The organism is Streptomyces microflavus, from assembly GCF_014650075.1.
In the GTDB taxonomy this organism is placed as follows: domain Bacteria; phylum Actinomycetota; class Actinomycetes; order Streptomycetales; family Streptomycetaceae; genus Streptomyces; species Streptomyces microflavus.
In genome coordinates this window covers 1-55,728 of sequence record NZ_BMUG01000021.1, presented here as the reverse complement: position 1 = coordinate 55,728, position 55,728 = coordinate 1, and the positions used below count along the sequence as shown (strand labels likewise).

Annotated in this window: 52 protein-coding genes and 1 pseudogene (1 of these 53 only partly in view); 23 read left to right on the top strand and 30 right to left on the bottom strand. The window is 73.2% G+C overall.

Annotated elements, in window-relative coordinates; translation table 11 throughout:
• From IE264_RS36985 to IE264_RS36970, 4 genes are all read left to right on the top strand, one after another.
• Nucleotides 1-271, top strand: partial view of a SulP family inorganic anion transporter gene (locus tag IE264_RS36985; RefSeq protein WP_051821984.1) — the 3' portion only. 1,535 nt of this gene lie to the left of the window's left edge; 271 of the gene's 1,806 nt are visible here — the last part of the coding sequence; its start codon lies beyond the left edge, outside the window; the stop codon is at nt 269-271.
• Nucleotides 268-720 carry an ATP-binding protein gene (locus tag IE264_RS36980; RefSeq protein ID WP_032759442.1) on the top strand — a complete coding sequence of 151 codons (453 nt, stop codon included), beginning with the start codon at nt 268-270 and terminating at the stop codon, nt 718-720. Before IE264_RS36985 ends, IE264_RS36980 begins: the two co-directional genes overlap by 4 nt.
• 69 nt (nt 721-789) lie before the next feature.
• Complete coding sequence (locus IE264_RS36975; protein ID WP_030079631.1) at nt 790-1,011, top strand: alkylphosphonate utilization protein; 222 nt, start codon at nt 790-792, stop codon at nt 1,009-1,011.
• Between the two features lie 118 nt (nt 1,012-1,129).
• A complete protein-coding gene (locus IE264_RS36970; RefSeq protein ID WP_032759443.1) occupies nt 1,130-1,492 on the top strand; it encodes an ArsR/SmtB family transcription factor in 363 nt (120 codons plus the stop codon).
• A gap of 36 nt (nt 1,493-1,528) precedes the next feature.
• Here the strand turns inward: IE264_RS36970 and pepN are convergent, their stop codons facing one another.
• Nucleotides 1,529-4,054 (bottom strand): aminopeptidase N, encoded by a 2,526-nt coding sequence (gene pepN / locus IE264_RS36965; RefSeq protein ID WP_032759444.1) that lies wholly within the window; start codon nt 4,052-4,054, stop codon nt 1,529-1,531.
• Between the two features lie 146 nt (nt 4,055-4,200).
• Here pepN and IE264_RS36960 point away from each other — a divergent pair, with 146 nt between their 5' ends.
• Nucleotides 4,201-5,088, top strand: coding sequence for an MIP/aquaporin family protein (locus tag IE264_RS36960; protein WP_032759445.1), 888 nt, complete (start codon nt 4,201-4,203; stop codon nt 5,086-5,088).
• Here the strand turns inward: IE264_RS36960 and IE264_RS36955 are convergent.
• Nucleotides 5,069-5,407, bottom strand: a complete 339-nt coding sequence (locus IE264_RS36955) for a chorismate mutase (RefSeq protein ID WP_015607913.1) — start codon at nt 5,405-5,407, stop codon at nt 5,069-5,071. The genes IE264_RS36960 and IE264_RS36955 overlap by 20 nt on opposite strands.
• A gap of 25 nt (nt 5,408-5,432) precedes the next feature.
• The gene (locus IE264_RS36950; protein WP_015607914.1) at nt 5,433-6,311 is read right to left on the bottom strand and encodes an AraC family transcriptional regulator; all 879 of its coding nucleotides are present in this window, start codon (nt 6,309-6,311) and stop codon (nt 5,433-5,435) included.
• Nucleotides 6,312-6,459: 148 nt separating this feature from the next.
• On the opposite strand from IE264_RS36950, the gene IE264_RS36945 reads away from it, so the two are divergent.
• Nucleotides 6,460-8,268, top strand: coding sequence for a glycoside hydrolase family 35 protein (locus IE264_RS36945; RefSeq protein ID WP_032759446.1), 1,809 nt, complete (start codon nt 6,460-6,462; stop codon nt 8,266-8,268).
• A 13-nt stretch (nt 8,269-8,281) separates the two neighbouring features.
• On the opposite strand, the gene IE264_RS36940 is transcribed toward IE264_RS36945, so the two are convergent.
• Nucleotides 8,282-9,061 carry a serine protease gene (locus IE264_RS36940; RefSeq protein WP_015607916.1) on the bottom strand — a complete coding sequence of 260 codons (780 nt, stop codon included), beginning with the start codon at nt 9,059-9,061 and terminating at the stop codon, nt 8,282-8,284.
• A gap of 234 nt (nt 9,062-9,295) precedes the next feature.
• On the opposite strand from IE264_RS36940, the gene IE264_RS36935 reads away from it, so the two are divergent.
• Nucleotides 9,296-10,198: a hypothetical protein gene (locus tag IE264_RS36935; protein WP_015607917.1), complete on the top strand. Its 903-nt coding sequence runs from the start codon at nt 9,296-9,298 to the stop codon at nt 10,196-10,198.
• Between the two features lie 30 nt (nt 10,199-10,228).
• On the top strand, nt 10,229-11,026 hold the full coding sequence (locus IE264_RS36930) for an ankyrin repeat domain-containing protein (protein WP_015607918.1): 798 nt from the start codon (nt 10,229-10,231) through the stop codon (nt 11,024-11,026).
• Nucleotides 11,027-11,091: 65 nt separating this feature from the next.
• Here IE264_RS36930 and IE264_RS38315 read toward each other — a convergent pair whose 3' ends face one another.
• The 3 genes and pseudogenes from IE264_RS38315 to IE264_RS36920 all read right to left on the bottom strand — a co-directional run bounded on the left by IE264_RS38315 (nt 11,092) and on the right by IE264_RS36920 (nt 13,383).
• Nucleotides 11,092-11,664: a GNAT family N-acetyltransferase gene (locus IE264_RS38315; RefSeq protein ID WP_032759527.1), complete on the bottom strand. Its 573-nt coding sequence runs from the start codon at nt 11,662-11,664 to the stop codon at nt 11,092-11,094.
• A 390-nt stretch (nt 11,665-12,054) separates the two neighbouring features.
• Nucleotides 12,055-12,318: pseudogene (locus tag IE264_RS38310) on the bottom strand (VOC family protein); the annotation flags it as partial.
• 138 nt (nt 12,319-12,456) lie between these two features.
• Nucleotides 12,457-13,383, bottom strand: a complete 927-nt coding sequence (locus IE264_RS36920) for an SDR family oxidoreductase (RefSeq protein ID WP_032759447.1) — start codon at nt 13,381-13,383, stop codon at nt 12,457-12,459.
• Between the two features lie 96 nt (nt 13,384-13,479).
• On the opposite strand from IE264_RS36920, the gene IE264_RS36915 reads away from it, so the two are divergent.
• Genes IE264_RS36915 through IE264_RS36900 form a run of 4 tightly spaced genes read left to right on the top strand, consistent with a single transcriptional unit; the run spans nt 13,480 to nt 16,948 of the window.
• Entirely contained in the window at nt 13,480-14,223 is a 744-nt protein-coding gene (locus tag IE264_RS36915; protein WP_032759448.1) for an enoyl-CoA hydratase family protein, read from the top strand.
• A gap of 36 nt (nt 14,224-14,259) precedes the next feature.
• The gene (locus IE264_RS36910) at nt 14,260-15,120 is read left to right on the top strand and encodes a CoA transferase subunit A (protein WP_106973139.1); all 861 of its coding nucleotides are present in this window, start codon (nt 14,260-14,262) and stop codon (nt 15,118-15,120) included.
• Nucleotides 15,117-15,866, top strand: a complete 750-nt coding sequence (locus IE264_RS36905) for a CoA-transferase subunit beta (RefSeq protein WP_032759450.1) — start codon at nt 15,117-15,119, stop codon at nt 15,864-15,866. Before IE264_RS36910 ends, IE264_RS36905 begins: the two co-directional genes overlap by 4 nt.
• Nucleotides 15,866-16,948 carry an NAD(P)H-dependent flavin oxidoreductase gene (locus tag IE264_RS36900; RefSeq protein ID WP_032759451.1) on the top strand — a complete coding sequence of 361 codons (1,083 nt, stop codon included), beginning with the start codon at nt 15,866-15,868 and terminating at the stop codon, nt 16,946-16,948. The genes IE264_RS36905 and IE264_RS36900 overlap by 1 nt, the downstream gene beginning before the upstream one ends.
• Nucleotides 16,949-17,062: 114 nt before the next feature.
• Here IE264_RS36900 and IE264_RS36895 read toward each other — a convergent pair whose 3' ends face one another.
• From IE264_RS36895 to IE264_RS36875, 5 genes are all read right to left on the bottom strand, one after another.
• Nucleotides 17,063-18,697, bottom strand: a complete 1,635-nt coding sequence (locus IE264_RS36895; RefSeq protein WP_032759452.1) for a DEAD/DEAH box helicase — start codon at nt 18,695-18,697, stop codon at nt 17,063-17,065.
• Between the two features lie 187 nt (nt 18,698-18,884).
• The gene (locus tag IE264_RS36890; protein WP_015607926.1) at nt 18,885-19,088 is read right to left on the bottom strand and encodes a cold-shock protein; all 204 of its coding nucleotides are present in this window, start codon (nt 19,086-19,088) and stop codon (nt 18,885-18,887) included.
• Between the two features lie 286 nt (nt 19,089-19,374).
• Nucleotides 19,375-20,532 (bottom strand): acetyl-CoA C-acetyltransferase, encoded by a 1,158-nt coding sequence (locus IE264_RS36885; RefSeq protein WP_032759454.1) that lies wholly within the window; start codon nt 20,530-20,532, stop codon nt 19,375-19,377.
• A gap of 23 nt (nt 20,533-20,555) precedes the next feature.
• On the bottom strand, nt 20,556-21,167 hold the full coding sequence (locus IE264_RS36880; RefSeq protein ID WP_190167888.1) for a TetR/AcrR family transcriptional regulator: 612 nt from the start codon (nt 21,165-21,167) through the stop codon (nt 20,556-20,558).
• A gap of 30 nt (nt 21,168-21,197) precedes the next feature.
• Complete coding sequence (locus IE264_RS36875) at nt 21,198-21,980, bottom strand: SDR family oxidoreductase (RefSeq protein ID WP_032759456.1); 783 nt, start codon at nt 21,978-21,980, stop codon at nt 21,198-21,200.
• Between the two features lie 91 nt (nt 21,981-22,071).
• On the opposite strand from IE264_RS36875, the gene IE264_RS36870 reads away from it, so the two are divergent.
• Both IE264_RS36870 and IE264_RS36865 read left to right on the top strand, forming a co-directional pair.
• Complete coding sequence (locus tag IE264_RS36870) at nt 22,072-23,217, top strand: acyl-CoA dehydrogenase family protein (protein ID WP_032759457.1); 1,146 nt, start codon at nt 22,072-22,074, stop codon at nt 23,215-23,217.
• Nucleotides 23,217-24,383, top strand: a complete 1,167-nt coding sequence (locus IE264_RS36865; RefSeq protein WP_032759458.1) for an acyl-CoA dehydrogenase family protein — start codon at nt 23,217-23,219, stop codon at nt 24,381-24,383. The genes IE264_RS36870 and IE264_RS36865 overlap by 1 nt, the downstream gene beginning before the upstream one ends.
• A gap of 40 nt (nt 24,384-24,423) precedes the next feature.
• Here IE264_RS36865 and IE264_RS36860 read toward each other — a convergent pair whose 3' ends face one another.
• Nucleotides 24,424-24,915, bottom strand: coding sequence for a pyridoxamine 5'-phosphate oxidase family protein (locus IE264_RS36860; RefSeq protein WP_078657586.1), 492 nt, complete (start codon nt 24,913-24,915; stop codon nt 24,424-24,426).
• Between the two features lie 55 nt (nt 24,916-24,970).
• The gene (locus IE264_RS36855) at nt 24,971-25,528 is read right to left on the bottom strand and encodes a HutD/Ves family protein (protein ID WP_032759459.1); all 558 of its coding nucleotides are present in this window, start codon (nt 25,526-25,528) and stop codon (nt 24,971-24,973) included.
• Between the two features lie 170 nt (nt 25,529-25,698).
• Here IE264_RS36855 and IE264_RS36850 point away from each other — a divergent pair, with 170 nt between their 5' ends.
• Nucleotides 25,699-26,607, top strand: coding sequence for a rhomboid family intramembrane serine protease (locus tag IE264_RS36850; protein ID WP_032759460.1), 909 nt, complete (start codon nt 25,699-25,701; stop codon nt 26,605-26,607).
• 160 nt (nt 26,608-26,767) lie between these two features.
• On the opposite strand, the gene IE264_RS36845 is transcribed toward IE264_RS36850, so the two are convergent.
• The 3 genes from IE264_RS36845 to IE264_RS36835 form a co-directional block, all read right to left on the bottom strand.
• Nucleotides 26,768-28,228, bottom strand: coding sequence for a glutamate synthase subunit beta (locus tag IE264_RS36845; protein ID WP_015607935.1), 1,461 nt, complete (start codon nt 28,226-28,228; stop codon nt 26,768-26,770).
• Nucleotides 28,221-32,780: a glutamate synthase large subunit gene (gene gltB / locus IE264_RS36840; RefSeq protein WP_032759461.1), complete on the bottom strand. Its 4,560-nt coding sequence runs from the start codon at nt 32,778-32,780 to the stop codon at nt 28,221-28,223. Before gltB ends, IE264_RS36845 begins: the two co-directional genes overlap by 8 nt.
• A gap of 446 nt (nt 32,781-33,226) precedes the next feature.
• Nucleotides 33,227-33,958, bottom strand: a complete 732-nt coding sequence (locus IE264_RS36835; protein ID WP_015607937.1) for a VIT1/CCC1 transporter family protein — start codon at nt 33,956-33,958, stop codon at nt 33,227-33,229.
• A gap of 342 nt (nt 33,959-34,300) precedes the next feature.
• Between IE264_RS36835 and IE264_RS36830 the strand changes: the two genes are divergently transcribed.
• From IE264_RS36830 to IE264_RS36800, 7 genes are read left to right on the top strand one after another with little or no spacing between them, the layout of a single operon-like run.
• On the top strand, nt 34,301-35,398 hold the full coding sequence (locus IE264_RS36830) for an ADP-ribosylglycohydrolase family protein (RefSeq protein ID WP_032759462.1): 1,098 nt from the start codon (nt 34,301-34,303) through the stop codon (nt 35,396-35,398).
• The gene (locus tag IE264_RS36825) at nt 35,395-36,705 is read left to right on the top strand and encodes an ADP-ribosylglycohydrolase family protein (protein ID WP_032759463.1); all 1,311 of its coding nucleotides are present in this window, start codon (nt 35,395-35,397) and stop codon (nt 36,703-36,705) included. The genes IE264_RS36830 and IE264_RS36825 overlap by 4 nt, the downstream gene beginning before the upstream one ends.
• Nucleotides 36,629-37,825: an ADP-ribosylglycohydrolase family protein gene (locus IE264_RS36820; RefSeq protein WP_032759464.1), complete on the top strand. Its 1,197-nt coding sequence runs from the start codon at nt 36,629-36,631 to the stop codon at nt 37,823-37,825. Before IE264_RS36825 ends, IE264_RS36820 begins: the two co-directional genes overlap by 77 nt.
• Entirely contained in the window at nt 37,822-39,213 is a 1,392-nt protein-coding gene (locus IE264_RS36815) for an ADP-ribosylglycohydrolase family protein (protein WP_032759465.1), read from the top strand. Before IE264_RS36820 ends, IE264_RS36815 begins: the two co-directional genes overlap by 4 nt.
• Complete coding sequence (gene rbsK / locus IE264_RS36810; protein ID WP_032759466.1) at nt 39,210-40,094, top strand: ribokinase; 885 nt, start codon at nt 39,210-39,212, stop codon at nt 40,092-40,094. Before IE264_RS36815 ends, rbsK begins: the two co-directional genes overlap by 4 nt.
• Nucleotides 40,091-41,290 carry a CaiB/BaiF CoA transferase family protein gene (locus IE264_RS36805; RefSeq protein ID WP_015607943.1) on the top strand — a complete coding sequence of 400 codons (1,200 nt, stop codon included), beginning with the start codon at nt 40,091-40,093 and terminating at the stop codon, nt 41,288-41,290. The genes rbsK and IE264_RS36805 overlap by 4 nt, the downstream gene beginning before the upstream one ends.
• Nucleotides 41,287-42,153 (top strand): HpcH/HpaI aldolase/citrate lyase family protein, encoded by an 867-nt coding sequence (locus IE264_RS36800; protein WP_032759467.1) that lies wholly within the window; start codon nt 41,287-41,289, stop codon nt 42,151-42,153. The genes IE264_RS36805 and IE264_RS36800 overlap by 4 nt, the downstream gene beginning before the upstream one ends.
• Nucleotides 42,154-42,217: 64 nt before the next feature.
• On the opposite strand, the gene lgt is transcribed toward IE264_RS36800, so the two are convergent.
• The 11 genes from lgt to hisI all read right to left on the bottom strand — a co-directional run bounded on the left by lgt (nt 42,218) and on the right by hisI (nt 51,392).
• Nucleotides 42,218-43,192: a prolipoprotein diacylglyceryl transferase gene (gene lgt / locus IE264_RS36795; protein WP_032759468.1), complete on the bottom strand. Its 975-nt coding sequence runs from the start codon at nt 43,190-43,192 to the stop codon at nt 42,218-42,220.
• A gap of 120 nt (nt 43,193-43,312) precedes the next feature.
• Nucleotides 43,313-44,140, bottom strand: a complete 828-nt coding sequence (locus tag IE264_RS36790; RefSeq protein ID WP_032759530.1) for a DsbA family protein — start codon at nt 44,138-44,140, stop codon at nt 43,313-43,315.
• A 76-nt stretch (nt 44,141-44,216) separates the two neighbouring features.
• Complete coding sequence (gene trpA / locus IE264_RS36785) at nt 44,217-45,029, bottom strand: tryptophan synthase subunit alpha (protein ID WP_032759469.1); 813 nt, start codon at nt 45,027-45,029, stop codon at nt 44,217-44,219.
• On the bottom strand, nt 45,026-46,312 hold the full coding sequence (gene trpB / locus IE264_RS36780) for a tryptophan synthase subunit beta (RefSeq protein WP_190167887.1): 1,287 nt from the start codon (nt 46,310-46,312) through the stop codon (nt 45,026-45,028). Before trpB ends, trpA begins: the two co-directional genes overlap by 4 nt.
• A 139-nt stretch (nt 46,313-46,451) precedes the next feature.
• On the bottom strand, nt 46,452-46,664 hold the full coding sequence (gene trpM, locus IE264_RS36775; protein WP_015607949.1) for a tryptophan biosynthesis modulator TrpM: 213 nt from the start codon (nt 46,662-46,664) through the stop codon (nt 46,452-46,454).
• A 17-nt stretch (nt 46,665-46,681) separates the two neighbouring features.
• Complete coding sequence (trpC, locus tag IE264_RS36770; RefSeq protein ID WP_010064524.1) at nt 46,682-47,491, bottom strand: indole-3-glycerol phosphate synthase TrpC; 810 nt, start codon at nt 47,489-47,491, stop codon at nt 46,682-46,684.
• Between the two features lie 115 nt (nt 47,492-47,606).
• Nucleotides 47,607-48,047: a DUF2752 domain-containing protein gene (locus IE264_RS36765; RefSeq protein WP_051821988.1), complete on the bottom strand. Its 441-nt coding sequence runs from the start codon at nt 48,045-48,047 to the stop codon at nt 47,607-47,609.
• A 346-nt stretch (nt 48,048-48,393) separates the two neighbouring features.
• On the bottom strand, nt 48,394-48,645 hold the full coding sequence (locus IE264_RS36760) for an HGxxPAAW family protein (protein WP_015607951.1): 252 nt from the start codon (nt 48,643-48,645) through the stop codon (nt 48,394-48,396).
• Nucleotides 48,646-48,751: 106 nt separating this feature from the next.
• Nucleotides 48,752-49,492, bottom strand: coding sequence for a TIGR02234 family membrane protein (locus IE264_RS36755; RefSeq protein WP_015607952.1), 741 nt, complete (start codon nt 49,490-49,492; stop codon nt 48,752-48,754).
• 14 nt (nt 49,493-49,506) lie between these two features.
• A complete protein-coding gene (locus IE264_RS36750; RefSeq protein WP_015607953.1) occupies nt 49,507-51,000 on the bottom strand; it encodes an anthranilate synthase component I in 1,494 nt (497 codons plus the stop codon).
• 11 nt (nt 51,001-51,011) lie between these two features.
• Nucleotides 51,012-51,392 carry a phosphoribosyl-AMP cyclohydrolase gene (gene hisI / locus IE264_RS36745; protein WP_015607954.1) on the bottom strand — a complete coding sequence of 127 codons (381 nt, stop codon included), beginning with the start codon at nt 51,390-51,392 and terminating at the stop codon, nt 51,012-51,014.
• Nucleotides 51,393-51,476: 84 nt separating this feature from the next.
• On the opposite strand from hisI, the gene IE264_RS36740 reads away from it, so the two are divergent.
• Complete coding sequence (locus tag IE264_RS36740) at nt 51,477-52,109, top strand: TIGR03085 family metal-binding protein (protein ID WP_015607955.1); 633 nt, start codon at nt 51,477-51,479, stop codon at nt 52,107-52,109.
• Nucleotides 52,110-52,117: 8 nt separating this feature from the next.
• Here IE264_RS36740 and IE264_RS36735 read toward each other — a convergent pair whose 3' ends face one another.
• Nucleotides 52,118-53,572 carry a PucR family transcriptional regulator gene (locus tag IE264_RS36735; protein WP_032759471.1) on the bottom strand — a complete coding sequence of 485 codons (1,455 nt, stop codon included), beginning with the start codon at nt 53,570-53,572 and terminating at the stop codon, nt 52,118-52,120.
• Between the two features lie 173 nt (nt 53,573-53,745).
• Nucleotides 53,746-55,728 (bottom strand): helix-turn-helix transcriptional regulator (locus tag IE264_RS36730; RefSeq protein WP_229887969.1); only part of this gene is annotated, 1,983 nt, incomplete at its 5' end.

The window sequence follows — 55,728 nt, the reverse complement described above, 5'->3', positions numbered from 1 at the left end:
GCGTCAGCTGAACCGGCGGGGCATCGCGGTGCTGGCCTCGGGTGTCCGGCCCGGGCAGCGGCAGGCGCTGGAGTCGGTGGGGGCGCTGGAGCTGTTGCGGCGGGAGGGCCGGGAGTACGCGACGACGCCGGAGGCGATCGCGGGGGCGCGCGACCGGTTGCGGGAGGCGGGGGTGCTGGTGCCCGGCCATGCGGCGGGGGCGAAGACCGCGGTGGCCGCGTCGGTGGCCGGTACGCATGCTGCCGCTGCCGCTGAGGAGGCCGCCCGGTGATCAGGCCTCATGACGCGTTGCCGTACCGGCATGTGCTGACGCTGCCCGCGATGGGCTCGGCGGTGCGGATCGCGCGGGAGACGACGGAGCAGGTGCTGGCGGAGTGGGGGGTGGGTCCGCAGGAGCCGTGTACGGGGCCGGCGCTGCTGATCCTGAGCGAGCTGGTGGCCAACAGTGTGCGGCACGCGGCTGTGCTCTCCCCGAATGTGACGGTCGTCTACGCGGGCGGTCCGGACGCGTTCGCCTTCGGTGTGCACGACCGTCATCCCTACCGTCCGGCGCTCTACACCCCGGCCGTGGCCGGTTCGGGGCGGGGTCTGGCCACCGTGGTGGAGCTGACCCTGGAGCTGGGCGGCAGCGCGGTGGTGCGGGGCGACGCGGACGAGGGCGGCAAGAGCATCTGGATCACGCTGCCGCTCCAGCGGACGGGCGCGCCCCGTGACCGGTGACCGGTCACGGGGGAAATCAGGATTCCCGCTGCAAGAGCTGCACGGGTGTGGGAAAGGCAGGAACGCACCATGAGCGACATCGTCGTGAAGGACAGCAACGGGACCGTGCTGGCGGACGGTGACTCCGTGACCACGGTCAAGGACCTGAAGGTGAAGGGGACCTCGGAGACGCTCAAGCGCGGCACCCTGGTGAAGAACATCCGGCTCACCGGGCGGGCGGGGGAGATCGAGTGCAACACGAAGAAGGTGAAGGGGCTCGTGCTGAAGACCGAGTTCCTGAAGAAGGCCTGACCCGTCCGGTCCCCCGGTTCATCCTCGCGGCGCGAAGGCGCGAGGATGAACCCATGGAGAAGAGATCTTGCGCACCGCGCCGCGGTGGGTTCCCGGTGTACGGAACGGGGCCCCGTCGGTGAGTACGCCGCTGTACCGGCTGAAGGCCGAGTTCTTCAAGACGCTGGGGCATCCGGTGAGGATCCGGGTGCTCGAACTGCTGAGTGAGCGTGAGCACGCGGTGTCGGAGATGCTGGGCGAGGTGGGGGTCGAGGCCGCCCATCTCTCCCAGCAGTTGGCGGTGTTGCGCCGCGCCCGTCTGGTCACCGCGCGGCGGGAGGGTTCCGCCGTGTACTACACGCTGGCGAACCCCGAGGTGGCGGAGTTGCTGAGGGTGGCCCGGACGATTCTGACCGAGGTGCTGACGGGCCAGGCCGAGCTGCTCGCCGACCTGCGGGCGGACGAGGGACCGGGGAGCGAAGGGGCGGCCGGTACGAGGTGACGCCTGCTGCCGCCCCCTTCGCTCCCCGTACGCGGTCTACTCGTTCGTGGTCCGTACGGCCAGGGCCCGGCGGAGGTCGTCGAGCTGGTCGACCAGCTTGCGGTGCAGGGCCGGGATGAGAGCCGGGTCCTTGAGGGCCCGGGTGCCGGTGGCGAGGCTCTCGGCGTCGACGGCGTACGCGGGGAACGCGTAGCGCCCGGCGGCCTCGGCGATGGCGGGGCCCCGGCGGGCGGCGAGTGCGATGGCGTCCGGGTAGAAGCGGTCCACGTAACCGTTCAGGACGTCGCCCTGGCCGGGCTGCCAGAAGCCCTGGGCGGTGGCGGCGAACAGGTAGTTGGAGAGGGTGTCGTCGCTGAACATCGCCTGCCAGGCGGCGGCCTTGGCCTCGGGGGTGGGCAGGGCGGCCCGGCAGCGGGCGGCGCCCTCGCGGCCGGTGGCGCTGGGGTCGGCGGCGAGTTCGGCGGCGATGGTGGCCTCGTCGGTGGCGCCGAGGACGGCGAGCCGGGTGAGGATGCGCCAGCGCAGCTCGGGGTCGAGCTCCGGGCCGCCGTGGACGGTGCCTTCGGTGAGCCAGGCCTGGAGGGTGTCGGGCTGGGTGGCGGCGTCGATGAAGTGGCGTACGGCGGTGAGGCGCAGCCCCGGGTGGGAGCCGTCCTCGGTGCGGCGGATCAGGTCGCGGCAGAGGCTGGTGAGGGTGGCGAGCGCGGCCGGGCGTGCCTCGGGGGTGACGTAACGGGCGGCGATCTGCCCGTCGGCGAAGGACAGGACGCCCTGGACGAGGGCGAGGTCGCTCTCGTACGGGAGGTGGGTGCGGGCGGCGGTGAGGTAGCGCGCGGGGTCCAGTTCGCCGTCGCGGACCATGTCGCGGGCCGCGTTCCAGATGACGGCCCGGGTCAAGGCGTCGGGGATGGCGGAGAGGTGGGTGAGGGCGGTGTCCCAGGAGGCGGCGTCGAGCCGGATCTTGGCGTAGGTGAGGTCGCCGTCGTTGAGGACGACGAGGGCGGGGCGGCGGCCGGTGCGGACGGTGGGGGTGGAGTCGCCCGGGATGTCGAGTTCGAACCGGTCGCGGGGGGCGAGGTGGCCGGGGCCGGCCTGGGTGTTGAGGGCGTGGTCGAAGGTGGAGACGGTGATGCGGTGGGGGCGGCTGCCGTCGCGCTCCACGGCGAGGGTCCAGGACTGTCCGGCGTCGGTGGGGCCGGTGGGTTCGTGGACGTCGGCGGTGAGGGTGTCGATGCCGGTGGTGCGCAGCCACTGCTCGGCCCAGGCGTGGACGTCGCGGTCGGTGGCGGAGGCCAGGTTGTCGATGAAGTCGGCGAGGGTCGCGTTGGAGAACTTGTGCCGGGCGAAGTGGGTGTTGATCCCGGCGAGGAAGTCCTTCTCGCCGAGCCAGGCGACGAGCTGGCGCAGGGCGGAGGCGCCCTTGGCGTAGCTGATGCCGTCGAAGTTGAGGAGGGCGGAGGCGGTGTCGGGCACGGCGTCGGGGTCGGGGGCGACGGGGTGGGTGGAGGGCCGCTGGTCGGCGTCGTAGCCCCAGCCCTTGCGGGCGACGCCGAAGTCGACCCAGGTGTCGGTGAAGCGGGTGGCTTCGGTGAGGGTCTGGTAGCCCATGTACTCGGCGAAGGACTCGTTCAGCCAGATGTCGTCCCACCAGGCCAGCGTCACGAGGTCGCCGAACCACATGTGGGCCATCTCGTGGGCGACGACCATGGCCCGGGTCTGGCGTTCGGTGTCGGTGACGGCGGAGCGGTAGATGAACTCGTCGCGGAAGGTGACGAGTCCGGGGTTCTCCATGGCGCCCGCGTTGAACTCGGGGACGAAGGCCTGGTCGTAGGAGTCGAACGGGTAGGGCTCGTCGAACTTCTCGTGGTAGCGGTCGAAGCAGGCGCGGGTGATGGAGAGGATCTCGTCCGCGTCGGTGTCCAGGTGGGGCGCGAGGGAGCGCCGGCAGTGGAGGCCGAAGGGCAGTCCGGCGTGCTCGGTGGTGACCGAGTGCCAGGGGCCCGCGGCGACGGCGACGAGGTAGGTGGAGATGAGGGGGGTGGGCGCGATGGTCCAGCGCCCGTCCCCGGTGCGTTCGGCGACGCCGTTGCCGAGGACGGTCCAGCCTTCGGGGGCGGTGACGTCGATGGCGAAGACGGACTTGAGGTCGGGCTGGTCGAAGGCGGCGAAGACGCGCTGGACGTCCTCCATGAACAGCTGGGTGTAGAGGTAGGTCTCGCCGTCGGCGGGGTCGGTGAAGCGGTGCATGCCCTCGCCGGTGCGGGAGTAGCTCATCGCGGCGTCCACGTGGAGCTCGTGGGTGCCGGGGGTGAGGCCGGTGAGGGGGTAGCGGTTCCCGTCGAGGAGGGCGGGGTCCAGGGGCTGTCCGTCCAGGGCGATCGAGCGCAGGGTGGCGGGCCTGACCTCGACGAAGGTGTCACCGGCCGCGCGGGCGGTGAACCGGATGGCGGTCCTGGAGTCGAAGGTCTCCTCGCCGGTGGTGAGGTCGAGGGCGATCGTGTACCGCTCCACGTCGATGATCTGGGCTCGGGTCTGCGCTTCGTCGCGCGTCAGTACGGACATGCGCCCATGCTGCCGTACGGGGTGGGGCGGGCGAAGGGGGGTTCTCGCTGGGCGTACGGGCGGACCTGGGCGGGCGGATACCCCCTGGGGGCAGTGGGCGCTTACCATTTCCTCGGCGCGGCACACCGAGTACCGAGGACGTCCTCATGGCGCTCACGCCTGCGCACCATCCCGCCTGCCCCCTCTGCCCGCCCGCCCCTGAGGCTCCCCGCTCCCCTGCGGCTCTCCCCTCCTCTGCGGCTCCCCCCTCCCCCGGCCTGCTCTGCCGTGCCGTCTGCGAGTTCGGGCTGACGGCGGTGCTGCTCCTGGCCGTCGTGAGCGGGGTGCGGTGGCTCTTCGCGCCGGACGGGTACGGGGGCGGCGGGGCGGCGTTCGCCCTGCTGGGGGCGGGTGTCGGGGCGCTGCTCGCCGCCCTCATGGTCTCCGCGCCCGGCCGTCGCTCGGGCGGCCATCTGAATCCGGCGGTCACCCTGGCCCTGTGGCGGCTCGGGGCGTTCCCGGGGCGGGATGTGGTGCCGTACCTGGTGGCGCAGTTGAGCGGCTCGGTGGTGGGGACGTGGCTGGCGGGGCTGGTGTGGGGGCCCGTGGTCTCCAGGCCGCCGGTCTCCCACGCGGTGGTGCGGCCCGGTCCCGGCTGGGGCGACGTGGCGGTGGTGGCGGCCGAGGCCGGGGTGTTGGCCGGGTCGGCGCTGCTGCTCGCCGGGCTGCTGGCGCGTCCGGTGGGGCGGAGAGTCCTCCCGTACGCCGTCGGGGTGGTCACCGCGCTCGTCATCGCGGTGCTCGGTCCGCTGAGCGGCGGATCGACCAACCCGGCCCGGCAGTTCGGCCCCGCGCTGCTGTCCGGGGAGCCGGGGCTGCTGTGGGTGTACGGGGGCGGGCCGGTGCTGGGCGCGGTGGCCGGGGCGGGGCTGGTGGCGGTGGTGCGCGGGAGGCTGGGCGCGGGGCTCGCGGCGGTGGCGTACAGGAGGCTCGGCGGCCCGCCGGTCAGGCATGGCCGACCGTGGCAGTCCCGTATCAGGCCTGGCCGGCCGTAGCGGTCCCGTTCCCCGCCTCCTCCGCGATGCGCTCGTGGTGGCGGATGACCTCCGCGATGATGAAGTTCAGCAGCTTCTCGGCGAACGCCGGGTCCAGGTTGGCGCTCTGCGCCAGCTGCCGGAGCCGGGTGATCTGACGGGTCTCGCGGGCCGGGTCGGCAGGCGGCAGCTGGTGGTCGGCCTTGAGGCGGCCGACCTGCTGCGTGGCCTTGAAGCGCTCGGCGAGCATGTGGACGACGGCGGCGTCGATGTTGTCGATGCTCTCGCGCAGCCGGTTCAGTTCCGCCTGGACGGACGCGTCGATTTCGCTCGTACTCATGGTCAGCGAGCTTAGACGCCCCTCCTCACGGCCCGATCATCGGCGGGTCGTCCGGGTCGGGCACCTGGTCGCTCCAGCCGCCGGGCACACTGCGCCCCTGCTGTTCGCGGAAGCGGACGGGGGCGGTGCCGACGCGGCGGGCGAAGAGGCGGGAGAAGTAGGCGGGGTCGTCGTAGCCGACGCGGCGGGCGACGGCGGCGACCGGGAGGTCGGTGGCGGCGAGGAGTTCCTTGGCCCGGCCGAGGCGGATGGTGAGCAGGTAGTCCTTGGGGCTGCAGCCGGCGCCGCGCCGTACGGCGGTGCGGAGTTCGGCGGGGGTCATGCCGTGCTTGGCGGCGTGCTCGGCGACGGAGAGCGGCTGGTAGGCGTCGCGGGCCAGTGACTGCAGGACCGGGTCGCCGTCGGGGCCGAGGTCGGCGCGGGCGCGGCGCAGGGAGACGAGGAGTTCGTGGACGGCGGCCGCGGTCTCGACCTCCAGGAGGGGGTTGCCGCGGCGGGCGGCGCGCACGATGCGGCCGACGGCGGCGCGGGGGCCGGCGGTGTCGGAGAGCGGGACGAGGGGGCGGTCGGGTTCGATGCAGCCGAGCTCGGTGTAGGTGGTGGTGGCGGGGCCGGTGAAGTCGACGAAGCTCTCGTCCCAGCCGGTGCCGGGGTCGGCTCCGTAGTGGTGCGGGGTACCGGGGGTCAGCCAGATGAGGGTGGGGCCGGTGACGGGGGTGCGGCGTCCGTCGGGGCCGCTGAACCAGCCGGTGCCGGAGTTGACGATCACGGCGACGTGGTGGTCCAGGGTGCGGGGGCCGACGGTGGGCAGTGCGCCGTGCTGGAGGCCGACACCGAGGCAGACGAGGCCGAGGCGGTGGTGGAGCGGGCTGGGGGTGAAGAAGCGCATCCAGGTGTGGTACATCGCGGCCTTCCTCTCCCTGGGCGGTGCGTTGCGTCCAATCAGCAGCGATCTTTGTCCATGGACCCGGTGCGCGCCAGGGGTGAAGGTGGTCGGACCAATTCACCCCCGGGCCGCCGGGTGCGGCGGAGCACAGGAGCGTACGAGCACGATGACCGACTTCACCGTGGGGGACGACCACTTCCGGCTCGACGGGAAGCCCGTTCGGCTGCTGTCGGGTGCCCTGCACTACTTCCGGGTGCACGAGGAGCAGTGGGAGCACCGGCTGGCGATGCTGGCGGCGATGGGGCTGAACTGCGTCGAGACGTATGTGCCGTGGAATCTGCACGAGGAGCGGGAGGGTGTGTACCGGGACGTGGAGGCGCTCGGCCGGTTCCTGGACGCGGTGGAGCGGGCCGGACTGTGGGCGATCGTGCGCCCGGGTCCGTACATCTGTGCGGAGTGGGAGAACGGCGGGCTGCCGGTCTGGGTGACGGGCCGGTTCGGGCGGCGGGTGCGGACGCGGGACGCGGGGTACCGGGCGGTGGTGGAGCGGTGGTTCCGGGAGCTGCTGCCGCAGGTGGTGCGGCGGCAGGTGGGCCGGGGCGGTCCGGTGATCCTGGTGCAGGCGGAGAACGAGTACGGGAGTTACGGCTCGGACGCGGTGTATCTGGAGTGGCTGGCGGGGCTGTTGCGGCGGTGCGGGGTGAGCGTTCCGCTGTTCACGTCGGACGGGCCGGAGGACCACATGCTGACGGGCGGTTCCGTGCCGGGGCTGCTGGCGACGGCGAACTTCGGTTCGGGGGCGCGGGAGGGCTTCGAGGTGCTGCGCCGGCATCAGCCGAAGGGGCCGCTGATGTGCATGGAGTTCTGGTGCGGCTGGTTCGACCACTGGGGGGCCGAACCCGTCGTACGGGATGCGGGGCAGGCGGCCGAGGCACTGCGGGAGGTCCTGGAGTGCGGGGCGTCGGTGAACATCTACATGGCGCACGGCGGGACGAACTTCGCGGGCTGGGCGGGGGCGAACCGGGGCGGTCCGGTGCAGGACGGGGAGTTCCAGCCGACGGTGACGTCGTACGACTACGACGCGCCGGTCGACGAGTACGGGCGGGCCACGGAGAAGTTCCACCTGTTCCGGAAGGTGCTTCAGGAGTACGCGCAGGGCCCGCTGCCCGCGCTGCCGCCGGAGCCTGCGGGCCTGGCCGTGCCGGTGCGGGTGGAGCTGGACGGCTGGGCGGGGCTGGGGGACGTCACGGAGGCGCTGGGTGATCCGGAGGGGCCGGAGTCGGGGGTGGCGCCGACGTTCGAGGAGCTGGGGGTGGGCCGGGGTCTGGTGCGCTACCGGGTGGCGGTGCCGGGGCCGCGCATCCCGTATCCGCTGACGGCGGCGGGGCTGCGGGACCGGGCGGTGGTGTATGTGGACGGCGTCCGGGCGGGGGTGCTGACCGAGGAGTCCGCCACGCTGCCGGAGCCGGTGGCCGGTGGGGCGGTGGTGGAGCTGTGGGTGGAGTCGCTGGGCCGGGTCAACTACGGGCCGCGTCTGGGTGAGCCGAAGGGGATCACGGGCGGGGTGCTGCACGAGCGGCAGTATCTGCACGGTGTACGGGCCCGGGGGCTGCGGCTGGACGCCTTCGAGGAGGCGGGCGCGGTGGCGGCGGTCCCGTTCGGGCCGGTGCCGGTGGCCTCAGGGGAGACGGGGCTGTTCCGGGGGACGTTCACCGGCGCGGGGACGGAGGGCGTCGGTCACGCGGGGCTGCGGCTGCCCGGCTGGACGCGGGGCTTCGTCTGGGTGAACGGTTTCTGCCTGGGCCGGTACTGGTCCGCGGGCCCGCAGGAGACGCTGTACGTGCCGGGTCCGGTGCTCCGCGAGGGCGTCAACGAGGTGTGGGTGCTGGAGCTGGAGGGCGCGGGCGGGCCGTCCGTGGAGCTGGGCCCGGGGGTGCCCGTACGGTCGGGCACCCCCGGGGTGGTTCAGCCGTGATCAGTCACCGGCGTCAGAGTGCGGCGGCCGCGGAGGCGATGGCGGCGGCGAAGGTCGAGACCTCGGTGTAGACGCCGGGGTAGCCGGGCCGGGCGCAGCCGTAGCCCCAGCTGACGATGCCGACCTGGACCCACTCGTTGGCGTTGTCCTTGCGGAACATCGGGCCGCCGGAGTCACCCTGGCAGGTGTCGACGCCACCGGTGTCGGGGTATCCGGCGCAGATCTCCTCGGACGCGATGAGGTCGCTGCCGTAGGCGGAGCGGCAGGCGGCGTCGGAGACGAACGGGACGTTGGCCTTGAGGAGGTAGCGCTGCTGGCTGCCGCCCTCGCGGTTGGCGCCCCAGCCGGCGACGGTGAAGGTGCCCTGGTTGTACGCCGTGGTGGTGGCGATCTTGAGGGTGGGCTGGTTGATGGGCTGGGCGAGCTTGATGAGCGCCCAGTCCTTGCCGGTGCCGTTGTAGCCGGGGGCCTGGCGGACCTTGGTGGAGCGGACCTTGACGGCGTTGGGCGACTGGAGGTCGACAACGCCCCCGGTGGCGGTGATCGAGGTGTTGTTGCCCGATCCGTTCACGCAGTGGGCGGCGGTGAGGACGATGTCCTTGGCGTAGAGGGCGCCGCCGCAGCCCATGGAGAGCCGGACCATGAAGGGGAACTCGCCCTGGGCGGCGCGGGTTCCGCCGACGACGGGGTTGGGGGCGGCCGAGGCGGTGACGGGCTGGAGGCCGACGACGGCTATGGCGACGGTGGCGACGACGACGGAACATCTCTTCAAGGCACGCAGGAGCTGCTTCACGGACTGCCTTCTTTCGTGGGGGGTCGCAGTGGGAACCACGACAGGGCACACCGACAAGTTGGTCATGCACCCGTCAAGGCAATCCGATTATCGGGAGCCGGTCACCGCTGCCACAAGGCGCACTTTTCGGCCAAGCTCGTCACGGCGAATTCCGCGCCCCTCGGGCACCCCGGCCTACAGTGGAGGTCCGTCGAGGGCGGGGGTTCCTCCGACGGGACGGATGGGGGTACGGGCGTGAGCGACAACAGTCCGGGCGCACCGGTCGTCCACGGCTTTCCGCACCTGGACACGGTCCGGTCCGCGATCACCGCGCTCTACCGGCGGCTCTCCCCGGACGGCGTCCACACGTACGGCACCAGCCTGGTCCCCGCCGACGCCGCCTTCTCCGACGGGGACGATCTCCATCTCGGCGCCCAGCGGGTGGCGCGGGCCCTGGTCCAGCACCTCCATCTGCCCGACGCCCGCATGATCGTCGGCTTCCGCACGATGGAGCACGCGGCGAGCGTGGAACTGACCGCGGGACCGGAGTACTTCATCGAGCTCAACGACCGGTTCCGCACCCACCGCAGGGACATCGGCGCGGCGCTCGCGCACGAGATCACCCATGTCCTGCTGCACCGGCTCGGCCTGGAGTTCCCCGGCACACGCGACAACGAGATCCTCACCGACACGGTGACCACCTATCTCGGCGCGGGCTGGCTGCTGCTGGACGCCTTCCGGGAGGACGCCACGTCCCGGCAGAAGCTGGGCTATCTGACACCGGAGGAGTTCGGGTACGTCCTGGCCCAGCGGGCGTTCGCGTTCGACGAGGACCCCTCCCCCTGGTTCACCAGCCCGCAGGCGTACACCGCGTACACGAAGGGGCGGGCACAGGCGCTGCACGATCTGCGCAGGCCCCCGCTGACGGCGGCCGGGTGGGCGGGGCGGCGGCGGTACGCCAAGGACCGCCGGTACGCGCAGGACCACCCCGGCACGGCCGCGGACCCGGGTGTTCCGTACGCCTTCGAGCCCGGCGGCGAGGGACTGCGGGTCTCCTTCCCCTGCCCCACCTGCCACCAGCGCATCCGGCTCCCCGTCCGGGGCCGGACGGTCGCCCGGTGCGGGCTGTGCCGTACGCGACTGGAGTGCGACACCTGAGTGTCATTCCGGCCACCGTAGGCTCGAAGCATGACGAACGAGCCGATCAGGGACGAACCAAGCCTGTTCGACGCGCTGTACGAGGACGAGAACGCTGTCGTACGGGCGCTGCGCGCGGGTGCGCAGGCCGAGTCGAGCGACGAGGAGGGCACGACGGCGCTCTATCTGGCGGCGGTCCAGAACCTGCCGGAAGCGGTACGGCTGCTGCTCGCGGCGGGTGCCGATCCCGACCGGGCGAGCGGCGAGGGGACGGCCGACCTGCCGCTGTGCGGGGCGGCGTGCGGCGGCCACACCGAGGTGGTGGAGGCGCTGCTCTCCGCCGGGGCGCGGCCGGACCTGCGCGAGGAGTTCGGATTCACGGCGCTGCGCTGGGCGGTCGGTCTCGGCCACGCCTCGACGGTGGAGGCGCTGCTCTCCGGGGGCGCGGACCCGTTGCTGCCCGGCCCGCAGGGGGAACCGATGCTGGTCCTGGCGGCGCAGCGGGGCTCGCTGCGGACGGTGCGGGCGCTGCTGGAGCACGGGGCGGGGGCGCCGGGGCAGGAAGCGGTGGTCGGGGTGGCGCTGGCCGAGGCGCGGCGGGCAGCCGGTCCCGACCTGGAGCGGGAGCTGCTGAGGCAGTTGGAGGAGGCGTACGGTCCCGGGTTCGACGCCGTGGTCCGGCGGGAGCTGGTGGACGGCGAGGAGACGGTGGCCGTGGAGCTGCTGCGGGACGGGGTGCCGGCGGCGGGGGCGGACCGGCACACGGGGCACGGGGAGATCGCGGCGCTGCTGGAGGGGTGGGGGATGAGCGGGGGGCTTCACCCTGCTGCCCGTTCGGGCGCCGGGTGAGCTCTGCGCCGTCGGCCCCGCCCCCAGGCCTCCCGGGTGAGCTCTGCGCTGTTCGCGGGTGAGCTCTACGCTTCCCGCACCCACGCCTCCCGGGTGAGCACGTACTCCACCTCCCCGTGTTCCGAGCCCTCGATGGCGTCCGGCCAGTCCTCGGTGTAGGCGCGGAGGAAGGTCAGCCCCGCCTTCTCCATCACCCGCCGGGACCCGGCGTTGACGGCCATGGTGTTGGCGGTCACGCGCTCGGCCCCGAGGTCGGTGAACCCTTTGCGCACGAGGGCCCTGGCGCCCTCGGTGGCGTAACCGCTCCCCCAGGCGGCCCGGTTGAGCCGGTAGCCGAGCTCGACGACGGCGGGGTCGTCATCGGTCAGGGGCCGGAGCTCGAACCAGCCGAGGAAGGTGCCGGTGGCCTTCTCCTCTGCGGCCCAGAACCCGCGGGTCCCGGTGCAGGGGTGGTCGTGGAGGAGCCTCGGAAGGGTCCGCTCCCGGACGGACTCGGCGGTGGTGGGCCGGCCGCCGTTGATGTACCGCATGACCTCGGGGTCGTTGTCGAGGGCGAGCAGGGCGGGAACGTCGGCGTCCGTGAACGGGCGCAGCACGAGCCGGTCGGTCTCCAGGAAGACCCGGGAGGCCTCCGGCACCTGGATGCGGAAGGTCAGGCCTTCCGGGCTCGACAGCCGCGCCAGGCCTTCGGGGACGGTGACGAGTTCCCCGCCGTGCGCACGGGCCCGGGCGGCGACACCGTCGAGGTCGTCCACGGCGAGTGCCAGCTCCCACTGCGGCGCGGTGAGGGTGGCGGCTTCGGCGAACGCGGCCCGGGCGGGCGGAGCGCCGGTCGTCATCCCGCTGTAGAAGTGCCGGGCCCGCTCGGGGTCTTCGCAGGCCAGGACCGCGTGATGGGGTACGGCCACGGCCCCGTCCGAGGGCGATACCGGCCACCCCGCGAACCCCTGTGGCCGCCAGAGGGAGACGACCGCACCCACCGGGTCGATCAGGGTGGCGATCCGGCCCTGGTCCCCGGCGTCGAAGGGCGGTACGAGGATCTGTGCCCCGTTTTCCGCCGCCACGGCCGTACGGCGGTCCACGTCGTCGACCGCCAGGTAGTAGGCGATATGGGCGGGCAGCCCCGGCGGGTAGACGGGCTGCGCGAGGTCGCTCAGGCCGCCGATGCGGTGGTCCCCGGCGGAGATGGTGACGGCCTTGCGCCAGTCCTGCTCGTCCACCGCGAAGTCCCAGTCGAGCACGGCGGAGAAGAAGGCGGCGGTGCCGGAGGGGTCGCGGGTCTTGAGGTCCATCCAGCAGAACTCGTCCAGGGGGCCGTGCCGTGTCATCGTGCGCTCCTCGGTGTCCTGTGCTGGATACCGGGAGCGCGGACGTCCCCGCAAGCGAGTTTCCGTGCCGCACCGCGTGCGCCGTACGTCGTACGGGACCGCCTACGACGCCCCGTACACCCGCTGCGGCACCTCGGCGTCCGCCAGCAGCCGGCGTACGGTCTCCCCCGCATCGGCCGGGGACCTGCGCGCGCCCCGGTCGTCGGTGGGGCCGGGGCGCCAGCCCTCCATGACGGTGATGCGGCCCGCCTCGGCCTCGAAGACGCGGCCGGTCACCCCGTCGCTCGAAGCGGAACCGAGCCAGACGACGAGGGGCGAGACGTTCTCGGGGGCCATCGCGTCGAACTGCCCCTCCCCCGGGGCCGCCATCGTCGCGGCGAAGGTCTGCTCGGTCATCCGGGTCCGGGCGGCGGGGGCGAGGGCGTTGACGTGGACCCCGTACCGGCCCAGTTCGGCGGCCGCGACCAGAGTGAGGGCGACGATTCCGGCTTTGGCGGCCGCGTAGTTCCCCTGGCCGACGCTGCCGAGGAGCCCGGCGCCGGAGCTGGTGTTGATCACCCGGGCGACGGGCGGGCGGCCTGCCTTGGCCTCTCCCCGCCAGTGCGCGGCGGCGTGCTTCAGGGGCAGGAAGTGGCCCTTGAGGTGGACGCGCATCACCGCGTCCCAGTCGTCCTCGTCCAGGTTGACGAGCATCCGGTCGCGCAGGAAGCCCGCGTTGTTGACCAGGGTGTCGAGGCGGCCGAAGGCGTCCAGGGCGGTGGTGACCAGGGAGGCGGCGCCCTCGGTGGTGGCGATGTCGCCGTCGTGGACGACCGCTTCGCCGCCCCGGGCCGTGATCTCCTCGACGACCCGGCGGGCGGGTCCGCCCGAGCCTCCGTCGCCGCCGGGCCCGACGCCGAGGTCGTTGACGACGACCCGGGCTCCTTCGGCGGCGAAGGCGAGCGCGTGGGCCCGGCCGAGGCCGCGTCCGGCGCCCGTGACGGCGACGACCCGGCCCGCGCAGAGTCCGGCAGCAGTGGGTGCGGTCATCTCATCTCCCGTGTACGTGGGGCCGGTTGGCGGGCGGGGGTGTGACTGCTACCGTCCACCTAACAAATGTTTGGTGGAAAGGTAGCTGATCCTCCGATGACTGTCTCCACCGCGTCTCCCGCCGAAGGCGTCCGTGTCGTCACCGTCGACCGGCCGCCCGTCAACGCGCTTCCCGTACAGGGCTGGTACGACCTGGCCGACGCCGTCCGGGCGGCGGGCCGCGACCCGGAGGTGCGCTGTGTCGTCCTGGCCGCCGCCGGGCGCGGCTTCAACGCCGGTGTCGACATCAAGGAGTTGCAGCGCGACCCGGGAAACGCGGCGCTGATCGGCGTCAACCGGGGCTGCGCGGAGGCGTTCGAGGCCGTGTACGCCTGCGAGGTGCCGGTCGTCGCGGCGGTGCACGGGTTCTGCCTCGGCGGCGGCATCGGCCTCGTCGGGAACGCGGACGCGATCGTGGCGAGCGAGGACGCCGTCTTCGGCCTGCCGGAGCTGGACCGGGGCGCGCTCGGGGCGGCGACCCATCTGGCCCGGCTGGTCCCGCAGCACCTGATGCGGACGCTGTACTACACCTCGCGCACGGTGACGGCGGCCGAACTCCTCGCCCACGGCTCGGTATGGCGGGTCGTGCCGACGGACGAACTACTGCGTGCAGCAATGGAGTTGGCGTCGGAGATCGCCCGCAAGGACGGGCACCTGCTGCGGCTGGCCAAGGCCGCGCTCAACGGCATCGACCCCGTCGACGTACGGCGCAGCTACCGCTTCGAGCAGGGCTTCACCTTCGAGGCGAGCCTGGCGGGGACCGCCGACCGGGTCCGTGACACCTTCGGCAAGGAGGCCTGAATCGTGAGTACGGTGTCCGCCGCGCGCAACAAGACCATGACGCCCGACGAGGTGGCCGCCCGGCTGCACAGCGGCATGACGATCGGCATCGGCGGCTGGGGGTCGCGCCGCAAACCCATGGCCCTGGTACGGGCGTTGCTCCGCTCCCCCGTCACCGACCTGACGGTGATCTCCTACGGTGGCCCGGACGTCGGGCTGCTCGCCGCCGCGGGCCGGATCTCCCGCCTGGTCACCGCGTTCGTGACGCTCGACTCGATCCCGCTGGAGCCGCACTACCGGGCGGCCCGGCAGCGCGGGGCGTTCGCGCTGACCGAGATCGACGAGGCGATGTTCATGTGGGGGCTGCACGCGGCCGCCAACCGGCTGCCGTTCCTGCCGGTGCGGGCGGGGCTCGGCTCCGACGTGATGCGGGTCAACCCCCAGCTGCGAACGGTGACTTCACCGTACGAGGACGGCGAGGAGTTCGTCGCGATGCCGGCCCTGCGGATGGACGCGGCGCTGGTCCACCTGAACCGGGCGGACCGGCTGGGCAACGGGCAGTACCTGGGCCCCGACCCGTACTTCGACGACCTGTTCTGCGAGGCGGCGGACACGGCGTACGTCTCCTGCGAACGCCTGGTGGAGACGGCGGAGTTGACGGGCGGGTCCGGCGCGGCCCCGCAGACGCTCCTCGTCCGGCGGCACTCCGTCACCGGGGTCGTGGAGACGCCGGGCGGCGCGCACTTCACCTCGTGCGTACCCGACCATCCGCGCGACGAGCCGTTCCAGAAGGCGTACGCGGCCGCCGCTGCGGACCCGGCGGCCTGGGCGGAGTTCAGTGCGCGCTTCCTGCCTCCGGACGGCGACGAGAAGGGCTACCAGCAGGCGGTCCGGACCTGGCACGAGGAGCAGAAATGAACGCATCCGCCACCCGGAGCATCACCCGTGCCGAGTACTGCGTGATCGCCTGCGCGGAGGCCTGGCGCGGCGACGGCGAGGTACTGGCCAGTCCGATGGGGGCGATCCCGTCCGTCGGCGCACGGCTGGCCCGGCTGACCTTCGCCCCCGAACTGCTGCTGACGGACGGCGAGGCGACGATCGTCGGCCCGGGCGGGGAGGCGGAGGGCTGGCTCCCCTACCGCAAGCACCTCACCCTGGTGACCGGGGGACGGCGGCACGTGATGATGGGCGCGAGCCAGATCGACCGGTTCGGCAACCAGAACATCTCCTGCATCGGCGACTGGGAACAGCCGGCCCGCCAGCTCCTGGGAGTGCGCGGAGCACCGGTCAACACCCTCAACAACCCGGTGAGTTACTGGATCCCCCGGCACTCGCCCCGGGTCTTCGTCGAACGGGTCGACATGGTCTGCGGAGTCGGTTACGACCGGGCGGAGGCGGCCGGCCCCTCGGCCACGCGCTTCCACCGCATCCCCCGGGTCGTCAGCGATCTCGGGGTCTTCGACTTCGCGACCCCGGACCGTTCGATGCGGCTGACCTCGGTCCACCCGGGCGTCACGGTGGAGACGGTCCGCGAGGCGACGGGCTTCACCCTCACCGTCCCCGACGACGTCCCGTACACCCGCGACCCCACCCCCGCCGAACTCGCCCTGATCCGCGAGGTCATCGACCCGGCGGCCACCCGGAACCGTGAGGTGCGGCCCTGATGCGCACGGCGCTCACCGAACTCACCGGCGTCCGGCACCCGATCGTGCAGACCGGGATGGGCTGGGTCTCCGGCCCCCGCCTGGTCACGGCGACCGCGCGGGCGGGGGCGCTCGGCATCCTGGCCTCCGCGACCATGAGCCCCGACCAACTGCGTTCCGCCGTACGGGAGGTGAGGTCGCGGACGGACGCCCCGTTCGGGGTGAACCTGCGCGCGGACGCCGGGGACGCGCGGGAGCGGGTGCGGATCATCGTCGAGGAGGGCGTACGGGTGGCGTCGTTCGCGCTCGCCCCGTCGAAGGAGCTCATCGCGGAGCTGAAGGACGCGGGCGTGGTCGTCGTCCCGTCGGTGGGGGCCCGGCGCCATGCGGAGAAGGTCGCGGCCTGGGGCGCGGACGCGGTGATCGTGCAGGGCGGCGAGGGCGGCGGCCACACGGGGAACGTGGCGACGACGGTGCTGCTGCCCCAGGTGGTGGACGCGGTGGACATCCCGGTGATCGCGGCGGGCGGCTTCCACGACGGGCGGGGGCTGGTCGCGGCGCTGGCGTACGGGGCGGCGGGCGTGGCGATGGGGACCAGGTTCCTGCTGACCTCGGACTCGACGGTGCCGGAGGCGGTGAAGGCCCGCTATCTGGCGGCCACGGTGAAGGACATCACCCTGACGACCGCCGTGGACGGGCTCCCGCACCGGATGCTCCGTACGGAGATGGTGGCGGAGCTGGAGGGTGCGGGCCGGCTGCGTTCGCTGTACCACGCACTGCGGCGGGCGTCCGGCTTCCGGCGCATCTCCGGCCTGAGCCGGCTCGGCATGGTGCGGGACGGTCTGGCGCTGCGGCACGGCAAGGACCTGACCTGGAGCCAGGTCCTGCTGGCGGCGAACACGCCGATGCTGCTGAAGGCGTCCATGGTGGACGGCCGCACGGATCTGGGCATCATGGCGTCGGGCCAGGTGGCGGCTCTGATCGAGGACCTGCCGAACGTGGCGGAGCTGGTGGCCCGGATCATGGCGGAGGCCGAGCGGACCCTCACGGCTCTGGGCGCCGAATCCAGCCCGGCCGCCAACTCAAGCCCGTCCGGCGATTGAGGACACCCACGAAGGCCGGTGACCGAGGCCGGGGCCCTTCGGGGCTCTGCCCCGGACCCCGGTCCTCAATCGCCGGACGGGCTGGAAGGCCGCCGGACAGCCTGAAATGCCGCCCTACGCGGCGCGACGCCCCCGCGCCGGAGCGCCGGAGCGCCCCGTACCCCGGGACTCGCCACCGGAACGCGCGGCGCCGCCGGAACGACCCGCGCCACCACCCTGCGCACCGCCACCGGCGCCACCGGCGCCACCCGCACCGGTCCCACGCCGTCCCCGTCCCCGGCTCCCGGAGCGCACCGCGCCCCCGCCGGAGCCGGCCGAACCGGAACCGCCCGCCCGCGTCCGCTGCTTCGGCGGAGTCGGCTGCGGGACCTCGACGACGATCGCGATCCCGGAGGGCTCACGCGCCCCCGTGATCCGGGACAGCTCCTCGTCGCTGGAGGTGACCCGCGTGGTGCGCGGCGCGATGCCCGCGTCCTGCATCAGCCGGGTCATCTCCCGCTTCTCCTCGGGCAGCACCAGCGTGACGACGCTGCCGGACTCCCCGGCGCGCGCCGTACGGCCGCCCCGGTGGAGGTAGTCCTTGTGGTCGGTGGGCGGGTCGACATTGACGACCAGGTCGAGGTCGTCGACGTGGATGCCGCGGGCCGCCACGTTCGTCGCGACGAGCGCGGTGACCTGGCCGTTCTTGAACTGGTCCAGGGTCCGGTTGCGCTGCGGCTGGGAGCGCCCGCCGTGCAGGGCGGCCGCCCGTACACCGCTGGCGAGCAGCCGCTTGGCGAAGCGGTCGGCGGCGCGCTTGGTGTCGACGAACATGATCACGCGGCCCTCGCGGGCGGCGATCTTCGTGGCGACGGCCTTCTTGTCCGTCTCGTCCATGACGTGGAGCACGTGGTGCTCCATCGTGGTGACCGCACCGGCGGACGGGTCGACGGAGTGGACGACCGGGTCGGTGAGGAACATCTTGACGAGGCGGTCGATGTTCTTGTCCAGGGTCGCGGAGAACAGCATCCGCTGCCCGTCCGCCTCGACCTGCTTGAGCAGGGCGACGACCTGCGGCATGAAGCCCATGTCGGCCATCTGGTCGGCCTCGTCGAGGACGGTGATGGCGACCTCGTCCAGCCGGCAGTCGCCGCGCTCGATGAGGTCCTTGAGCCGGCCCGGGGTGGCGACGAGCACTTCGGCGCCGCGCCGCAGGGTGGCGGACTGCTTGGTGATCGACATGCCGCCGACGACGGTGGCCATCCGCAGGTTCACGGCGGTGGCGTACGGGGTCAGCGCGTCGGTGACCTGCTGGGCCAGCTCACGCGTGGGGACGAGGACCATGGCGAGCGGGGCGCGCGGCTCGCTGCGGCGGCCGGCGGTGCGGGCCAGCAGTGCGAGGCCGAAGGCGAGGGTCTTGCCGGAGCCGGTGCGGCCGCGGCCGAGGATGTCCCGGCCGGCGAGCGAGTTCGGCAGGGTCGCGCCCTGGATCGGGAACGGCTCGGTGACGCCCTGCGCGGTGAGGGTCTTGAGGAGCGCGGCCGGCATGTCCAGGTCCGCGAAGGCCTCGACGGCGGGCAGCGCGGGGGTCACCATCTCCGGCAGGGCGAACTCGCCCTGCGGCGGGGTGGCGCGGCGGCGGGCCGGAGCCTTGGAGCGGGCGGCGGCGGTGCCGCGGGGGTTGGATGCCGCCTGCGCGGTCGCGCCCTGGCCGCGGCCACGGGCCGGGCGGGAGCGGGGGGTGCGGTCCTGGCGTTCGAAGCGAGTCATACGGAATTGCCCTCCTGGGGGATTCCTGGGCAACTGCGGATTCGGTTCACTGCCGATGTGCTTGTCCGACCGCTTGTCGTGCGCCCCCAGGATGCGCGCACAAAGCGGGTTGTTCCTCGAACAGCACAAACCGGGGCCCGCACCTTCACGGTGCGGGCCCCGGTCAGAGAGGTACGCGTCGCGGCAATTAGGCCGGGACGATGTTCTCCGCCTGCGGGCCCTTCTGGCCCTGCGTGACGTCGAAGGAGACCTTCTGGCCCTCCTGGAGCTCACGGAAGCCCTGGGTGGCGATGTTGGAGTAGTGGGCGAAGACGTCGGCGCCGCCGCCGTCCTGCTCGATGAAGCCGAAGCCCTTTTCCGAGTTGAACCACTTCACGGTTCCAGTAGCCATGTCATTCTCCTAAAAGAGGTGCAGTGCCGAGAATCCGCACTTTACGGATTCCAAGTCGCCGCATTGAGCCCCACCCGGAGAAAGCCGGAAAACAATAAAGCGCCTGAGGAAGCATTCCCGTCAGGCGCACATAAAGTTCATGGGTACCAAAACTGCAACGGGAACACCGTAGCACGTCCTCTCCTCGCGCGACGTGACGCACCACACCGCGCGAGGGAAAACTTGGCTGACCAGAAGGGGTACGGCCGGTGTCGCCCGCCTGGGCCGGAGGCGCTCCCCGTGTGGGTCAGAGGCGCTCGACGATGGTGACGTTGGCCTGTCCGCCGCCTTCGCACATGGTCTGGAGCCCGTAGCGGCCCCCGGTGCGTTCCAGTTCGTGCAGGAGCGTGGTCATCAGCTTGGCGCCGGTCGCGCCGAGCGGGTGGCCCAGCGCGATCGCCCCGCCGTTGACGTTGACGCGCCCGGGGTCGGCGCCGGTCTCCTTCAGCCAGGCGAGGACGACCGGGGCGAAGGCCTCGTTGATCTCGACGAGGTCGATGGCGTCGATGGTGAGGCCGGTCTTCTTCAGGGCGTACGCGGTGGCGGGGATCGGGGCGGAGAGCATCCGGATGGGGTCCTCGCCCCGGACGGAGAGGTGGTGGATCCGGGCGCGCGGGGTGAGGCCGTGTTCGGCGACGGCCCGCTCGGAGGCGATGAGCAGGGCGGCGGCTCCGTCGGAGACCTGGGAGGAGCAGGCGGCGGTGATCGTGCCGCCGGGCAGGACGGGGCTGAGTGCGGCCATCTTCTCCAGGGTGGTGTCGCGGCGCGGCCCCTCGTCGGCGGTGACGTCCCCGTACGCGACGGTCTCGCGGGTGAAGCGGCCCTCGTCGATGGCGCGGACGGCCCGGCGGTGGGAGGTGAGGGCGAACTCCTCCATGTCGCGGCGGCTGATCCCCCACTTCTCGGCGATGAGCTGGGCGCCGTGGAACTGGTTGACGGGCGCGTCGCCGTACCGGGCGCGCCAGCCCTCGCTGCCCGCGTACGGGCCCTGGGTGAGGCCGAGGGGTTCGGCGGCCTGGCGGGAGGCGAAGGCGATGGGGATCTGGGTCATGTTCTGGGTGCCGCCGGCGACGACGAGGTCCTGGGTGCCGGAGAGGACGCCCTGGGCCGCGAAGTGGAGGGCCTGCTGGGAGGAGCCGCACTGCCGGTCGATGGTGACGCCCGGCACCTCCTCGGGCAGCCCGGCCGCCAGCCATGACGTACGGGCGATGTCCCCGGCCTGCGGTCCGACGGTGTCCAGGCAGCCGAAGACGACGTCCTCCACGGCCGCCGGATCGACGCCGGCGCGGGCCATCAGCTCCTTCAGCACATGGGCGCCGAGGTCGGCGGGGTGGACGGCCCCGAGGCCCCCCTTGCGCCGTCCGACGGGTGTCCGTACCGCTTCGACGATGTAGGCCTCGGCCATGGCTGCTGCTCCTTGAGAGGTGGCTAGGTGCGCAGGGCGATCCCGTCCAGCACCATCGAGAGGTACTGGCGGGCGATCTCCTCGGGGCTGTGGTGTCCGCCGGGCCGGTACCAGGAGGCCGCGACCCAGACGGTGTCGCGGACGAAGCGGTAGGTGAGGCGGATGTCCAGGTCGTCGCGGAAGGCGCCTTCGGCGACGCCGCGTTCCAGCGTGCCGAGCCAGGCCTTCTCGAACTTCGTCTGCGAGTCGGTGAGGTAGGCGAAGCGGGGCTGGGTGGCGAGGTGCCTGGACTCCTTCTGGTAGATCGCGACGGCGGGGCGGTGCCGGTCGATCTCCCGGAAGGACTCGGTGACCAGTGCCTCGATGGTCTCGCGGGGGCCGAGTCCGGCCGCCAGGACGGCGTCGTACCCCTGCCAGAGCTCGTCGAGGAAGGTGGAGAGGATCTCGTCGATCATCGATTCCTTGGAATCGAAGTGGTAGTAGAGGCTGCCGGCGAGCATCCCCGCCTCGTCCGCGATCCGGCGGACGGTGGTGGCGTTGTATCCCTGGGCGGCGAAGACCTCGGCGGCGGTGGCGAGGAGTTCGCTGCGCCGTTCGGGGGTGGGGGTCACCTGGGGCTTCTTCTTGGTAGGCACCCCGCCATTGTCCGCCCGCGGCCCGGGTGTTCACGCATGCTGGCTGCTGACGGCGACGACCTCACCGGTCATGTACGAGGAGTAGCCGCTGGCGAGGAAGACGATCACGTTGGCGATCTCCCAGGGTTCGGCGTACCGGCCGAAGGCTTCCTTCTCCGTGAGTTCGGCGAGCAGTTCGGGCGAGGTGACCTTGGCGAGGTGGGGGTGCATGGCGAGGCTGGGGGCGACGGCGTTGACGCGCACGCCGTAGTCGGCGGCTTCGAGCGCGGCGCAGCGGGTGAGGGCCATGACGCCGGCCTTGGCGGCGGCGTAGTGGGCCTGGCCGCGCTGGGCGCGCCAGCCGACGACGGAGGCGTTGTTGACGACGACTCCCCCGGTGCCGGCGGCCTTGAGGGAGCGCAGGGCGGCGCGGGTGCAGCGGAAGGTGCCGTTCAGGGTGACGTCGAGGATCTTCGTCCACTGGTCGTCGGTCATCTCGGTGAGTTCGGCGGTGCCGCCGAGTCCCGCGTTGTTGACGACGACATCGAGACGGCCGTGGGTGCGCTCGGCGTGGGCGAAGAGGGCCCGGACCTGCTCCTCGTCAGTGACGTCGCAGGTCAGGGCGGTGACGCGGTCGGCGCCGAACTCCTCGGCGAGGGCGTGCGCGCTCTCCTTCAGCCGCCGGGCGTGGGCGTCGCTGATGACGACGCGCGCCCCCTCCTCCAGGAAGCGGCGGGCGGTGGCGCCGCCGATGCCGGCTCCGGCGGCGGCGGTGACGACGGCGGTGCGGCCGGTCAGCAGGCCGTGGCCCGGCAGGTAGTCCGGTGCGCTCATCGGCCCATCCCCCTACTCCTCGACGGTGCTTGGGCCATACGTTAACCTACCAAACACTTGTTAGGGAACGGTCTCATGGAAGGCAGCCCCCATGGATCTGGCGCAGACAGCGGAGACCGAGGCACTGCGGACCGAGGCGCGGGAGTGGCTGCGCGCCCATGTGCCCGCCCGGCCGCTCCCCTCCCTGGAGACGGCGGAGGGGTTCGCCGCGCACCGGGAGTGGGAGGCGGAGCTGTACGGGGGCGGGTGGTCGGCTCTCTCCTGGCCCGAGGAGTACGGGGGCCGGGGCGCGGACCTCTTCGGGTGGCTGGCGTTCGAGGAGGAGTACTGGGCGGCGGGCGCCCCCGGCCGGGTCTCGCAGAACGGGATCAGCCTCCTCGCCCCGACCCTCTTCCACCACGGCACGGCGGAGCAGCGGGCCCGGGTGCTGGAGCCGATGGCGAGGGGCGAGGTGATCTGGGCGCAGGCCTGGTCGGAGCCGGAGGCCGGTTCGGACCTGGCGGCGCTGCGGTCGCGTGCTGTGCGGACGGAGGGCGGCTGGCTGCTGTCGGGGCAGAAGACGTGGTCCTCGCGGGCGGCGTTCGCGGACCGGGCGTTCGGGATCTTCCGTACGGACCCGGGGGCGGCCGAGCTGCACCAGGGGCTCACGTACCTCATGTTCGGGCTGCGTGACCCTGGGGTCACGGTGCGCCCCATCGGGCGGCTGGACGGGAAGCCCGCCTTCGCCGAGATCTTCCTGGACGAGGTCTTCGTACCGGACGAGGACGTCATCGGGGAGCCGGGCCGGGGCTGGCGGATCGCCATGTCGGCCACCGGCGACGAGCGCGGCCTGACCCTCCGCTCCCCCGGCCGCTTCCTGGCCGCCGCCGACCGGCTGACGGAGTTGTGGCGGGAGGCGGGCGACCCGGCGGACACGGCGCTGCGGGACCGGGTGGCGGACGCGGTGATCGGGGCGCGGGCGTACCGGCTGTTCACGGCCGCCTCCGCGTCCCGGTTCGCGGCGGGGGCGGTGCTCGGGGCGGAGTCCAGCCTGAACAAGGTGTTCTGGTCGGGCTACGACATAGCGCTGCACGAGACGGCGCTCGACCTGCTCGGCCCGGACGCGGAGGCGGCGGACGGCCCGTGGGCGGAGGGGTACGTCTTCGCGCTGGCGGGGCCTGTCTACGCGGGGACGAACGAGATCCAGCGCGACATCATCGCCGAGCGGCTGCTCGGCCTGCCGAAGGGACGGCGCTGATGCGTTTCCTGCTGGACGACGAGCAGCGGGAGTTCGCCCGCTCGCTGGACGCGCTGCTGACGGCGGCGGATACCCCTGCGGTCGTACGGGGGTGGGCCGCGGGCGACCATGGCCCCGGGCTCACCCTCTGGCGGCGGCTGGCGGACGCGGGGGTGTTCGCGCTGGCGGTCCCGGAGGCGTACGGAGGTGTCGGCCCCCTCCCGGTGGAGACGGCCGTCGCGTTCGTGGAGCTGGGCCGCCACGGGGTACCGGGGCCGCTGGTGGAGAGCGTGGCGGCGGGGGTGCTGCTGGGCGGGGTGGGCGGCCCGGCGGCCAAGGAGTGGCTGCCGAGGATCGCGTCCGGTACGACGGTGGTGTCGCTGGCTCTGGAGGGGTACGGGCCGTACGCGCTGGACGCGGACGTGGCGGACGCGGTGCTCACGGTGACCGGGGACGAGCTGCGGCTGACGCGGGGGGCGGGCGGGGCGACGGGGCCGGGGGCGGCGACGGGCCCAGGGGTGCCGACGGGCCCAGGGGTGCCGACGGGTCCAGGGGCGGCGTCGGGTCCAGGGGCGGCGTCGGGTCCAGGGGCGGCGTCGGGTCCAGGGGTGCCGACGGGTCCGGGCGGGTCTACGGGCCGACCCGCGCCGACGGGCCCGGGGGCGCCGACGGTCTCCGTGGATCCGGCGCGGCGGCTGTTCCGGCCGGAGCCGGGCGGCGAGGTGGTGGCGGCCGGCCCCGGGGTGCGCGAGGCGGCCCGGGCGGCGGGCACCTGGGCGACCTTCGCGACGGCGGCCCAGGCGCTCGGCTGCGGGGAGGCGTTGCTGCGGGCGACGGTGGCGTACGTGAAGCAGCGCACCCAGTTCGGTGTGCCCGTCGGTTCCTTCCAGGCGGTCAAGCACCGCCTCGCGGACACCCTGCTCGGCCTGGAGTTCGCGCGGCCGCTGCTGTACGGGGCGGCGGTGGAGCTGGCCGACGGTGCGCCCGGGGCCGGGGCGGCGGTCGCGGCGGCGAAGGTGGCGGCGGGCGAGGCGGGGTACGCGGCGGCCCGCACCGCGCTGCAGCTGCACGGCGCGGTGGGGTACACCGAGGAGCTGGACCTGGCGTGGTGGCTGCGCCGGGCCCGCCCGCTGCGGGACGCGTGGGGGACGCCGTCGGCCTGCCGGGCGCGGGTGCTGGCGGGGTGAACAGCCCTGGGCCGAGACCGCTGCGGCCCAGGGGAAGCCGTCACTTCCGGCGTACCGTCCGCAGCGGCTGTCCGGGCCGCCAGGACTCGATGATCAGGGAGTCGCCGTCCAGACCGATGCGGACCACCTCGGTCAGCTCGGCCCGGAAGAGGTGGAAGGGCTCGGGCGGGGTGGCGTCCTCGATGAAGCGGGCGAGGAACTCCGGGTCGGTGATCTCCACGGCCCGGCCGCTGACGCGGACGTCGCCGTCGTTCATCTCGGCGTCGGGCCCCGGGTTGGCCTGGAGGGCGAAGCGCGGGTCGCGTCGCAGGTCCAGGGCCTTGCGGGAGTCCGGCATCATGCCGAGCAGCAGCTCACCGAAGCGGAAGTCGGCCTCCAGACCGGTGACCCGGGGCGATCCGTCCTTCCGGAGGGTGGCGAGGACGTGGTGCTTGTAGAGCTGGAAGCGCCGGCGCGCGGTGTCGGCGAAGACGGGCTCGGCGGCGGCGAAGCCACTCCAGGAGAGGGGTGAGGAAGACGTCATGAGCGCCATCGAACACCCGATACCCGACATCTTCTGTCCGGTATCGCCGACGGTCTCCCGCGGCTCACACGTCCGAGAACGTGATCACCACCGCCTGGCCCATCGTCCGCAGCACCCCCGGCGCCCCGCCCTCGGAGAGCACCGCGTCGTAGCGGTCGAGCCGGATGTCCGTTCCGTCCAGTATGGCTCCGTCGTCCAGGGAGAGGGCCAGCACCGCGCCACCCGGGGGTGCCATCAGCCGTACGGTGCCGCAGACCACGGCGGTCTCCGCCCGCGTACGCCCCCGGCGGTACATCACGTTGAGGTTGACGACGGGCCCGCCCAGCAGGAAGCCCTCCGTCGGCCGGTCACCGGGGAAGTCGTGCGGCCAGAGCGGCTCGTCCACGATGTGGTGCTCACCGCCGACGACGAGGTCCATGCCCGCGCCCTCGACCACGGTCAGGGTGCGGTCGATGCCCGGGAAGACGGAGAACGGCCCGTCGGCGGTGACATCCGCGAGGCTCACCCGCCAGTCGAACCCGTCGGCGCCTCCGGGTGAGGCGGCGACCTCCCGGGTGAGCCCGCCGCCGTTCTTCCAGGGGACGGGCGTACGGTCGGCGGCGCGCAACACCTGTGTGGTCATCGGACGATCCCCCTGCTCCTCGGCGTCGGCCGCCGTGCTGCGTACTGCGGACCCAGAGCCTAGGCCACAGCGATGCCCCCGCCCCCGGACTCCCCCGCACCGGTTCGCTATCTTGATCGCCGCCGCCCACACCGGCCCTGTCGCGCACTCCCCCAGTGAAGGAGCCGGTCATGGAGGCCGCCGCCACCACGTGTTACCGCCATCCGTCGTACGAGACGTACGTCCGCTGCACCCGCTGCGAGCGCACCATCTGCCCGGACTGCATGCGTGAGGCCTCGGTCGGCTACCAGTGCGTGGAGTGCGTTAAGGAGGGGCAGCGCTCGGTGCGGCGGGCCCGGACGGTGTTCGGCGGTGCCGTGTCCGGGGCGGTGGCTCCGGTGGTGACGTACGTCCTGATGGCGCTGAACGTGCTGGCCTACCTCGGTGAGGTGGTGCGGCCGGAGATCGTGGACCGGTTCGCGGTGCTCGGTGCCGCGCTGACCGGGCCGGACGGGGAGCAGTACTACTACCGGGGCGAGACGTTCGCCGGGTACGAGCTGACGGGGATCGCGGACGGGGAGTGGTACCGGCTGGTGACCGGGGCGTTTCTGCATCTGCCGCCGGACACCTCGTTCGGGGTGATGCACCTGCTGTTCAACATGTTCGCGCTGTGGAACATCGGGCGGACGGTGGAGGGGCAGCTCGGCCGGGCCCGGTATCTGGCGGTGTACCTGCTGTCGGCGGTGGGCGGTTCCGTCGTGGTGTATCTGCTGGCGCCGGACGCCTCGACGGTCGGCGCCTCCGGTGCGGTCTTCGGTCTTGCCGCCTCGTACTGGATCATCAACCGGCGGCTCGGCCGTGACATGGCGGCGGTCAACCGGTTCATGGCGGGGTTCCTGCTCTGGATGGTGCTCTCGGCCCTGTTCACCTCGTGGCAGGGGCACCTGGGCGGGCTGCTGACCGGGGCGCTGGTGACGTACGGGCTCGCCTACGCGCCGGCGAAGCTGCGGACCTGGCCGGCGCAGCTCGCGGGCGGGGCGGTGCTGCTGGGTCTGTTCGCCGTGGCGGTGGTGGTGAAGACCTCGGCGCTGACCGGCTGAGCCACCCGGACGACCCGGCCCCGGACGCGCCACGGCGCCCGCTGGTGTCCGGTCGGGGACAGGCAGGCGCCGCGTTCAGTTCCGTACGCCGTTGTACGGGACGTTTCTGGGGGGGGGCTCACCCCCGGGCCGCGTGGCCCAGGGGGAACCCGGGTGGTGCTCAGACCAGCAGGGACCGGTCCGTCGGGCGGATCGGCGCGTGCAGGGCGCTGGTCCCGGTCAGGAAGCGGTCCACACCGCGGGCGGCGGAGCGGCCCTCGGCGATCGCCCAGACGATGAGCGACTGGCCGCGGCCCGCGTCACCGGCGACATAGACGCCGTCGACGTTGGTCGCGTAGTTCTCGTCACGGGCGACGTTGCCGCGCTGGTCGAGCTCCAGGCCGAACTGCTGGACCAGACCGTTGGACTGGTCGGTTCCGGTGAAGCCCATGGCGAGGGTGACGAGCTGCGCGGGGATGCGCCGCTCCGTGCCGGGCTTCTGCTCAAGCTTACCGTCCTTGAACTCGACCTCGACCAGGTGGAGCGCCGCGACGTTCCCGTCCTCGTCGCCCTCGAAGTGGGTGGTGGAGACGGAGTAGACCCGCTCGCCGCCCTCCTCGTGCGCGGAGGTGACCTTGTAGAGCATCGGGAAGGTCGGCCACGGCTGGTTGGCGTTCCGGTCCTCGCCCGGCCTGGGCATGATCTCCAGCTGGGTGACGGAGGCCGCGCCCTGGCGGTGGGCGGTGCCCACGCAGTCGGCTCCGGTGTCGCCGCCGCCGATGACGACGACGTGCTTGCCGCCGGCGTGGATCGGGGCGACCGTGAGGTCGCCCTCCTGCACCTTGTTGGCGAGCGGCAGGTACTCCATCGCGAAGTGGATGCCGCCCAGCTCGCGGCCGGGGACCGGCAGGTCGCGGGAGACGGTGGCACCGGCCGCGATGACGACCGCGTCGTAGCGGCGGCGGAGCTTGGCGGCGTCGATGTCCTTGCCGATCTCCACCTCCGTACGGAACTTGGTGCCTTCCAGGCGCATCTGCTCGATGCGGCGGTTGATGTGCGACTTCTCCATCTTGAACTCGGGGATGCCGTAGCGGAGGAGGCCCCCGATGCGGTCCGCGCGCTCGTAGACGGCGACGGTGTGGCCGGCCCGGGTCAGCTGCTGGGCGGCGGCGAGTCCCGCCGGGCCGGAGCCGATGACCGCGACGGTCTTGCCGGAGAGGCGCTCGGGCGGCTGCGGGGTGACGTCGCCGTTGTCCCACGCCTTGTCGATGATGGAGACTTCGACGTTCTTGATGGTGACGGCCGGCTGGTTGATGCCGAGCACGCACGCCGACTCGCAGGGAGCCGGGCAGAGCCGCCCGGTGAACTCCGGGAAGTTGTTCGTGGCGTGCAGCCGCTCGGAGGCGGCGGTCCAGTCCTCGCGGTAGGCGTAGTCGTTCCACTCGGGGATGAGGTTTCCGAGCGGACAGCCGTTGTGGCAGAACGGGATGCCGCAGTCCATGCAGCGACCGGCCTGCTTGCTGATGATCGGGAGCAGTGAGCCCGGAACGTAGACCTCGTTCCAGTCCTTGACGCGCTCGGCCACGGGGCGGGTCTCGGCGACCTCGCGTCCGGTGGTCAGGAAGCCCTTGGGGTCAGCCATTGGTCGCCGCCTCCATCATCTTCTCGGTGGTCTCCTGCTCGGAGAGACCGGCGAGCTCAGCGGCGTCCTTGGCGGCGAGCACTGCCTTGTACGTGGTCGGGATGATCTTGCTGAAGCGGGTCACGGCGGTGTCCCAGTCGGCCAGGAGCTTCCCGGCGACGGTGGAGCCGGTCTCCTCCTGGTGGCGGCGCACGACGTCGTGCAGCCACTGCTTGTCGGTGTCGCCGAGCTCCTCGACGGCACCGAGGTTGCCCACGTTGACGTGGTCGCGGTTCAGGTCGATGACGTACGCGACACCGCCCGACATACCGGCGGCGAAGTTCCGTCCGGTCTCGCCGAGGACGACGGCGTGGCCGCCGGTCATGTACTCGCAGCCGTGGTCGCCCACGCCTTCGGAGACGACGGTCGCACCGGAGTTGCGGACGCAGAAGCGCTCACCGGTGCGGCCGCGCAGGAAGAGCTCGCCGCCGGTCGCGCCGTAGCCGATGGTGTTGCCGGCGATGGTGGAGTACTCGGCGAGGTGGTCGGCGCCCCGGTCCGGGCGGACGACGACGCGGCCGCCGGAGAGGCCCTTGCCGACGTAGTCGTTGGCGTCGCCCTCCAGGCGGAGGGTGACCCCGCGCGGGAGGAAGGCGCCGAAGGACTGGCCGGCCGAGCCGGTGAAGGTGATGTCGATGGTGTTCTCGGGCAGGCCCGCACCGCCGAACTTCTTGGTCACCTCGTGGCCGAGCATGGTGCCGACGGTCCGGTTGATGTTGCGGATCGCGACCTGGGCCCGGACCGGCTGGGCGGCCTCGGGGCTTGTCGCGCCGAGCGCGTCGGCGGCCAGCTTGATCAGCTGGTTGTCGAGCGCCTTCGTCAGACCGTGGTCCTGCTCGACGATCCGGTGGCGGACCGCGCCCTCGGGCAGCTCGGGGACGTAGAAGAGCGGAGCCAGGTCCAGGCCCTGCGCCTTCCAGTGGGTGATTGCCCGGTCGGTGTCGAGGAGCTCGGCGTGGCCGACGGCCTCCTCGATGGTGCGGAAGCCCAGCTCGGCGAGGATCTCGCGGACCTCTTCGGCGATGAACTCGAAGAAGTTGACGATGTACTCGGCCTTGCCGGAGAACCGGTCGCGGAGCACCGGGTTCTGGGTGGCGATGCCGACCGGGCAGGTGTCCAGGTGACAGACGCGCATCATGACGCAGCCGGAGACGACGAGCGGCGCGGTCGCGAAACCGAACTCCTCGGCGCCCAGCAGCGCGGCGATGACGACGTCGCGGCCGGTCTTGAGCTGGCCGTCGGTCTGCACGACGATGCGGTCGCGCAGACCGTTGAGCAGCAGCGTCTGCTGGGTCTCGGCGAGGCCGAGCTCCCAGGGGCCGCCCGCGTGCTTGAGCGAGGTGAGCGGGGAGGCGCCCGTTCCGCCGTCGTGGCCGGAGATGAGGACGACGTCCGCGTGCGCCTTGGAGACACCGGCGGCGACCGTGCCGACACCGACCTCGGAGACCAGCTTCACGTGGATACGGGCCGCGGGGTTGGCGTTCTTGAGGTCGTGGATCAGCTGCGCGAGGTCTTCGATGGAGTAGATGTCGTGGTGCGGCGGCGGCGAGATGAGGCCGACGCCGGGCGTCGAGTGACGCGTCCTGGCGACCCACGGGTAGACCTTGTGGCCGGGCAGCTGGCCGCCCTCGCCGGGCTTGGCGCCCTGCGCCATCTTGATCTGGATGTCGTCCGCGTTGACCAGGTATTCGCTGGTCACACCGAAGCGGCCGGAGGCGACCTGCTTGATGGAGGAGCGGCGCGCCGGGTCGTAGAGGCGGTCGGGGTCCTCGCCGCCCTCGCCGGTGTTGGACTTGCCGCCGAGCTGGTTCATCGCGATGGCGAGCGTCTCGTGCGCCTCGCGGGAGATCGAGCCGTACGACATGGCGCCGGTGGAGAACCGCTTGACGATCTCGGAGGCGGGCTCGACCTCGTCGATGGAGATCGGCTCGCGGCCGGAGTCGAAGCCGAAGAGGCCGCGGAGCGTCATGAGCCGCTCGGACTGCTCGTTCACCCGCTCGGTGTACTGCTTGAAGATGTCGTAGCGACGGTTGCGGGTGGCGTGCTGGAGGCGGAAGACCGTCTCCGGGTCGAACAGGTGCGGCTCGCCCTCGCGGCGCCACTGGTACTCGCCGCCGATCTCCAGCGCGCGGTGGGAGGCCGCGATGCCGGAGGCGGGGTACGCCTTGGTGTGCCGGGCGGCGACCTCCTTGGCGACGACGTCCAGGCCGGCGCCGCCGATCTTGGTGGCGGTGCCGTTGAAGTACGTCGCGACGAAGGCCTCGTCCAGGCCGACGGCCTCGAAGACCTGGGCGCCGCGGTAGGACGCGACGGTGGAGATGCCCATCTTGGACATGACCTTCAGGACGCCCTTGCCGAGCGCGTAGATCAGGTTCCGGATGGCCTGCTCGGCGTCGATGTTCTCGATGAAGGTGCCGGCGCGGACCAGGTCCTCGACGGACTCCATGGCGAGGTACGGGTTGACCGCGGCGGCGCCGTAACCGATGAGCAGGGCGACGTGGTGGACCTCGCGGACGTCCCCGGCCTCGACCAGCAGGCCCACCTGGGTGCGCTGCTTGGTGCGGATGAGGTGGTGGTGGACGGCGGAGGTGAGCAGCAGCGAGGGGATCGGGGCGTGCTCGGCGTCGGAGTGCCGGTCGGAGAGGACGATGAGGCGGGCGCCGTCCTCTATGGCGGCGTCGACCTCGGTGCAGATCTCCTCGATCCGGGCGGCCAGGGCGTCGCCGCCGCCGCCGACCCGGTAGAGGCCGGCGAGGGTGGCGGACTTCATGCCCGGCATGTCGCCGTCGGCGTTGATGTGTATCAGCTTGGCGAGCTCGTCGTTGTCGATCACCGGGAACGGCAGCGTGACGCTGCGGGCCGCGGCGGCGGTCGGCTCCAGGATGTTGCCCTGGGGGCCGAGCGAGGAGCGCAGCGAGGTGACGAGCTCCTCGCGGATGGCGTCCAGCGGCGGGTTGGTGACCTGGGCGAAGAGCTGGGTGAAGTAGTCGAAGAGCAGCCGGGGGCGCGCGGAGAGCGCGGCGATCGGCGAGTCGGTGCCCATGGAGCCGAGGGGTTCGCCGGCGGTGCGGGCCATCGGCGCGAGGATGACGCGGAGCTCTTCCTCGGTGTAGCCGAAGGTCTGCTGGCGGCGGGTGACCGAGGCGTGGGTGTGCACGATGTGCTCACGCTCGGGCAGGTCGCTCAGCTCGATCTCGCCGGTCTCCAGCCACTCCTGGTACGGCTGCTCGGCGGCGAGGGACGCCTTGATCTCGTCGTCCTCGATGATGCGGTGCTCGGCGGTGTCGACGAGGAACATCTTGCCGGGCTGGAGGCGGCCCTTGCGGACGACCTTCGCCGGGTCGATGTCCAGGACGCCGACCTCGGAGGAGAGGACGACGAGGCCGTCGTCGGTGACCCAGTAGCGGCCGGGGCGCAGACCGTTGCGGTCGAGGACCGCGCCGACCTGGACGCCGTCGGTGAAGGTGACGCAGGCCGGGCCGTCCCAGGGCTCCATCATCGTCGCGTGGTACTGGTAGAACGCGCGCCGGGCCGGGTCCATCGAGTCGTGGTTCTCCCACGCCTCGGGAACCATCATCAGCACCGAGTGCGGCAGCGAGCGCCCGCCGAGGTGGAGCAGCTCCAGGACCTCGTCGAAGGAGGCGGAGTCGGAGGCGTCCGGGGTGCAGACGGGGAAGATCCGGTCGAGCTGCGCCTGTCCGAAGAGCTCGGAGGCGAGCTGGGACTCGCGGGCCTTCATCCAGTTGCGGTTGCCCTTGACCGTGTTGATCTCGCCGTTGTGCGCGACGAAGCGGTACGGGTGGGCCAGCGGCCAGCTCGGGAAGGTGTTGGTCGAGAAGCGGGAGTGGACCAGCGCGACCGTGGAGGCGAAGCGGCGGTCGGAGAGGTCCGGGAAGAACGGCTCCAGCTGCCCGGTGGTGAGCATGCCCTTGTAGACGATGGTGCGGGCGGAGAGCGAGGGGAAGTACACCCCGGCCTCACGCTCGGCACGCTTGCGCAGGACGAACGCCTTGCGGTCCAGGACGATGCCGGTGGACTCGCCGTCGGCGACGAAGACCTGGCGGAAGGTGGGCATGGTGGCGCGGGCGCCGTTGCCGAGGAGTGCGGGGGTGACCGGGACGTCGCGCCAGCCGAGGACCTTGAGGCCCTCCTGGGTGGCGATCTTCTCGATCGTCCGGACGGCCTCGGTGGAGTCGTCCGCGGGGAGGAAGGCGATGCCCACGGCGTAGGCGCCGGCCTCGGGAAGCTCAAAAGGGGTCTCGGCACGGAGGAAGGCGTCGGGGACCTGGCACAGGATGCCGGCGCCGTCGCCGGAGTCGGGCTCGGAGCCGGTGGCGCCTCGGTGTTCGAGGTTGCGCAGTACGGTCAGCGCCTGCTCGACCAGCTCATGGCTGGCCACACCGGTAAGAGTGGCCACGAACCCGACGCCACAGGCGTCGTGCTCGTTACGGGGGTCGTACATCCCCTGCTGGGCGGGGCGACCGTCCATGGGCGACCAGGCGTCGATACGCATCGGCTCTCCCGTCGTCGTCGTGGCATTTGCGGTGCCGAGGGACGACGTTGGCCCTCTGCGAAATTTCGTGCAGGTTACATGATGGGGCGCTTCTCAAGAAGCGGAAGGCTCGTTCCAACATACGGACACCGTGGTGACCGGAAGTGACTGGGTGACCAGAGGTGACCGGCTGAACCAGGGAGTGGGTCGCTGTCGGATGGATCGGCGCCCGGGGACCCGCAGAGAGCAGGCGTCGTTGCCTGCGGTGCCTACGGCTCATGCCCGGCGGCAAAGGAAACGAAACCACCGAGTAACGGCTACTTATGTGTAGCCCTGCATAGAGTCTCATTTTACGGCCGCCGGGCCCGTTCCGCCCAGTGGGCGGTGCCAAGACGTACGTCACACGGGTTGCCGCACCGTTAAGCCGGTCGGGCGGTTCCGTTACACCGCCCGACCGGCACCTCGCGTCAGCCGACCGCCACGCCGAACAGGGTGCCGAGACCGTACGTGAGGGCCGCCGCCGCGCCGCCGAGGGCGAGCTGCCGCAGTCCGCTGAACCACCAGCTGCGGGCCGTCACCCGGGCCACCACCGCGCCGCAGCCGAAGAGGCCGGCCAGCGCGAGGAGTACCGAGGGCCACAGGGCGCTCGCGCCGAGGAGGTAGGGCAGCACGGGCAGCAGGGCGCCGAGCGCGAAGGCGCCGAAGGAGGAGACGGCGGCGACGAGCGGGGAGGGCAGGTCGTTCGGGTCGATGCCGAGCTCTTCGCGGGCGTGGATCTCCAGCGCCTGCTCCGGGTCGCGCGAGAGCTGCCGGGCGACCTCGCCGGCCAGCGGGGCGTCGACGCCCCGGGCCTCGTAGAGGGCGGCGAGTTCGGCCATCTCGTCCTTGGGGTGCTTACGCAGCTCCCGGCGCTCGACGGCCAGCTCGGCCTCGACCAGCTCGCGCTGGGAGGCGACGGAGGTGTACTCGCCCGCCGCCATGGAGAACGCTCCCGCGGCCAGGCCCGCGAGACCGGTGATCACGATGGTCTGCTGGGAGACCGCACCGCCCGCGACACCGGTCATCAGGGCGAGGTTGGAGACCAGACCGTCCATGGCGCCGAAGACGGCGGGGCGCAGCCAGCCGCCGTTCACATCCCGGTGGGTGTGGTTGTCCCGGTGCGCCTCGTGCAGTACGGCGTCGGTCTCGATGATGGCCACGGCTCGCGTCTCCCCTGCTCCCCCGGCGGGCTGTCACCCCCGCCGAGCGGTATCCGTATAACTTTCGACAAAGTCCAAAGTACGCCGTACGGGCGACCTCCGCCACCAAGGCAGGCCTGGCTTACCACCCCTCTGACCTGCGAAGAAAGGACAGGCTCAGCTTTCCTGGCCGTCATCCGACCGGCCCCTTTATGCCCCCGTCCGGCCTCCGACCGCCCTCCGCGTGGCACAGATGCGGACAGAGCCCGGACCCGGACTCGGAATCGAGGTCGGTTCCGGACTCGGGATCGAGCTCGGCCCGGACTCGGGACCGGACTCGCCCGACGAGCGAAAGGTGACGCTATGGACACGGCCGTCGGCAAGGAACGGGCCAGGGGTGCGCTGCTGGGGCTTGCGGTCGGGGACGCGCTCGGCGCCCCGGCGGAGAATCTGCGGCCCTCCGAGATCCGCCGCCGCTGGGGGCGGATCGAGGGGTTCGTGAGCGAGGACCCGGCCGGCACCGACGACACGGAGTACGCGATCTTCTCCGGGCTGCTGCTGGCCCGGCACGGCTCCGCGCTCACCGTCTCCCATGTGGAGCGGGCCTGGCACCACTGGATCGCCGATCTGGACGAGGGGCCGTTCCGGGGGGCCGGGTTCAGTGAGCGCGGCACCCTGGAGAACCTCCGCAGGGGCCTCGCCGCACCGATCTCGGCCCAGCACCGGCACGCCTGGAGCGACGGTCTCGCAATGCGCGCGGCCCCCTTTGGGGTGTTCGCGGCGGGGCGCCCCGCCGAGGCGGCCCGGCTGGTGGCGGTGGACGGCCGGGTGAGCCACGAGGGCGAGGGGATCTACGGGGGCCAGGCGGTGGCGGCCGGGGTCGCCGCCGCGATGGTCGGCGCGGGCCTTGCCTCGGTGATCGCGGCCGCGCTGTCGGTGGTCCCGATGGATTCCTGGACGGCCCGCTCGCTGCGCCGCGCGGTGGCGGCGGCCCAGCGGCCCTACCCGGACCGGCTCACGATGGAGCGGGCGGTGCGTTCGGCGGTGGTGATCGGCGGCTACCCGTGGACGGACCTCGCGCCGGAGGCGGTGGGCCTGGCGTTCGGGGCGTTCACGGCGGCGCGCGGCGACTTCCGTACGGCGGTGCTGACGGCCGTGAACATGGGCCGCGACGCCGATACGACGGCGGCGGTGGCGGGGTCCCTGGCCGGGGCGCTGCACGGCGTGGGTGCGATCCCGCCGGAGTGGGCGGCGGCGATCGGGCCGGTGCGGGGCAGCTGCCTGCCCTCGATGCGCGGCTACCACGTGCTGGACATCGCGGACCTGCTGACGCCGGAGGGCCCGGACAGCGCGGACAGCGCTCAGGGGCGCGGCGGCGGGCGTGAGCCTTCCGTCGTACGGGACATGGCATCCGTGTCCGCGTCCGCGTCCTTCGAGCCCGTACGGGAGGACCGGCGATGACGACCCGACGCGCAACCGCCACGGAGGAACCGGTGGCGGCCACTGCACCCGGACCGGTCGGCACTTCCGCCGTCCCGGGGGCCACCGCCCCCGCCCCCTCCCGCCGCGCCCGGATCGAGGGCCTGCTGCTCGGCCTCGCCTCCGGGGACGCCGCCGGGTGGCCCGCCGCCCGGCACCGGGCGGCCCGGATGCCCGAGTGGACCCGGCGGCTCACCCGGGAGCTGGACACCTTCGCCGAGCAGAACGCCACCACCACGCTGCCCGTGCCCATCGCCCTCAACCAGCCGCCCGAGCCGCTCCGGCTCGGCCCGTCCGACGACGCCGAGTGGGCCGCCTTCGCCGCCCGTACGGTACTGGCGGCGGCCGACGACGCGGACGGCCTCTCCCCCGGCCACCGGATGCGGGACGCGGTGGACCGGGCCTGGAACGCGCTGGCCGCCACCGTCGCCGAGGCCGGCGCCCGGGCCCCCGAGGTGGAGGCGGCGGTGCTCCCGCTGCGCGCCCGGATCTCGGTACGGGCCGGGCTCGGCAACCTGGCCGCCGGGCTGCGGCCGCCCGCCACCGGGCACGACAACCCGCACTACTTCGACGACGCCGCCTGCGTACGGGCCGCCGTGCTCGCCGTGGCGCATCCGGGCGACCCGGAGGAGGCCGCGGCGCTCGCGGAGTTCGACGCGCGCTACACCCAGGACGGCGACGGGGTGCACGGGGCGCGGGCCATGGCCGCCGCCATCGCCGTGGCGCTGGCCGGGGCGGACGTCGACACGGTGGTGAACGCGGCCCTCGCCCAGCTCCCCGAGGGCACCGAGATCGCCCGCAACGCCGCACACGCGGTCCGCCTCGCCCGGGAGTTCGCGGACGAGCCGGCCGGGGCGTTCGCCCTGGTCCCGGTCCTGGAGCACCAGATCGTGGACCACGTCTACAGCTACGGGATCGCCGCCGCCGAGACCGTACCCGTCGCCCTGGCGCTGACCACCGCCGCCCGGGGCGAGATCGCCCAGGCGATCCCGGCCGCCGCCTGTCTCTCCCGGGTCGCGGACTCCGCGCCCGCCCTGGCCGGGGCCCTGACCGGGGCGATCGGCTCGGTCACCGCCGTACCGGCGGGCTGGCGTGAGGCGTGCCGGACCCTCGCGGGCTGTGCGCTGCCCCGGCTCGCGGGCACGGATCTGGTCGAACTCGCCGGGCTGCTGGCAGCCACGGAACCGGCCGCCCCGGGTGGACAATTCCGGCATGACGCCCACAACGGCCACGGCAGCCGAGCCCGCCCCCGCCCCCTCGACCCCGCAGTCCCCTCCCGGCCTCGATGAACGGATCACCCGGTCCCTCGTCGGCGCCGCCGTCGGGGACGCCCTCGGCGGCCCGGTCGAGGGCTGGACCCCCGAGCAGATCGCCGAGCGCCACGGCGGCCGGGTGACCGGGATCGTCGGCCCCTGGCACGGCGAGAACTGGCGGACCGCGCGCCCCATCGCCCCGTACCACAAGGGCGACGGGCACGTCACCGACGACACCTTGATGACCCACGCCCTGGTCCGGGTCTACGACCGCGTCCGCGACCACCTCGACGCGTACGCCGTCGCCGACCACCTCGTACCGGATCTGCTCTCCCCCCGCTGGATCCCGGAGCTGGAGGCCGAGGCGCTGCCGCTCCAGCGGATCTTCCTGGCGGAGAAGTGGATCGTGGCCCGGCTGCACTACGGGCACGTCGACCCGCGCGAGGCCGGTGCGGGCAACATCGTCAACTGCGGGGCGGCGATGTACATGGCCCCGGTCGGCCTGGTCAACGCCGGGCACCCGGAGGCCGCGTACGCCGAGGCGCTGGAGATCGCCGCGCCGCACCAGTCCTCCTACGGCCGGGAGGCCGCCGGGGTCTTCGCGGCCGCCGTCGCCGCCGCCTGCCACCCGGGGGCGACGCCGGACGCGGTGATCGACGCGGCTCTCGCGCTGGCGAAGGACGGCACCCGGTCCGCGATCGAGGCGGTCTGCGAAGTGGCCGCGCAGCACGAGGACTTCGAGGCCGCGCTCGCACCGCTGCGCGCCGCCGTCGAACCGTTCGACACCGTCGGACCCGACTACCGCTCCCCCTCCCTCGGCGCCCGCCGCCCCTCCCGGCTGCACGCCATCGAGGAACTGCCCATCGCACTGGGCATGTTGCTGGTCGGGGGCGGCGACTACCGGCGTACGGTGCTCGGTTCGGTCAACTACGGGCGGGACTGCGACTCCATCGCCACGATGAGCGGCGCGATCGCGGGCGCTCTGGGCAGTGAGGTCCCGGCGGACTGGGCGGCCACGGTCGCGGAGGCGAGCCGGCTGGATCTGCACGCCCCGGCCCGGACGCTGACGCGGGTGGCCCGGGAGGTCTTCGCCCGGGACCTGGAGCGCCGCCGGTCCCACGAAGAGGCGTTCGCCGCGCTGGCGGGTACGCGGTGAGCGTCCACCCGCCCCAGGGCCCGGGCGTCCGCCTCACCTGGGTGCAGCCCGAGGATCTGGTCGGGCACGAGCTGCGGCAGGCCGCGCAGGACGGCCGGGACGCCCGGGAGATCGAGGAGCGGTGGTACGCGGCCGGGGGCGCGCCCGCTCCGGACCGCGCGGGTGCGTCCGAGCCACCCGCGCCGCCGCGACTGCGCGAACTGGCCGGGCAGCTCCTCGATGAACTAGCCCTGCTGGAGTCACCGTTGGCCGCCGACGAGCCCACCGGGCCGGCGGAGATCATGGCCGCCTGCCCGCACTGGCCCGGCCCGCCCGAGGCCGCGGCCACCGTCGGCCGGGACCGGCTGCACGCCGCCTGGCTGGGTCGGGCGGCGGGCTGTCTGCTCGGCAAACCGGTGGAGAAGCTGCCGCTGACCGGCATTCGCGCCCTCGCACGCGCGGCCGGCAACTGGCCCCTGGCCACCTGGTTCACCGAACACGGAGTGCCCCCGGAACTGCTCGCCGCCCACCCCTGGAACCGCCGCTCGGCCCCCACCTCGCTCGCCGAGAACATCGACGGCATGCCGGAGGACGACGACCTCAACTACCCGCTGCTCACCCTGCTGTTGCTCCAACGGCACGGCCGCACCTTCACCACGGCCGACCTCGCCCGGCTCTGGCTCGACGAACTCCCGGCGGGCCGCACCTTCACCGCCGAGCGGATCGCGTACGGCAATCTCCTCGCGGGCGTCGAGCCCCCGGAGACGGCCCGCTTCCGCAACCCGTTCCGCGAGTGGATCGGCGCCCAGATCCGGGCCGACGTGCACGGCTGGACCCACCCCGGCGACCCGGCCGGAGCCGCCGCCCAGGCCCACCGCGACGCGGTCCTCACCCACACCGCCAACGGGGTCTACGGCGCGATGTTCACAGCGGCGGCGCTCGCTGTGGCGGCGGGCGGGGAGAGCGATGTGCACGGCTGCCTGGCCGCCGGGCTGCGGGTGGTGCCGCCGCACTCGCGGTACGCCCGCGCGGTCCGGCTCGGGATCGAAACAGCGCGCACGGAAGGGGAGTTCGACGCGGTGGTGGACCGGCTGCACGCCGCGTACGACTCCACCCACCACTGGGTGCACGTGCTGCCCAACGCCGCGCTGCTCGCCGCCGCCCTCACCCACGCCGACGGCGACTTCACCCGGTCGATCGGGTGCGCGGTCTCCGGCGGCTGGGACACCGACTCCAACGGGGCCACCGTGGGCTCGCTCGCCGGACTCCTCGCGGGCACCCCGACCGCCCTGCCCGACCACTGGACGGCCCCGCTGAAGAACCGCCTCGCCACCTCCGTACCCGGCTTCGACCGGACCGGCTTCGACACCCTCGCCGCACTGACCCACCAGGAGGCTCTGCGCCCATGACCCGTATCGCCGTGCTCGGCAGCACCAACATGGACCTCGTCGCCTACACCGCCCGCGCCCCGGAACGCGGGGAGACCGTCACCGGCCGGGAGTTCCGGACCATCCCCGGCGGCAAGGGCGCCAACCAGGCCGTCGCCGCCGCCCGCGCGGGCGGGGAGGTGGCGATGATCGGCGCGGTCGGCGACGACGTGTACGGCACGCAGTTGCGTGACGGCCTCGAACACGCCGGGGTGGACACCGACCTGCTGCACACCGCCGAGGGCCCCAGCGGCACCGCGCACATCGTGGTGGACGACTCCGGGTCCAACGCCATCGTGGTGATCCCCGGCGCCAACGGCACCGTCACCGCGCTCGGCCCCGGGGAGATCGCGGCGATCGCCGCCGCCGACCTGCTGCTCATGCAGCTCGAACTCCCGCTCTCCGCCGTCGTGGAGGGCGCCCGAGCAGCCAGGGCCCAGGGCGTACGGACCATCCTCACCCCCTCCCCCGTACAGCCGCTGCCCGAGGAACTCTGGGACCACATCGACCTGTTGGTCCCCAACGAGCACGAGGCCGCCGAACTCTCCGGCCAGGCCGAACCGCACGCGGCCGCGCAGATCCTGCTCCGACAGGTGCCCGAGGTGATCATCACGCTCGGTGCGAGGGGCTCCCTGTACGCGGCCCGGGGCGGCGAGCCCGTGCTGTTCGAGGCGCCCGAGGTGCGGGCCGTCGACACGACCGGGGCCGGGGACACCTTCGTCGGGGCACTGGCGGTGGCGCTCGGGGAGGGCCGTCCCGTGGCCAAGGCGCTGGCCTTCGCCTCGTCGGCCGCCGCGCTCTGCGTCCAGAAGCCCGGCGCCTCCACGTCCATGCCGTACCGCAGCGAGATCGAGGCAGCATGACCAGCACGGAAGCCGGACCCCTGACCGGGCTGAAGGTCATCGACCTCGCCACCCTCTTCGCCGGACCGCTCGCCGCCACCATGCTCGGGGACTTCGGCGCCGATGTGATCAAGGTCGAGCACCCCCGTAAACCGGACCCCTCGCGCGGGCACGGCCCCGCCAAGGACGGCATCGGGCTGTGGTGGAAGCTGCTCGGCCGCAACAAGCGCAACCTGACGCTGGACCTGTCCGCCCCGGGTGGCCGGGACGTCCTCCTCCAGCTGGCCGCCGAGACCGATGTGATCGTCGAGAACTTCCGGCCGGGGACCCTGGAGCGCTGGGGTCTCGGCCCCGAGGAGCTGCACGCCGTCAACCCGCGGCTGGTGCTGGCCCGGGTCACCGGTTTCGGGCAGTTCGGCCCGTACGCGCACCGGCCCGGGTTCGGCACGCTGGCCGAGGCGATGAGCGGGTTCGCGGCGATCACCGGGGAGCCGGACGGGCCGCCGACGCTGCCGCCGTTCGGGCTGGCCGACTCCATCGCGGCGCTGGCCACGGCGTACGCGGTGATGGCCGCGCTCGCCGGACGGGAGAAGACGGGCGAGGGGCAGGTGGTGGACCTGGCGATCATCGAGCCGATCCTGACCGTGCTGGGCCCGCAGCCGCTCTGGTACGACCAGCTCGGCTACGTCCAGCCGCGCACCGGCAACCGCTCCCGCAACAACGCGCCGCGCAACACCTACCGCACCGCCGACGGCCACTGGGTCGCGGTCTCCACCTCCGCGCAGTCCGTCGCCGAGCGGGTGATGCGGCTGGTCGGCCGCCCGGACCTGATCGACGAGCCCTGGTTCGGCGCGGGCACCACCCGGGCCGAGCACACCGAGGAGCTGGACGGGGCGGTCGGCCACTGGATCTCCCGCCACAGCCGGGAGGAAGTCCTCAACGGTTTCGAGAAGGCGGAGGCGGCCGTGGCGCCGATCCATGACGTACGGGAGGTGATGGAGGACCCGCAGTACCGGGCCCTGGGCACCCTCGCCGAGGTCGACGATCCGGAGCTGGGCCCGCTGCGGATGCAGAACGTCCTCTTCCGGCTCTCCGGGACCCCGGGCGGGATCCGGTGGGCGGGGCGCCCGCACGGCGCGGACACCGAGGAGATCCTGGCCGGGCTCGGCCTCCCGGAGACCCGGATCGCGGCGCTGCGGGACCAGGGGGCGCTGTGACCGGCCGGCCGATCCCGGGCCCGCCGCTGCCGGAGGGACCTCCTCCGCCGGTCGGCCGGCCCCCGCTGACCTGGCTGTACGTCCCCGGGGACCGACCGGAGGTGGTGGCCAAGGCGCTCGGCTGCGGGGCGGACGTGGTGATCGTCGACCTGGAGGACGCGGTCGCCCCCGACCGCAAGGAGTACGCACGCTCGGCCACCGCCGAACTCCTCGCCGACCCGCAGGCCGCCTCCCCCGATGCCGTACCGGTCCATGTCCGGGTGCACGGCGAGGACGACATCCGGGCGCTGATGGGGCTGCCGGGCCTCGCCGGTTTTCGGCTGCCCAAGATCACCCATGCCGTCTCCGTGCACCATGTGGCGGCCGTGGCCCCCGGCGTACCGCTCTACCCGCTGCTGGAGTCGGCGCTCGCCCTGGAGCACGCGTACTCGATCGCCTCGGCCGACCCCGCCGTCCGGGGCATCGCGCTGGGCGAGGCGGACCTGCGGGCCGATCTCGGCGTACGGGAGGACAGCGGGCTCGACTGGTCGCGCAGCCGGCTCGTGGTGGCGGCCCGGGCGGCCGCACTGCCGCCGCCCGCCCAGTCGGTCTTCCCGGACGTCCGCGACCTGGACGGGCTGTGGACCTCGTGCGTACGGGGGCGGGGGCTCGGGCTGCTGGGCCGGGCGGCGATCCATCCGCGTCAGCTGGAGGTGATCGAGCGGGCGTTCCGGCCGACGGACCGGGAGATCGAGGCGGCCGAGGAGATCGTCGCGGCGTCGGCGGTGGAGGCGGGGGCGCTGGCGCTGCCGGACGGCCGGTTCGTGGACGCGGCGGTGGTGGCCTCGGCCCGCCGCACACTGGCGATCGCCGGGCGGTCCTGAGGTTTCTCAGGTCCGCCCGGCGATCGGGGGAATGCGGGGGCGCCGTACTGCCGGGCGCGAGCGGTCAGCTCTTGTCGGCTGCCTCGGGGGCGGCGCTCTCGGCCGCGGTGTCCTCGGCCGGGGTGCCCGGGGTTTCGGTGTCCGCCGTGTCCTTCTTCAGCGGGTCGCCGTCCTTCTCGGTGGCGTCCGTGCCGTCCGCGTCGTCCTTCTTCGCGGCCTCGGCGTCCTTGTCCGGCTCCACGATCTCCTCGCGGCCCGGGCGGAGCTTCGCGGAGATCACGATGTAGACGACGGCGAGGACGAAGACGATGATCGCGGTCCACACGTTCAGCCGCAGGCCGAGGATGTGGTGGGCCTCGTCGACCCGCATGTACTCGATCCAGCCGCGCCCCGCGCAGTAGGCCGCGACGTACAGCGCGAACGCCCGTCCGTGGCCGAGCTTGAAGCGACGGTCGGCCCAGATGACCAGCAGCGCGACGCCGATGCACCAGAGCGACTCGTAGAGGAAGGTCGGGTGGTACGTCCCGGCGACCCGGTTCGGGCCCTCGCTGATCTCCAGCGCCCAGGGAAGGTCGGTCGGCTTGCCGTACAGCTCCTGGTTGAACCAGTTGCCCCAGCGGCCGATGGCCTGGGCGATGGCGATACCGGGGGCCAGCGCGTCCGCCCAGGCGGGCAGCGGGATACCCCGGCGGCGGCAGCCGATCCAGGCGCCGACGGCACCGAAGGCGATCGCGCCCCAGATACCGAGGCCGCCCTCCCAGATCTTGAAGGCGTCGACCCAGTTCTGGCCGTCGCTGAAGTAGAGCTGGTAGTCGGTGATCACGTGGTAGAGCCGGCCGCCGACGAGACCGAAGGGCACGGCCCAGACGGCGATGTCGGCGACGATGCCGGCTTTGCCGCCACGGGCGACCCAGCGCTTGTTGCCGATCCAGACGGCGACGAAGACACCGATGATGATGCAGAACGCGTAGCCGCGAAGCGGGATCGGGCCGAGCTCGATCACGCCGGTCGACGGGCTGGGAATGGAGGCAAGGTTCATGACGAGGTCGACGCTACCCTGCCGGGCGGTGGGTACGGCAAGCCGCCCGGCAACGTCTGGGTAACGAGGGCACGGTCACGGGCCCGTACACCCGCCCTTCCGGGACTTCCCCGGACCCCGTCAGGAAGCGGGCGCGGACGGGGTGGCGGTACCCGGCTTCTTGCCCTTGTTGGCCTCCATGACCCACTTCTTCAGGTTCTCCACGGAGATCTGCTCGTCGCCCTTCTTCGGGAAGACCGACTCTCCGTTGAGCAGCGCCGTCGGGGTGCCCTGGAAGCCGCCCTCACGGAACGCGGTGTCGGACTTCTGGACCCAGCTGTCGTGCTCGCCACCCTCCACACAGCTGCGGAATCCCGGCGTGTCGAGCCCCTCGACCTCCCCGGCCAGCTCGATCAGCCGGCTGTTCTTGGCGAAGGCGTCGTCGGGCTCGGGAGGCTGGTTGCGGAAGAGGACGTCGTGGTACGGGGCGAACTTGCCGACGTCCTGGGCGCAGGCGGCGGCGTTGGCGGCGCGCAGCGAGCCCTTGCCGCCGAGGTTGCCGTCGATGATCGTGGCCAGGTGGTAGTCCACCTTGAGCTGGCCCGCCTCGACCAGCTCCGTGATGGTGTCCCGGAAGGCGTTCTCGAACTGGGCGCAGACCGGGCAGCGGAAGTCCTCCCAGATCGTGAGCGTGGACGGGGCGTCGGAGGCGCCGACCGGGAGGGTCAGGGAGTCCTCGCCGGTCGCTCCGGACGGGGTGATGGCGGGGCCGGACGCGCTGTCGCTGCCGCCGTCCTTGCCCACGTTGGCCGCGATCAGGCCGACCACGGCGGCCAGCGCCAGGACGCCGACCACGGCCGAGGAGACGATCAGCGTACGGCGGCGCTTCTCGCGGCCCTTCTCCCGCTCGCGCTGCTGGGCCAGGCGCTCACGCGCACTTCGGTTTCCCTCAGGGTTCTTGTCGCTCACACCCGCAGCAACGAACCGGGGAGGCACGTACGCGCCTCCCCGGTCCATATTCCACCCATTCAGGTGACTTCGAAGGTCACCGCTTTCGAACGCCCTGCGCCAGCTCGCCCGCCAGCGAGCGGACGGCGTCGAGACCGGCGGCCTCGTCGGGGGCGTCCAGCATGGCCTTGACGAAGGCCGAGCCGACGATGACGCCGTCGGCGAATCCGGCGACCTCGGCGGCCTGCCCGGCGTTGGAGACGCCGAGGCCGACGCAGACCGGCAGGTCGGTGGTGGCGCGGGTGCGTCCCACCAGCTCCTGGGCCTGGGCGCCGACGGAGGCGCGGGTGCCGGTGACGCCCATCAGGGACGCGGCGTAGACGAAGCCGCTGCCCGCTGCCGTGATGGTGGCGAGGCGGGCGTCCTGGCTGCTGGGGGCGACGACGAACACGGTGGCGAGGCCGTGCTTGTCGGCGTGCTCGCGCCACAGCGCGGACTCCTGGACCGGCAGGTCGGGCAGGATGCACCCGGCGCCGCCCGCCTCGGCCAGTTCGGCGGTGAAGCGCTCGACGCCGTACCGGTCGATGGGGTTCCAGTACGTCATGACCAGGATCGGGACCCCGGTGGCCTCGTACGCCTCGCGGACCGTGCGCATCACGTCGGCGATGCGGACGCCGCCGCGCAGGGCGATGTCGTCGGCGGTCTGGATGACCGGCCCGTCGAGGACCGGGTCGCTGTGCGGGAGCCCGACCTCCACCACGTCGGCGCCGCCCGCGATGACGGCCTTGACCGCCTCGATGCCGCCGTCGACGGTCGGGAAGCCGGCCGGCAGGTAGGCGATGAGCGCCGCCCGGTCCTCCGCCTTGGCGGCGGCGAGGGTGGTGTTCAACAGCTCGATGTTGCCGCTCACTTGGCGTCCCCCTCGATCTCGGCGCGGTCGCTGTCCGCGTCCGCCTCGACGGCGGCGTCGGTGTCGTAGAGCCCGAAGTAGCGGGCGGCGGTGTCCATGTCCTTGTCGCCGCGCCCGGACAGGTTGATGAGGATCAGCCCGTCCTTGCCGAGCTCCTTGCCGAGGTCCAGCGCACCGGCGAGCGCGTGGGCGCTCTCGATGGCCGGGATGATGCCCTCGGTGCGGGAGAGCAGGCGCAGGGCCTGCATGGCCGCGTCGTCGGTGACCGCGCGGTACTCGCCGCGCCCGATGTCCTTGAGGTAGGAGTGCTCCGGGCCGATGCCCGGGTAGTCCAGCCCGGCCGAGATGGAGTACGGCTCGGTGATCTGGCCCTCGTCGTCCTGGAGGACGTAGGAGCGCGAGCCGTGCAGGATGCCGGGCTCGCCCGCGGTCAGGGTCGCCGCGTGCTCACCGGTCTCCACACCGTGCCCGGCGGGCTCGCAGCCCACCAGGCGGACCCCGGCGTCCGGGATGAAGGCGTGGAAGAGGCCGATGGCGTTGGAGCCGCCGCCGACGCAGGCGACCGCCGCGTCGGGGAGGCGGCCGGCGCGCTCCAGGAGCTGGCGGCGGGCCTCGACGCCGATGACCCGGTGGAAGTCGCGGACCATCGCCGGCAAGGGGTGCGGGCCCGCGACCGTACCGAAGAGGTAGTGCGTACGGTCCACGTTGGCGACCCAGTCGCGGAACGCCTCGTTGATGGCGTCCTTCAGGGTCCGCGAGCCGGACTTCACGGCGACGACCTCGGCGCCGAGCATCCGCATCCGCGCCACGTTCAGCGCCTGGCGCTCGGTGTCGATCTCGCCCATGTAGATGGTGCAGTCGAGGCCGAAGAGGGCGCAGGCGGTCGCGGTGGCGACGCCGTGCTGACCGGCTCCGGTCTCGGCGATGACCCGGGTCTTGCCCATGCGCTTGGTGAGCAGCGCCTGGCCGAGCACGTTGTTGATCTTGTGCGAGCCGGTGTGGTTCAGGTCCTCGCGCTTGAGGAAGATCCGGGCGCCGCCCGCGTGCTCGGCGAAGCGCGGGACCTCGGTCAGCGCGCTGGGCCGGCCGGTGTAGTTGACCATGAGCTCGTTGAGCTCGGCGGCGAAGGCCGGGTCGGACTTGGCCTTGTCGTACTCGACGGCGACCTCGTCCACGGCGGCGACGAGCGCCTCCGGGATGAACTTGCCGCCGTACGCGCCGAAGTAGCCCTCGGCGCTGGGGATCAGACCCTCGGGGTCCGGGATGAAGAATTCGGACGTCATGCGACGTGCTCCTTGGCATGGCAACGGGTGGGTTCACCGTATGCGCCGAGAGCGGAGCGCCACCGGGACCGGCATGGGTCTCGGCGGTGCGGTCGTACGTACGAGAAGGGGGTACTGCGGTACGTCGGCCGGGGCTCGCCTACAGCGCGGACCCCGGGCGCCATCGCATCCCGTTCACCTGGCCGGGCTCGTCACCGATCACGTACCGCACTCGCCGGCCGTGCACACGCCGGGCGGGGGCGCGGCAGCCACGAGGGCGGCAGCCGCGCGCCAGCGGGGCGTGCGGGTCCCGGGCCGGGGCCCCGGCGGGGCGCAGGCCCGGCCGGGTGCGGGGCACGGGACGCTCGGTCATGGTCGTCGGTCTCCCGGTCAGCCGCGGCCGTGGCGGAGCGCCGGGTGGGCGCCCGCGGCGACCAGGTCGGCGACGGCGGCGCGCGGGTCGCGGCCGGTGACCAGGGACTCGCCGACCAGGACGGCGTCGGCGCCGGCGTTGGCGTACGCGATCAGGTCGTGCGGGCCCCGGACGCCGGACTCGGCGACCTTGACGATGTGGTCGGGGATCTCGGGGGCGACGCGCTCGAAGGTGGAGCGGTCGACCTTGAGGTCCTTGAGGTTGCGCGCGTTGACACCGATGATCTTGGCTCCGGCGTCCACGGCGCGCTCGGCCTCCTCCTCGTCGTGCGCCTCGACGAGCGGGGTGAGCCCGATCGACTCGGCGCGCTCGATCAGGGAGACGAGGGCCTCCTGGTCGAGGGCGGCGACGATCAGCAGGGCGAGGTCGGCGCCGTACGCGCGGGCCTCCCACAGCTGGTACGAGGTGACGATGAAGTCCTTGCGCAGGATCGGGGTGTCGACCTTGGCGCGGACGGCCTCCAGGTCGGCGAGCGAGCCGCCGAAGCGGCGCTCCTCGGTGAGGACCGAGATGACGGACGCGCCGCCCGCCTCGTAGTCCGCGGCGAGCGCGGCGGGGTCCGCGATGGCGGCAAGGGCCCCCTTGGACGGGGACGAGCGCTTGACCTCGCAGATGACGGTGACGCCCTCGCCGCGCAGGGCGGCGACTCCGTCCTTGGCCTGGGGAGCGCGGGCCGCGCGCTCCTTCAGCTCGTCGAGGCTGACGCGCGCCTGCCGCTCCGCGAGGTCGGCGCGAACGCCGTCGATGATCTCGTCGAGCACACTCACGCGAGCGGCCCCCTTCCGGAACGGTTGACGGTGAACAGGATCAGCCATACCGATGGTATCCGCAGGAGGCCCCGGGGCCCGCATCAGGCCACGCCGCATCCCACTACCTGGGCATTCAGGGCGCCAGTGCCGAGCCGAACGGCAGATTCCGGACGACGGTGAAGATCAGGAGCAGTGCCCCGATGCCCCACCACCAGGCGGGGGCGAGCCCGATCCGCAGCGGCCGGCCGCGCCAGGCCCGGACCAGCCAGAGGACCCAGACGGCGGCGAAGAGGAAGTAGCCGGTGGTGGCGACGGCGTTGGCGGAGAACGCGGCGCCGAGGTCGCCGTGGATGAAGGCGTGGGCGCTGCGGAGGCCGCCGCAGCCGGGGCAGAACACGCCGGTCAGCTTGAGCAGCGGGCAGACGGGGTAGTGGCCGGGGTCGTTGGGGTCGACCGTGCCGACGTAGGCGAAGGCGGCTGTGACGGCGGCGAGGATGCCGAGGGGGGTGGCCAGGCGGCCCACCAAGCCCGTCCGGCGTTTGAGGACGGAACCGTGGCCTTGGGGGCCGGGCACCTGCGAGGATTCCTCACCCGAGGGGCCTGTGACGGCCGGGCCCACCCCGGCAAGGGTTCCGTCCTCAAACGCCGGACGGGCTGAGGTGGCGACGGTTTCGTCCCCGAACGCCGGACAGGCTGGGGTGGCGAGGGTTCCGTCCTCAAGCGCTGGACCGGCTGGAGTGGCAGGCCGGGCCGTGTCCGGGGTCGGGCAGACCGTCAGGGGCATGTTCCAGGGGCCGACGCCCTGGGGCTCGGCTTCGGGGTTCGGGGTCGGGGTGGCGTCCACCCGGTGATTGTCCACGCTCAAACGGAAAGGCGCAGCCCGGTCCGGGCTGCGCCTCGCTGCGTGTCGGCCGCGCGGGTCAGTGGGAGACCTGGGCCTCTCCGGCGCGCGCCCGGGCCTCCACCAGCTCGGAGGACTCCTTCGGCATGCCGAGACCGGCCAGCTTCATGGCGTAACCGACGATGCCACCGGCGAAGATGACGGCGATACCGGCCCAGAAGCCGAGCGGGTTGGCCGCGACCATGAAGACGCCTGCGACGCAGAAGCCGATGAAGGCGATGATGACACCGGTCCAGGCGGCCGGGGTGTGTCCGTGGCTCGTGCCCGCCATGAGTTGCTCCTTGTTGGTGTTGCGCTGGGGGTATCGCTGCAGCTGTCGCTCGGGGGACGGCTCGCCTCCATTGTCCCGCACGGGACAGGGGGAGGTGAGCGGGGGGTCACCCCTCGCGCGTCGGGTCCTCGCCCCGGTCCAGGGCCTTCCACAGCTCCTCGGGACGGTCCGGGTCGGGGGCGGCGCGGGGCGCCTTGCGGGGGCGCGGGGTGCCGTCGCGCTCGTACCGTCCCGACATCGTGGGCCAGCGGCTGCCGAAGCGCAGGGCGAGCACCCCGGCGAGCAGGATCAGCAGGCCCCCGGCGGCGGTGACGTACGGCCAGGCGGTGTGGGTGAGGGCGTCGATCGTGGCCGCCGCGTCACCGGTGGTGCGGGCGGCCTCCTCATCGAGGGCCGTGCTGTCGGACGCGCCCGCCCAGGCGCTGAGCGCGGCCCCGAGGCCGCTGAGCGCGAGCAGGGCGGCGACGACGCGGCGGCCCGCGCCGCGGACGGCGAAGACGGCGACGAGGGCGGCCAGGCCGACGATCGCGAGGGCGGCCGGGGCGCCGGTGACGTCCTGGCCGTCGGCGGTCAGCGGGAGGGCGCCGCCGCCGGTGGCCGCCCGGCCCTCGGCCCAGACCTGGCCGGAGGCCAGGAGGACGACGGTCGCACCGACCGCGCCCAGGAGCAGCCCGGCCGCGAGCGACCGGCGGCTGCCCGTGGAGTCGGACGCGGAACCGGAAGGCACGTCGGACACGGAACCGGGCGTCGCGTCCGGCGCGGACCCGGAAGGCGCGTCGGGCGCGGCGCCGGAGGCGGCGGTTCGGGCACGGGGCTGGGGTACGGGGACAGCACTCACGTCGTCCACTATCCCTTACGGCCTCAGCGGTCGTGGAGGCGGTTGGCGGTATGGACGGCGCGCAGCACGGCGGCGGCCTTGTTGCGGCACTCGTTGTCCTCCGCGACCGGGTCCGAGTCCGCCACGACCCCCGCCCCGGCCTGCACGTACGCGGTGCCGTCGCGGAGCAGGGCGGTGCGGATGGCGATGGCGGTGTCGGAGTCCCCGGCGAAGTCGAGATAGCCGACGCAGCCCCCGTACAGACCGCGGCGGCTCGGCTCCAGCTCCTCGATGATCTGCATGGCGCGGGGCTTGGGGGCGCCGGAGAGGGTGCCCGCGGGGAAGCAGGCGGTGAGGACGTCGAAGGCGGTGCGGTCCTCGGTGACGCGGCCGGTGACGGTGGAGACGATGTGCATCACGTGGGAGTACCGCTCGATCGACATGAAGTCGACGACCTCCACACTGCCCGGCTCGCAGACCCGCCCCAGGTCGTTGCGGCCGAGGTCGACGAGCATCAGGTGCTCGGCGCGCTCCTTTGGGTCGGCGAGCAGCTCCTCGGCAAGCGCCTGGTCCTCCTGCGGGGTGGCGCCCCGGTGCCGGGTCCCGGCGATCGGGTGGACCATCGCGCGGCCGTCCTCGACCTTGACGAGGGCCTCGGGGCTGGAGCCGACGACGTCGAACCCGTCGAAGCGGAAGAGGTACATGTACGGGGACGGGTTGGTGGCCCGCAGCACCCGGTAGACGTCCAGGGCGCTCGCGGTGCACGGCGTCTCGAAGCGCTGGGAAGGCACGACCTGGAAGGCCTCCCCGGCGCGGATGCGCTCCTTGATGTCCTCGACGGCCACCTGGTAGGCCTCACCGCCCCAGAGCGCGGTGTACGGCGGCAGTTCGGACGGGGGCAGGACGGCCGGGGCGTTCTCGACCGGGCGGCGCAGGTCCTGCTCCATGGCGTCCAGGCGGGCGACGGCGTCCGCGTAGGCCTCGTCGACGCCGGTGGAGAGGTCGTTGTGGTTGATCGCGTTGGCGATCAGCAGGACCGTGCCGTTCTGGTGGTCGAGAACGGCGAGGTCCGAGGTGAGCAGCATGGTCAGCTCGGGGAGCTTCAGGTCGTCGCCGCCGTGCTCGCCGATCTTCTCCAGGCGGCGTACGACGTCGTAGCCGAGGTAGCCGACCATGCCGCCGGTGAAGGGGGGAAGACCCGCGTCGCCGATCAGGTCGCGGGGGGTGTGCAGGGTCTCGACGGTGGCGCGCAGGGCGTCGAGCGGGTCGCCGTCGACCGGGACGCCGACGGGCGGGGTGCCGAGCCAGTGGGCCGCGCCGTCGCGGGCGGTGAGGGTGGCGTCGCTGCGGACGCCGATGAAGGAGTAGCGCGACCAGGTACGGCCGTTCTCCGCGGATTCCAGCAGGAAGGTGCCGGTGCGCTCCGCCGCGAGCTTGCGGTACAGGCCGACCGGGGTGTCGCCGTCCGCGAGGAGGCGGCGGCTGACGGGGACGACGCGCCGGTCGACGGCCAGCTTGCGGAAGGTGTCGAGATCCATGGCCGGTGACCTTACTGGTCGAGAAGGGAGAGGACGTCGGCATCGAAGCAGGTGCGGTCGCCCGTGTGGCAGGCGGCGCCGGTCTGGTCGACCTTGACCAGCACGGTGTCGGCGTCGCAGTCCAGGGCGACGGACTTCACCCGCTGGATGTGGCCGGAGGTGTCGCCCTTGACCCAGTACTCCTGCCGGCTGCGCGACCAGTAGGTGCAGCGGCCCGTGGTGAGGGTGCGGTGCAGCGCCTCGTCGTCCATCCAGCCGAGCATCAGCACCTCGCCGGTGTCGTACTGCTGGGCGATGGCCGGGACCAGACCGTCGGCGCCGCGCTTGAGGCGGGCGGCGATCGCGGGGTCGAGGCTGCTGGTGGGCGGCGTGGGGCCGGGCGTGCTGGTCATGGACCCATTGTGCCGTGGTGACGGGCGCTTTCCGGGCGGACGTCCACTGGGCGGACCCCGGGTGACGGCCGTACGCTGGCGGGCATGTCGACCCATGCGAAGCGCGAACGTCTTCTGCTCGCCGATCTGTTGGAGGCGGCCGGACCCGAGGCTCCGACCCTGTGCGGGGGCTGGAAGACCCGCGATCTGGCCGCCCATGTGGTGGTCCGCGAACGCCGCGCCGACGCGGCGGGCGGGCTGGTGATCGGCGCTCTGAAGAACCGGCTGGAGCGGGTGCAGGCCGAGTTCGCGGCGAAGCCGTACGAGGAGCTGATCCAGCTGATCCGTACGGGGCCGCCGCGGTTCTCGCCGATGTCCCTCAAGCAGATCGACGAGGCGGCGAACACCGTCGAGTTCTTCGTCCACGCGGAGGACGTGCGCCGGGCCCAGCCGGACTGGTCACGGCGTGAGCTGGACCCGGTCTTCGCCGATGTGCTCTGGTCGCGCACCGAGAAGACGGCCCGGCTGCTGGGGCGCCGGTCCCCGGTGGGACTGGTGCTGCGCCGCCCGGACGGCCGGACGGCGGTGGCCCACAAGGGCACCCCGGTGGTGACGGTGACCGGGGAGCCCTCCGAGCTGCTGCTGTTCGCGTTCGGCCGGCAGGACGGGGCGGACGTCCAGGTGGAGGGCGACAAGGACGCGGTGGAGCGGCTGAACCGGGCCGAGCTGGGGATGTAGGGGCTCTCCTAGGGTGCGAGCAGCCGCCGGGCCGCCAGGGCGAGGGAGACCTCGACCGCGTCCCGGGGGCGGGTGAGGCAGCGGCCCGTGAGCTGTTCGAAGCGGCGCAGCCGGTTGAGGACGGTGTTGCGGTGGCAGTAGAGCCGCGCGCCCGCCCGCTGCGCCGATCCGTCCGCGTCCAGCCAGGCCGTCAGGGTCTCCAGGATGACGTCCCGGTCCGAGGGGTCGAGCCGGTCCAGCGGCCCCAGCACCCGGTCGGCGAGCGCGGAGCCGAGGGCCGGGGAGGTGACGACGAGGGCGTCCGGGAGGTGCTCGTCGAGCAGGACCGTCCCGCCGGAGGCCGGACAGGCACGCAGGGCGGTCTCCGCCAGCCGCCGGGCGTCGCCGAGCGCGGCCAGGCCCTCGACGGCGGAGCCGATCCCGGCCCGGGTCCCGGCGGGGGCGTCCAGGGCGGCGGCGATGGCGTGCAGTTCACCGGGATCACCGGGGTCGCCCGTGAGCCGGAGGATGGCGAACTCGGCGTCGGGGCCGGTGTGCCAGAGGGGGGCGGTGCCCGGAAACGCGGTCGGTGGAGGGGCGGTGTCCGGCCGGTGGTGCGGGAGGCCGTCCGGTCCTGATTGCCCGTACGGGGCGGTGTCCGGCAGCGCGGGCGCGTCCGGCCGCACGTGTGGGAGGTCCGGTCCCGACTGCCCGTACGGCGGCGCCGCGACCGGAAGCGCGTCCGGCAGGTTCAGCGGTGGCCGGGCGGGCCCGGGCCGCTGCGGCCCGCGCGGCGCGGAGGCCACCGCGAGTACGGCGTACCGCCCCTGCTCCGGCAGGCCGAGCATCGCCGCCGCCTCGCAGAGGTCCGCGATCCGGGCGGTCCCGTCGAGCAGCGCCGCGATCATCAGCCGCTGCTGGTTCTCGCGCCGCCAGGACAGCCGCCGCTCGGCCTGCCGGTAGGCGTCGCCGACGATCCCGCAGTGCTCGTCGACGAAGTTCCACACATCGGCGGCGACATGGACGAGCAGCCGTACGTCGTCGGGGTCGCGGCGGGCCGTCTCGTCCACGAGGTCCTGCCAGACCATCGCGCCGCCCATCCGGAAGGCGTGCAGGACGGCGTCGAGCGGGACGCCCTGTTCGGCGCGGATCTCGCCGATCCGGCGGGAGGTGCGGTGGGCGGCCTCACGGAACTCCCGGGGCTGGATCAGCGAGCCGACGTTGTGCCGCAGGGAGTGGTGGACCTCCTGCCAGATCTCGGCCCGGTCGGACTCGATCGCCGCCCGGTAGCCGGGCTCCTGCTCGTACAGGGCCTCGACGAGCCGGTCGGTGAGCACCGGGAGCGACGCGACGAGGACCCGGGCGGCCCGGTGCAGCACCTCGACGGCCTCGCGGTCGGCCAGGGAACGGAAGCGCTGGGGCAACGGCGACGCGGGGTGGGTGCCGTGCAGCACCGCGATCCGCGGACGTACGACCTGTGGCATGGCGGCCTCCACCGGGAATCGGCCGGCTGCGCGATCGGCCGGCTCGGAGCACCCGGCCCGGCAGGGCGCGAGCACAGCCGAATGATCCTGACGCCCGCAGAATGGCATACCGCCCGGTCGGTACCTAGGGGTCTGCGCGGAACTTGTCATCACGGTCTCGCAACCACCGGCCTTCACGGGCCTTCGGGACCCAGGAGCCGGGCCAGTTCGGTGCGGGAGCGGATACCGAGGGCGGCGAAGACGTTACGAAGGTGGTGGTCGACCGTGCGCGGGCTGAGCGAGAGCCGGAGCGCGACCTCGCGGTTGGTGGCCCCTTCGGCGACGCAGCGGGCGATGCGCTGCTGCTGCGGGGTGAGCGCGGAGAGCGCCCCGCCCTCCGTGTCCCGTACGGCCCCGACCGGCTCCCCCGCCGCCCGTAACTCGCCGCCCGCCCGCTCGGCCCAGGCGCGGGCCGAGCACCGCTGGAAGGCGACCAGGGCGTCGCGCAGCGGGGTGCGGGCCTCGCGGGTACGCCGACGGCGGCGCAGCCACTGCCCGTACAGGAGCTGGGTACGGGCCCGTTCGAAGTCGCCGCCCGCCCGGTCGTGGTGGGCGAGGGCCTCCGCGTACCGGGCGTCGGCCTCCTCCGCGGTGGCCAGCAGGGCGTGGCAGCGGGCCAGTTGGGCGGGGGCCTGCGGGTCGGCGGTCCGGGCGGTCCACCCGGCGAACTCGGCCACGGCGGCGCGGAGTTCACCGGCCTCCTCGGCTCCCCGGCCCGCGAGGACGGCGGCCTCGACGTAGCAGGGCACGGCGAGCATCCGGGCGGCGAAGTGGCCCTGGCGGGGCCCCGGGCGCACCAGGGGGCCGAGCCGGGCGGCGGCCTCCTCGGAGCGTCCGGCGGCCAGGTCGGCCCGTGCCCGGGCCCAGGTGGCGAGGGTCGCGGGCTGGGCGAGACCGTGGGGCCCGGCACCGGCCAGCGCGGCGTCGCAGTGGGCGGCGCAGGCCTCGGCGGGCCCCTCCACGGAGGCGGCGAGGGCGAGTACGGCGTGGAGATGGACGGAGCTGTTGGGCTGCCCGGTACGGCGTGCGGCGTGCAGCCCCTCCAGGGCATGGGCGCGGGCCCCTGCGTGGAGCCCGGCCCGCAGCTCGGCGTAGGCGAGGTGCTCCAGGGCCTGCGGGAGCAGCGCGTCGGGTCCTCGGGTCCGCACGGCGGCGAGCGCCCGCGCCCCGGTCCGGCAGGCGACGGCGACCTCCCCGAGGACGAGGGCGGCGACCCCGGCGCGGAGGAGGGCGGCGGGGGCGTTCCGGCTCACCGGGCCCGGCAGATCCGGGTCCGCCGGGGCCGCCGGGTCCAGGCACTGGCGGAGCAGCGCGTGCCCCGCCTCCGTGCGTCCGGCGAGCACCGCGCGCATCCCGGCCCGGTAGGAGGCGAAGGCACGGTCGTACGGGGTGGGGTCGACGCGGCCCATGGCCGTCAGGTAGCCGGGCGCGTCGCCCATCACCCAGGCCGCCTCGGCCGCCCCGAGGAGCGCGTCGAGGGCCCGCCGGGGGTCGTGCGGGCCGAGCAGCGCGGCCGCGGCGAGGAGGGCTTCATGGGCATCGGCGGCGGGCCCGGAACGCAGGGCGAGCAGGCCGTGGACGTAGGGGGCGAGGCCGGGCGCGGTGGTGTGCTCCCCCGCCGCCCCGGTCCGGGCCAGCAGGGCACGGGCCCGGGCCGGGTCACCGGCGAGGGCGGCCTGTTCGGCCGCCGCGGCGAACCGGGCCGAGCGCAGGGGCTGTTCGGCGGTGAGCGCGGCGGCGCGGGAGAGGGCCGAGGAGCGTTCGGCATGCGGGTACGAGCTGGTCGCGGCCGCCTCCAGCCGGGCGGCGAGCACGGTGTCCGGGCCGGGGGCGCCGCAAGCGAGCTGGACGAGGGAGGCGAGCGGGGCGGGGTGTCCGGCGAAGGCCGCCGCTGGGGTGGGCAACGGGGCCGGGCGGGCGCCGGGGTGCGCCGGGCGGGCGGATGAGGTGGCATGGGCGCCGGGTTGCGGCATCGGGTCGGGCCCATCGCCGGCGTGCGCCGACACGCCCGGCAAGGCGGGGTAGCCACCGGGGTGCGCCGCAGGGCCAGGCCCTTCGCCGGAGCGCACCGGGCGGGCCGACGAGGTAGCACAGGAGCCGGAGTCCGGCGCCGGGCC

Bases quoted from the DNA above. Each gene is read 5' to 3' on its own strand.
- IE264_RS36975 (WP_030079631.1), top strand. From the start codon at position 790: ATGAGCGACATCGTCGTGAAGGACAGCAACGGGACCGTGCTGGCGGAC.
- pepN (WP_032759444.1), bottom strand. From the start codon at position 4,054: ATGTCCGTACTGACGCGCGACGAAGCGCAGACCCGAGCCCAGATCATC.
- IE264_RS36960 (WP_032759445.1), top strand. From the start codon at position 4,201: ATGGCGCTCACGCCTGCGCACCATCCCGCCTGCCCCCTCTGCCCGCCC.
- IE264_RS36955 (WP_015607913.1), bottom strand. From the start codon at position 5,407: ATGAGTACGAGCGAAATCGACGCGTCCGTCCAGGCGGAACTGAACCGG.
- IE264_RS36950 (WP_015607914.1), bottom strand. From the start codon at position 6,311: ATGTACCACACCTGGATGCGCTTCTTCACCCCCAGCCCGCTCCACCAC.
- IE264_RS36945 (WP_032759446.1), top strand. From the start codon at position 6,460: ATGACCGACTTCACCGTGGGGGACGACCACTTCCGGCTCGACGGGAAG.
- IE264_RS36930 (WP_015607918.1), top strand. From the start codon at position 10,229: ATGACGAACGAGCCGATCAGGGACGAACCAAGCCTGTTCGACGCGCTG.
- IE264_RS36920 (WP_032759447.1), bottom strand. From the start codon at position 13,383: ATGACCGCACCCACTGCTGCCGGACTCTGCGCGGGCCGGGTCGTCGCC.
- IE264_RS36915 (WP_032759448.1), top strand. From the start codon at position 13,480: ATGACTGTCTCCACCGCGTCTCCCGCCGAAGGCGTCCGTGTCGTCACC.
- IE264_RS36910 (WP_106973139.1), top strand. From the start codon at position 14,260: ATGACGCCCGACGAGGTGGCCGCCCGGCTGCACAGCGGCATGACGATC.
- IE264_RS36905 (WP_032759450.1), top strand. From the start codon at position 15,117: ATGAACGCATCCGCCACCCGGAGCATCACCCGTGCCGAGTACTGCGTG.
- IE264_RS36900 (WP_032759451.1), top strand. From the start codon at position 15,866: ATGCGCACGGCGCTCACCGAACTCACCGGCGTCCGGCACCCGATCGTG.
- IE264_RS36895 (WP_032759452.1), bottom strand. From the start codon at position 18,697: ATGACTCGCTTCGAACGCCAGGACCGCACCCCCCGCTCCCGCCCGGCC.
- IE264_RS36890 (WP_015607926.1), bottom strand. From the start codon at position 19,088: ATGGCTACTGGAACCGTGAAGTGGTTCAACTCGGAAAAGGGCTTCGGC.
- IE264_RS36885 (WP_032759454.1), bottom strand. From the start codon at position 20,532: ATGGCCGAGGCCTACATCGTCGAAGCGGTACGGACACCCGTCGGACGG.
- IE264_RS36875 (WP_032759456.1), bottom strand. From the start codon at position 21,980: ATGAGCGCACCGGACTACCTGCCGGGCCACGGCCTGCTGACCGGCCGC.
- IE264_RS36870 (WP_032759457.1), top strand. From the start codon at position 22,072: ATGGATCTGGCGCAGACAGCGGAGACCGAGGCACTGCGGACCGAGGCG.
- IE264_RS36865 (WP_032759458.1), top strand. From the start codon at position 23,217: ATGCGTTTCCTGCTGGACGACGAGCAGCGGGAGTTCGCCCGCTCGCTG.
- IE264_RS36860 (WP_078657586.1), bottom strand. From the start codon at position 24,915: ATGGCGCTCATGACGTCTTCCTCACCCCTCTCCTGGAGTGGCTTCGCC.
- IE264_RS36855 (WP_032759459.1), bottom strand. From the start codon at position 25,528: ATGACCACACAGGTGTTGCGCGCCGCCGACCGTACGCCCGTCCCCTGG.
- IE264_RS36850 (WP_032759460.1), top strand. From the start codon at position 25,699: ATGGAGGCCGCCGCCACCACGTGTTACCGCCATCCGTCGTACGAGACG.
- IE264_RS36845 (WP_015607935.1), bottom strand. From the start codon at position 28,228: ATGGCTGACCCCAAGGGCTTCCTGACCACCGGACGCGAGGTCGCCGAG.
- gltB (WP_032759461.1), bottom strand. From the start codon at position 32,780: ATGCGTATCGACGCCTGGTCGCCCATGGACGGTCGCCCCGCCCAGCAG.
- IE264_RS36830 (WP_032759462.1), top strand. From the start codon at position 34,301: ATGGACACGGCCGTCGGCAAGGAACGGGCCAGGGGTGCGCTGCTGGGG.
- IE264_RS36825 (WP_032759463.1), top strand. From the start codon at position 35,395: ATGACGACCCGACGCGCAACCGCCACGGAGGAACCGGTGGCGGCCACT.
- IE264_RS36820 (WP_032759464.1), top strand. From the start codon at position 36,629: ATGACGCCCACAACGGCCACGGCAGCCGAGCCCGCCCCCGCCCCCTCG.
- rbsK (WP_032759466.1), top strand. From the start codon at position 39,210: ATGACCCGTATCGCCGTGCTCGGCAGCACCAACATGGACCTCGTCGCC.
- IE264_RS36805 (WP_015607943.1), top strand. From the start codon at position 40,091: ATGACCAGCACGGAAGCCGGACCCCTGACCGGGCTGAAGGTCATCGAC.
- lgt (WP_032759468.1), bottom strand. From the start codon at position 43,192: ATGAACCTTGCCTCCATTCCCAGCCCGTCGACCGGCGTGATCGAGCTC.
- trpB (WP_190167887.1), bottom strand. From the start codon at position 46,312: ATGACGTCCGAATTCTTCATCCCGGACCCCGAGGGTCTGATCCCCAGC.
- trpM (WP_015607949.1), bottom strand. From the start codon at position 46,664: ATGACCGAGCGTCCCGTGCCCCGCACCCGGCCGGGCCTGCGCCCCGCC.
- IE264_RS36760 (WP_015607951.1), bottom strand. From the start codon at position 48,645: ATGGCGGGCACGAGCCACGGACACACCCCGGCCGCCTGGACCGGTGTC.
- IE264_RS36750 (WP_015607953.1), bottom strand. From the start codon at position 51,000: ATGGATCTCGACACCTTCCGCAAGCTGGCCGTCGACCGGCGCGTCGTC.
- hisI (WP_015607954.1), bottom strand. From the start codon at position 51,392: ATGACCAGCACGCCCGGCCCCACGCCGCCCACCAGCAGCCTCGACCCC.
- IE264_RS36740 (WP_015607955.1), top strand. From the start codon at position 51,477: ATGTCGACCCATGCGAAGCGCGAACGTCTTCTGCTCGCCGATCTGTTG.
- IE264_RS36735 (WP_032759471.1), bottom strand. From the start codon at position 53,572: ATGCCACAGGTCGTACGTCCGCGGATCGCGGTGCTGCACGGCACCCAC.